Genomic DNA, 57,055 nt, shown 5'->3' with positions numbered 1-57,055 from the left:
TGGGCAAGGTCGAACAGCGCCACGGCCTCGTCGCGCGTGAATTCTTCCTTGTCGCCGTGACCCCAGCCGAGCCGCAGCAGATAGTTGAACAGCGCCTCGGGCAAGATGCCGAGCTCGTCCCGATAGGCATCGACACCGGTGGCGCCATGGCGCTTCGACATCTTGGCGCCATCGCTGCCATGGATCAGCGGGATGTGGGCATAGACCGGATCGGGCCAGCCGCCTTCGATCTGGTCCATTGCCCGCATGATCGGCAGCTGCCGGAATGCGTTGTTCAGGTGATCGTCGCCGCGGATGACATGGGTCACGCCCATGTCGTGATCGTCCACCACCACCGCCAGCATGTAGGTCGGCGTACCGTCGGCGCGCAGCAGGACGAAGTCGTCCAGTTCCGCATTGCGCACGGTGACGGCGCCCTGCACGGCATCCTCGATCACCGTCTCGCCATCCTGCGGCGCCTTCAGCCGCACCACGAAAGGCGCGCCCTCCGGCGCCTCGGCAGGATCACGATCACGCCACCGGCCATCATAGCGCAAGGGCTGCTTCGCGGCACGCTGCTCCGCGCGCATCTGCTCCAGCTCTTCGGTGGTGGCGTAGCAGCGATAGGCATGCCCGGCGGCCAGCAGTCGCTGCGCCACCTCGGCATGGCGGGCAGCGCGCTCGGACTGGAACACGGTCTGGCCGTCGAAATTCAGGCCCAGCCAGTCGAGACCGTCCAGAATGGCGGCGATCGCTTCGGGCGTGGAGCGCTTGAGATCGGTATCCTCGATCCGCAGCAGCACCTTGCCGCCGTGATGGCGGGCGAACAGCCAGTTGAACAGCGCGGTGCGCGCGCCGCCAATATGCAGGAAGCCCGTGGGCGATGGTGCGAAGCGCGTCACCACCGGGCGGGCAGGATCGCTGTTCGTCACACTCTCGCTTGCCATTGGCGCTGCTGTCCTTTCCAGCCTTTATCATGGCAACCGAGCAATGGCCTGCGATTCCGCTGACGGACGAAGACGCCATTGCTGCGTTGCAGCACCCGCATTGGCGAAAGCGGCTGCGCTTGTCCAGCATGGCGGAAGATGCCGGCGACCGGGTCGATCGCTTCCTGGCCGCTGCCGGCTTCGATCGAGCGCCTTGGCTGGCGGTGGCATTGGTCGCGGGCATCGCCGCCTGGTTCGCCGGCCCGGGTCCGGGATGGTGGGTCGCGGCGATCGCGGGCGGGTTGCTGCTGGCCACCGCTGCCGCGGCATTGTGGCGCGGGCGGGACGAGCGATACCATCTGCTGGCCGCCTGCGTCGCGCTGGGCCTGGTCTTTGCAGGTGGCGTGGCGCTGATCTGGCTGCGGTCGGAGGCGGTCGGCACGCCCGCGCTGCAGCGGCCGGTTGCCGGCCCGCTGACCGGCCGCATCGTCGACCGGATCGAGCAGCCCGCCGAGGGGCGCGTGCGGCTGGTGCTCGCCACCCGCGAGGGCGAGACGGGCAGGGCGGTCAAGGTGCGCGTGAACCTGCCGCTGGAGGATGAAGACGCAAGGCTGGTGGAAGGCGCGCTGATCCGCCTGGAGGCCCGACTGATGCCGCCAGCGTCGCCGATGGTGCCGGGCGGCTATGATTTCGCGCGCATCGCCTGGTTCCAGGGGCTTGCGGCCACGGGGGCGGCCAGCGGACCGGTCGAGGTGCTGCAAGGTGCACCGGAGGGCGGCGCCCTTGGGCCGCTGCAGCGCAGCCTGGCCGACCATGTCCGCGCTCGGCTGAGCGGATCGTCCGGCGCCATCGCCGCCGCGCTGGCCAGTGGCGACCGCGGGGCCATCGCGCCGGCCGACGAGGAGGCAATGCGCGATGCTGGCCTCACCCATCTGCTGTCGATCAGCGGGCTGCATGTCAGCGCGCTGATCGGGGCTGCGTACCTTCTTGCCCTGCGGCTGCTGGCGCTGTCTCCATGGCTCGCCCTGCGTTTGCGCCTGCCGCTGATCGCAGCCGCGACCGCTGCGCTGGCGGGGATCGGGTACACCTTGCTGACAGGGGCGGAGGTGCCGACGGTGCGCAGCTGCCTTGGCGCGTTGCTGGTGCTGTGTGCGCTGGCATTGGGGCGCGAGCCGCTGAGCCTGCGGATGCTGGCGGTCGCGGCCATGCTGGTGCTGCTGATCTGGCCCGAATCGCTGATCGGCCCGAGCTTCCAGCTGAGCTTCGCCGCGGTGATCGCCATCGTGGCGCTGCATGATAGCGCGCCAGTGCGGGCCTTCCTGGCTCCGCGGGAGGAGCCAGGCTGGCGGCGGTCGGTGCGTCGTCTGGCGATGCTGCTGGCGAGTGGTCTGGTGATCGAATGGGCGCTGATGCCGATCGTGCTGTTCCACTTTCATCGCGCCGGCATCTACGGCGCCTTCGCAAATGTGATCGCCATCCCTCTGGTAACATTCGTTTGCATGCCGCTGATTGCGCTGGCATTGCTGCTTGATCTGGTGGGGCTGGGGGCGCCGGCCTGGTGGCTGGCGGGGCACTCGCTGGACCTGATGCTGGGGCTAGCTCATCTGACCGCCAGCCAGCCCAATGCCGTTCACCTGCTGCCGCAGATGGGCGGCGGCACCTTTGCGCTGTTCGTCGCAGGCGGATTGTGGCTGGCGCTGTGGCATGGCCGGGTGCGGCTGCTGGGGTTGGTGCCGGTGGCGACGGCCACCATCCTGCTGCTGACCACGCCGGTGCCGGACCTGCTGGTCACAGGAGACGGCCGTCACGTCGCGATCAGCGGTGAGGGCGAGCGGCTGCTGGTGCTGCGCCCGTTGCGCGAAGGCTTCGCGCGCGAGGTTCTGGGCGAACTTGCCGCTAACGGAGGCGAGCCGCTGCCGCTCGCCGAATGGCCCGATGCCCGGTGTAGCCGCGATTTCTGCTCGATCGAGCTGCTGCGCGAGGGGCGGCGCTGGCGCGTGCTGATGAGCCGCAGCCGGCGGCTGGTGGATGCCGCGCAGCTGTCACGCGCATGCTCCGCCGCGGACATTGTGGTGGCTGACCGGCGACTGCCGCGCACTTGCGTGCCGCGTGAGATCAGGGCCGATCGCTGGAGCCTGGCGCGCACCGGCGGGCTGGCGATCGATCTGGGGCGCACGGCGGAGGTCACCAGCGTCAGCGACAGCCAGGGCGAACATGGCTGGTGGCGCGGCTGGCGTGACTAGGGGAGGCGATCCAGCAGGCTCCGTGCGAAGCCGGTCAGCGTATCGTCCCGCGCACCCATCACCACGATGCGGTCACCCGGCCGGGCGAGCGCCACGATCCGTTCTCCGCACGCGTCTCGCGATGCAAGATGCTCCGCATGGCCGCCCAGTTCATTGATGCGCGCGACGACCTGCTCCGTGCCCTGGCTGCGATCGACGGTGCCGCCGAAATAGACCGGGTCGCACATGATAGTGAGGTCATCCGGCCCCAGTTCGCTGGCAAAGGTGGCGGCCAGTTCCTGCCCCATCTGGCGCAACGGGCCATATCCATGCGGCTGGAAGAAGGCGATAACGCGGCCCGGATGCGCCTTCAGCGTGCGCAAGGTGGCGGCGCACTTTTCCGGATTGTGTCCGAAATCGTCGATCACGGTGATGCCGCCGGAGCTGCTGCCCAGCACGTCGAACCTGCGGGCGAGGCCGATGAAGGTACTCAGTGCCAGGGTTGCCTCATGCAGAGGAACCCCCCCCGCCGCTGCGCCGGCGATGGCGGCGAGGGCGTTGGACAGATTATGCCGGCCCGGCACGTTCAGCCGCAAGGCGTGGGCCACATCCTCCCGCCGATCGACCACCAGCGCGGCGATCCCGGTGGCGCTTTCCTCGATCGTGCCGGGTTCGATGCCGATGGCTGCGGCGGGATTGTCGACGCCGAAGGTCAGCGCAGCCGGGACGTGCTCCGCCAGCCAGGCGACCTCCTCGTCATCCATGTTGAGCACGGCCGTGCCGGCGCGACCTATGAAATTGCCAAACAGAACACGCAGTTCCTCGATGCTCTTGTGATCGAGACTGACGTTCAGCAGCACTGCCACGGCCGGATCGTACAGCGCAATGGAACCGTCGCTCTCATCGACTTCGGCCACGAACGCCTCGCCGCCACCTGCAATTGCGCTGGCGAAGGGCAGCCCCGGCTGCACGAAGTTCTTCATCACGGCGCCGTTCACGATCGTGGGTTCACGGCCCGTATCGTGCAGGATCCAGCCGAGCATGCCGGTGACGGTGCTCTTGCCGCTGGTTCCGCCCACGGCGATGCCGCACGACGCGGCGTTGAACAGGGTGGAAAGCAGCTGCGCCCGGCTCATCCGCCGGCAGCCGAGCGCGGCGGCGCGGGCGACCTCCGGCACGCTGTCCTCGATCGCGGCGCTGGCGACCAGCACCTGCGCGGGGCTGATGATGCCCGAACCGTCCTGCGGGTGAAGCCCGAAGCCGAGCGCTGCCAGCCAGTCGCGCTTGGCATCGGCGCGACCCTGGTCGAAACTGCGGTCCGACCCGGCGACGTCCGCCCCCTGCTGCCGCAGGATCAGCGCCAGCGGCAACATGCCCGATCCCCCGATGCCGCAGAAGAACCAGGGCTGGGCGGTCAGGTCGGCGATCGGGGCGTCGGTCATGGCGATGGGCTATGCACTGGCGGTGGACTTTGCAACCGCCGCGGCTAACGCTGCGGCGATGACCCGCATCGCGATTTGTGCGCCTGCCCGGCCGATCACCCGCGACCTGGCCGGCGCTGTCACCGGACTGGCGGCGTCGGCGACGCCTGAGGCCGAGTTGAGCTTCCATCCACAATGCTTTGGGGAACAAGGACATTTTGCCGGGGACGATGCCACCCGGCTGGCGGCCTTGCTGGATTGTGCCAACGATCCCGGCTTCGACGCCGTCTGGATCGCACGCGGTGGTTATGGCTCCAACCGCATTGCTGCAGCGGCGATCGCCGGCATGGGCGGGGCGGCGCGCGACAAGATCTATCTGGGTTATTCCGACGGGGGCTACCTGCTGGCGGCCTTGTACGGTGCCGGGATCGGACGACCGGCGCATGGGCCGATGCCGGTCGATCTGGGCAAGTCAGGTGGCGAGGCGGCCATCGGGCGGGCACTGGAGTATATGTGCGGCCGGGCTGTGGCGGATGTCTGCGAGCCTTCGCTGACTACGCTGCCGGCTGTCGCCTTCAATCTCACCACGCTTGCCATGCTCGCCGGCACTCCGCTGATGCCCGACCTTGCCGGTCACGTCGTGATGGTGGAGGAGGTGGCGGAGCATCTTTATGCCATCGACCGGCTGTTCTTCACGCTGATGCCGCACCTGACGGACATTGCCGGCTTGCGGCTGGGGCGGGTCAGCGCCGTGCCGGAGAATGACCGGCCATTCGGCGCGACCGCGGAGGATATTGCTCGCGACTGGTGCCGGCGGGGCGGCGTGCCCTATCTCGGGCGCGCGGATATCGGGCATGATGCGGCGAACCGGGTCGTGCCCTTCGGTCTTGCATCGCCGCCGCCTGCACCATAACGGCGCGCGCCACGGATGCGGCAAGTCCCGGCATCTGGCGCGCACAAGGAGAGGCAGATTATGAGTGCATTCCTGTTCCCCGGCCAGGGCAGCCAGAAGATCGGCATGGGCCGCGAGCTGGCGGATGCCAGCACCGCCGCGCGCGCGGTGTTCGAGGAGGTGGACGAGGCGCTGGGCCAGCACCTGTCGCGCATCATGTTCGAAGGGCCGGACGATCAGCTGACCCTGACCGAGAACGCCCAGCCGGCGATCATGGCCCACGCCATCGCCGTGCTGCGCGTGCTGGAGGCGGAGTGCGGCTTCAGCCTGCAGGCGCAGGGCGAATGCGTCGCCGGCCATTCGCTGGGCGAATATACCGCCCTGTGTGCGACGGGCGCCTTTACGCTGGCGGACACGGCCCGGCTGCTGAAGCTGCGCGGGCAGGCGATGCAGGCGGCGGTGCCGGTGGGCGAGGGCGCGATGTGCGCGCTGCTGGGCGCCGATCTGGTAAAGGCAACAGCGCTGGCGGAGGCTGCCGCGGCCGAGCCGCTGGAGAATGGCAAGCCGGCCTTGTGCCAGATCGCCAATGACAATGATCCGGGGCAGGTCGTGTTGTCCGGTCACCGCCAGGCGATCGAGCGGGCGGTTGCTGCCGTGAAGGAGCACGGGATCAAGCGCGGCGTGCTGCTGCCGGTTTCGGCCCCGTTCCATTGCGACCTGATGGCTCCGGCGGCGGATGCCATGGCCGAGGCGCTGGAACGCACGCCGCCCGCGCCGATGCTGCTGCCGGTCTACGCCAATGTCACCGCCGCAATGGTGAGCGACCCGGCGGCGGAGCGCGAGCTGCTGGTCCGCCAGGTAACCGGCCGCGTCCGCTGGCGCGAAAGCGTGCTGGCGATGGGCGAGGCGGGCATGGAGCGGTTCGTGGAGCTGGGCGGCAAGGTGGTCGGCCCCATGGTGAGCCGAACGCTGCCCGATGCCGCCGTCACCAGCGTGGTGACGATGGCCGACATCGAAGCCTACGCCAAGACCCTCTGACCCCAGATCACCCGATCCAAGATCGCCTGACCCACGATCCCCTGACAAGGAGCATCAGCATGTTCGACCTTACCGGAATGACCGCCCTCGTCACCGGCGCCAGCGGAGGGATCGGCTCGGCCGTGGCCCGCGCACTCGCCGCCAATGGCGCGCGTCTTGCGCTCAGCGGCAGCAACCCGGCCAAGCTGCGCGCCTTCCGCGAGGAGCTGAACGCGGCCTGTCCTCCGCGGGAGGCGGAGGACCATGTGGAGATCACCTGCAACCTGTCTGACGCCATTCAGGTAGAGGAGCTGGTGCCGGCCGCGCTCGACACGTTCGGCAAGCTGGACATCCTGGTCAACAATGCGGGCATCACGCGGGACAACCTGGCGATGCGCATGAAGGACGAGGAGTGGGACGAGGTGATCCGCATCAATCTGGAGGCGGCGTTCCGCCTGATGCGCGCTGCGTCGCGCCCGATGATGAAGGCGCGCTTCGGCCGGATCATCTCCGTGACCTCCATTGTCGGCACCACCGGCAATCCGGGGCAGATGAACTATGCCGCCGCCAAGGCGGGGCTGACCGGAATGAGCAAGAGCCTGGCGGCGGAGCTGGCCGCGCGCGGGGTGACGGTGAACTGCGTGGCACCGGGCTTCATCCGCACCGCCATGACCGATGCACTGGCTGACGCGCAGAAGGCCAAGCTCAACGAGCGGATCCCCATGGGCCGGATGGGCGAAGGCGACGAGATCGGCGCCGCGGTGGCCTATCTCGCCAGCCGGGAGGCCGGCTATGTCACCGGTCAGACGCTGCATGTGAATGGCGGCATGGCGATGATCTGACCGGCCGCAGCGCCGTTTATCCCCAGCCTATGCGGATGGCGCGCCATTCCGGCTTGCCGCGAAACCCACCCGCGTTAAGGATGGAGGTCGTCTTTTATAGGCTGCGGCAGCTGTATCGCCCGGCCTGAGAGGGGTTGAAGTCACGTCATGAAGGCCAGAATCGAACGCGCGAAGCTGCTTCGCTGCCTGTCCCATGTGCAATCCGTGGTGGAGCGCCGCAACACCATCCCGATCCTGTCCAACGTCCTGATCGAGGCGGCGGGCGATGGCACGGTCAAGATCATGGCGACCGACCTGGACCTGCAGGTGGTGGAAAGCGTGCAGGCCAATGCGGTGGAAAGCGGCGGCGCGATCACCGTGTCGGCGCATCTGCTGTTCGACATCGCCCGCAAGCTGCCCGACGGCGCGGAGGTCAGCCTGGAGACAGCCGACAACCGCATGACGGTGAAAGCCGGCCGCAGCCGGTTCCAGCTGCCGACCCTGCCGCGCGACGATTTCCCGTCCATCGTGGAAGGCGACCTGCCGACCAGCTTCGAACTGCCGGCCAAGCAGCTGGCCGAGATGATCGACCGGACGCGCTTCGCCATCTCCACGGAAGAGACGCGTTATTACCTGAACGGCATCTTCCTGCATGTCAGCGATGATGGCGGCAACGGTGGCCCGCTGCTGCGTGCGGCGGCAACGGATGGCCACCGGCTGGCGCGCTTCACCCTCCCGCGGCCTGACGGCGCGGAAGGCATGCCGGACGTGATCATCCCGCGCAAATGCGTGGCCGAGCTGCGCAAGCTGCTGGAGGAAGCGCTCGAGCACAATGTCGAGATCGACCTGTCCGCCAGCAAGATCCGCTTCACGCTGGGCGGCGAGGGCGGGGTGATCCTGACCAGCAAGCTGATCGACGGCACCTTCCCCGATTACAGCCGCGTGATCCCGACGGCGAACGACAAGCTGCTGAAGATTGACCCGCGCTCCTTCTACGAAGGCGTGGATCGCGTGGCGACCATCGCCACGGAGAAGACCCGAGCAGTGAAGATGGGGCTCGACACCGATCGGGTGACCCTGTCCGTCACCAGCCCCGACAATGGCACGGCTGCGGAAGAAGTCCCCGCCAGCTACACCGCGCAATCGCTGGAAATCGGCTTCAATGCCAATTACCTGAAGGACATCCTGGGCCAGATCGACGGCGACACGGTGGAGATGCACCTGGCCGATCCCAACGCCCCCACGCTGATCCGCCAGGACGAGAAGTCGCCTGCGCTGTACGTGCTGATGCCGATGCGCGTATAGGCTGGCAGGGCGGGCTCAACGGGCCGCCCTGCCTCCTGCCGGAATGATCCGGCAATTGCCGGCCGAGAGGCGGTTGCGTCGCTCGGCCGTAGATTGCTGCGACGCTCCGACACCTGTCGCACAATCGCCACAAACCGACTTGCCTCCGATGCCTAACGGGTCGACCATGCGTTGACCAGTTGTTTCCGGAGGAGAATCACCGTGGAAAAACAAGTCGATCAGCGCGACATGCACTTTGAACTGGTGAATGTCGGGCTGCGTGCGCAAGCGACAGCGGCGGGCTTTGTCCAGCTGTGCAAGGAATTGCGGCAGGCCGGCGCGCTGGAGGATGCCGCAATCGAACGCATCAAGACCACCGTCGCGGACGAGGTGGCGCTGACCTGTCCGCGCTCCATCCCCCGTACCCAGTTCCGCAGCGACGTCTGCCGTCGCCTGGATGAGCTGTTCTCGGGCGACGAGAAGGTCGGTGATGCGGAGAAGCTGCGCTTCGCCGCGACCGGCGAGCGCTGACCGCACGGACCGGCTGCCGCGCTCTCCGCGAGGAGAGGCCGGCCGGGCTTTTGTCGCTGGTGGAAAGTGGCTCCCCGAGTAGGATTCGAACCTACGGCCATTCGATTAACAGTCGAATGCTCTACCGCTGAGCTATCGGGGAGCAGCCCGTTGCCGGGCAGGGGTGCGCCTATATGAAGCGCCGCGGCCTTTGGCAACACCCCTTTTTCGCCTCAGGCGCTAATGTGCGAATTGTTCGGCCACGATCCGTTCGTCCAGCGCGTGACCGGGGTCGAACAACAGCGTCATCTCCCGTTCCCGTGCGATAGCGAGACGGACTTCCGCGATGTCGCGCAGCTCCGTCTGGTCGGCCACGGCGGAGACCGGGCGCTTGTCCGGCTCCAGCACGCGGAACGTCACACGGCTGCGGTCCGGCAGGATCGCGCCTTTCCAGCGGCGTGGGCGAAACGGGCTGATCGGCGTCAGCGCCAGCATCTGCGAATCGAGCGGCAGGATCGGCCCGCTGGCGGAAAAGTTGTAGGCGGTGGAGCCGACAGGTGTCGCCAGCAGCACGCCGTCACCCGCCAGCTCGGGGATCCGCACCCGGTCGTTCACGCTGATCTCGATCTTGGCCGTCTGCCGCGTTTCGCGCAGCAACGACAATTCGTTGATGGCGTAGACGCGGTGGATCTCGCCCGATCGGGTGACGGCTTCCACCATCAGCGGGGACACGGCGACGCTGCGCGCATGATGGAGCCGGTCGACGATGTTCATGGCACGGTGGTAGCGGTTCATCAGGAAGCCGACCGTGCCCGCATTCACGCCATAGACCGGGCGGACGCGATCGGTGCTCATCATGTGATGCAGCGCATCAAGCATGGTGCCGTCACCACCGATCACCACCACAATGTCCGCGTCCTCCAGCGCGCACCAATCGGCCGTGCTGCGCAGCACCGCGGCGACCTCCTGCCCGCGTGGTGTGGACGAGGTGAACAGCGCGAGGCGCTGCGACGGCGTGACGTTTTCGCGCTCGGTGTCTCCCATAAGCACAACCCTATCTCGCCATTATCGTTTTGCAACGCACCATAGTATGCGGGCTCCGATGCAGGCCGGATTGCGGCATGGCACGTGGACACAGGCTGCCATGACGACGCGTACGGACCGAGACAGATTGACCGGCCTGATCGGCCCCGATGCCGCGCGCAGGCGACTGGCCGAATGGCAGCAGGCAGCGACGGGCCTGTCCGAGCGCGGGGTCTGCGTACATGCGATGCTGCTGCGGTTTCGGAGTCTCCCTTCCGTCAACCTTGCCTATGGCGTTGCAGCGGGCGACCGGACGCTGGCACAGGTGGCAGCCCGGCTGACGGAGTTCGCGGACCGGCATTGCCCGGCCGATCACCTGCTCGCCCGGATCGGCGGCGGCAACTTCCTGCTGGCGGTGCATGCGGCGATGGGGCGGGAACAGTGGCAAGGTCTGGCGGAACAGATCGCGCTGATCATGGCGGAGCCGATCGCGGATGCGGGCGGCGGCACGGTGCGCCTGTGGCCGCGTATCGCCCTGCTGCGCAGCCCGGCGGACGTGGCGCCCGACCTGATCCTGGGCCGGCTGGCCAACACGCTGGACCGGGCGAGCGAACAGCCGGCGCGGAGGCTGTTGTGGGCCGACGGCGTTATGGCGCTGGCCGAACCGCTCGCCCGGCAGCTGGAGGCGGATCTGCTGCCCGCGCTGGACCGCAACGAGATCGAGGTCCTGTTCCAGCCACAATACAGTTCCGCAGACCGCAGGCTGGTCGGTGCCGAGGCGCTGGCGCGCTGGCGCCATCCGGAGCTGGGCCGACTGGGCGCGATCGATCTGTTCGCGATAGCGGAGCGGGCCGACCATGTCGCGCCCCTGTCCCGTCACCTGGCCAGAATGGCGCTGGCAACCGCCGCCCGCTGGCCGGATCACCTGCGGCTGTCGCTGAACGTCACTGCGGACGAGCTGGCCGCATCCGACTTCACACAACGGCTGCAACTCGCCCTGGCCGAGGGCGGTTTTCCGCCCGCGCGGCTGACGCTGGAGATTACGGAGCAGTCGCTGGTGTCCGATCTGGAGGCATCCGCCACGCAGCTGCGGGAGCTGGCGAGGAGCGGCGTGCGGATCGCGCTGGACGATTTCGGCGCCGGCTTCTGCAACTTCCTTTATCTCAAGCTGCTGCCGATCCACTATCTGAAGCTGGACCGCAGCATGGTGGAAGGGATCGTGGATGATGCCCGCGATCTGGCCGTATTGCGCGGCATCGTCGCCATGGCGAGGGCGCTGGACCTGGTCGTGGTGGCCGAAGGGATCGAGACCGAGGCGCAGCGTGCGGCCGTGGCGGCTGAGGGATGCGCGATCTGGCAGGGCTTCCTGGGAGCCCCGCCGCTGACCGGCGCGGATCTGGCTGCGCTCGCGCTACGCTGACGGGCCGGCCTTACGCCGGCACCGCCGCCTTTGCCGCTGCCTTGCGGACGATGGTGCTGAGCCCCTTGGTCAGCTGGTACAGGCCGTTCAGCCGGCTCTGCGGATCGCCCCACGCCCGGTTGATGACCAGCTTGTTGTCGGGGCGCAGCTTGGCCGTGCCCTTCAGCCGCTCGACATAGCCGACCAGGGCCATTGGGTCGGGGAAGCTGTCATTGTGGAACGAGACCAGCGTGCCGCGCGCACCCACGTCGATCTTGGAGATGCATGCGGTGATCGCCTGGTGCTTGATCTCGATCAGCTTGACGAGGTTGGCCGTGGCGGGCGGCAGCGGGCCAAAGCGGTCGATCATCTCGGCCGCCATCGCCTCTACCTCGCGGCCTTCCTTGGCATCGTTCAGGCGGCGGTACAGCGCCATCCGAACGGCCAGGTCAGGGACGTAGTCCTCCGGAATCATGATGGGCGCATCGACGGTGATCTGCGGGCTGAGACCATCGGACGGTGACCGCCCGATCCCCGCCTCTCCGGCCTTGGCCGCCAGGATCGCATCCTCCAGCATCGACTGGTAGAGTTCGAACCCGACTTCCTTGATATGGCCGGACTGTTCGTCCCCCAGCAGGTTGCCGGCACCGCGAATATCGAGGTCGTGGCTCGCCAGCTGGAACCCGGCACCCAGGCTGTCGAGATCGCCCAGCACCTTCAAGCGCTTTTCCGCGACGGCGGACAGCTGGTTGTCCTTGTCGTAGGTCAGGTAGGCATAGGCGCGCAGCTTGGCGCGGCCCACGCGGCCGCGCAGCTGGTACAGCTGCGCCAGCCCGAAGCGGTCCGCGCGGTGGATGATGATGGTGTTGGCGCTGGGAATGTCGATGCCGCTTTCCACGATGGTGGTGGACAGCAGCACCTGGTACTTCCCTTCGTAGAAAGCGCTCATGCGCTCCTCCACCTCGGTCGGTGCCATCTGGCCGTGGGCGGAGACGAACTTTATCTCCGGCGCGTAGTCGCGCAGCCATTGCTCCAGCGGCTCCATGTCGGCGATGCGCGGCACGACGACAAAGCTCTGACCGCCACGATGATGTTCGCGCATCAGCGCCTCGCGGATCACGATATCGTCCCATTCCATCACATAGGTGCGCACGGCCAACCGATCGACCGGAGGCGTCTGGATGGTGGACAGTTCGCGCAGGCCGCTCATCGCCATCTGCAACGTGCGGGGGATGGGGGTGGCGGTCAGCGTCAGCACATGCACATCGGCGCGCAGCTGCTTCAGCTTCTCCTTGTGCGTGACGCCGAAGCGCTGCTCCTCGTCCACGATCACCAGGCCCAGATTCTTGAACTTCGTGGTCTTGGACAGAATCGCATGGGTGCCGATCACGACATCCATCGTGCCGTCGGCCAGCCCGTCGCGCGTGTCCTTCTGTTCCTTGGCGGTCACCAGCCGGCTCAGCCGCCCGATCTTCAGCGGGAAGCCTTCAAAGCGTTCGGCGAAGTTCTTGTAATGCTGCCGCGCCAGCAGGGTGGTGGGCGCCACCATCACCACCTGCTGGCCCTGCATGGCGGCCACGAAGGCGGCGCGCAACGCGACCTCCGTCTTGCCGAAGCCGACATCGCCGCACACCAGCCGGTCCATCGGCTTGCCCTCGGCAAGATCGCCCAGCACGTCCTCGATCGCGCGGTCCTGATCCTCCGTCTCCTCCCAGGGGAAGCGGTCGAGGAACTGGCGCCAGCTGGCCTCTTCCGGCTCCAGCACGGGGGCGCGGCGCAGGGCACGCTCGGCCGCGGTCTGCATCAGATCGCCGGCGATCGCCTGGATACGCTCCTTCAGCCGGGCGCGGCGCTTCTGCCATGCCTCGCCGCCCAGACGGTCCAGCGCGACCGCTTCCTCGCTGCTGCCGTAGCGGGTCAGAACCTCCAGGTTCTCGACCGGTATGAACAGCTTGTCGCCGCCGGCATATTCCAGCCGGACGCAATCGTGCTGGCTTTCGCCCACCGTGATCGGCTCCAGCCCGATATAGCGGCCGATGCCGTGATCCAGATGCACCACCAGGTCGCCCTGGTTCAGCGCGGACAGTTCGGCCAGGAAAGCGTCGGCATCCTTGCGCTTCTTGCGGCGGCGGACCAGTCGGTCGCCCAGCAGATCCTGCTCGGTGATCAGCTCCAGCTCGTTATTGGCGAAGCCGGTGTCGAGCGGCAGCACCATGGCCACCGGCGTGCCCGAACCTGAACCTTTTGGGGCAGACAGGCCCAGCGCATCCTGCCAAGTGCCGGCGATCTTGGTGCTGGTGCCGGCCTCCGCGATGATGGAGGTGATGCGGCTGAGCGATCCGGGGGAATAGGCGGCCAGCAGCGGGCGCCGGCCGCTCTTGCCGACGAGCTTGAGGTGCGCGGCTGCCGCTTCGTAGACATTGCTGCCCTGGCCGCGTTCGGGCGTGAAGTCGCGGGCGGAACGGAAGCCGAAATCGACCACCTTGTCGCTTTCCGGCTCGGCGAAGATGGAGACGCGGTGAATTGGCCAGGCTTCGACGGCGCGGGCCAGTTCGTCCGCGTCCAGATACAGGGCATCCTGCGGCAGCGGGCGGTAGGCGCCGGTGGCGGGCCCGCCGCCTTCGGCGCGTTGGCGATGATAGTCCGCGATGTCGCCCAGCCGCTCGTCCGCGGCGGTCAGCGCACCATTCTCCACCGCGACCAGGTCGTTCTTGCCCAGATGATCGAACAGGGTGGACAGCTTGTCCTCGAACAAGGGCAGCCAGTGTTCCATGCCGGCCAGCCGGCGCCCGTCGCTGACCGCCTGGTACAGCGGGTCCTGCGTGGCATGGGCGGCGAACATCTCGCGGTACCGGGTGCGGAACCGCTTGATCGTCTCGTCATCCAGCAACGCCTCGCTGGCGGGCAGCAGCAGGTGGTGCTCGATCGTCCTGGTGGTGCGCTGGGTCGATGGATCGAACAGCCGCAGGGATTCCAGCTCGTCATCGAAGAAGTCGAGCCGGAGACCTTCTTCCAGGCCGCTGGGGAAGATGTCGAAGATCGATCCGCGGACCGCGAACTCCCCGGTGTCGATCACCGTGTCGGTGCGGCTGTACCCCTGCCGCCGCAGCAGCGCGGCCAGGCTCTCGTGCCCGATGCGGACACCCGGCTTGAGCTCGCGCACGGCCTCCCGGATGCGGAAGGGGGTGAGCACGCGTTGCAGGACGGCGTTGATCGTGGTGACGAGCAATTGCCCGTCGGTGCTTTCGCGCTGCAGCTGGTGCAGGGCAGACAGTCGCCGGCTGCTGACCGACAGGGCGGGGCTGGCGCGGTCGTAGGGCAGGCAGTCCCAGGCAGGGAACTCGATCACCTGCAGCTCCGGCGCGAACCAGTGCGTCGCATCGGTGATCGCGCGCATGGCCTGCTCGTCCGGTGCGATGAACACGGCGCGCCCGCCCTGCGCCTTGGCGCTGCGGGCGAGATCGGCCAGCACCAGCGGCTGCGCGCCGCGGGGAAGGGAGGCGAGGGTGAGCGGCCGCTTGGCCTTCAGGATGCGGGAAAGGTCAGGCATGCGGATCGTTCAAGCGCGCAAGGGCAGCCAAGTTCCTCAGATGGTGACGTAATCGAGTTTGGTGAAGGCGATCATCTGCGGGCCGGCGAACTCGGGCGGCACCGCCTGCGTGCCCAGCGCCCAAGCCATGATGTCCACGTCTTCCTCTTCAAGCAGCGCCTCGAACCAGGCGAGTTCGGCCTCGGCCCAACTCGGATGATAGCGGTTGAAGAAGCCGCCGATCATGTAGTCCGCCTCCCGCGTGCCGCGGTGCCAGGCACGAAACTTGGCCCGGGCAAGGCGGGCCTTGAAGATGTCGCTCATGCAGGCGCGCCTAGCAGGTCGGGCGCAGTTGGTCACGCGCAGAGGAGGGTCCGTGATTCGCCCGCGTCGTGGGCGAAGTTGACACAATTGACACTGTTCTGGTGAACGAAGCCGGCACCTCCAAGCGGTTGTTTTTTCGGCGGAACTCACCTGCCTTTCATGATGCCGGAGCCTGCGCATTAGGGACGGGGCGGCGTGTAGGAAAGCGGCCGGGCATCGCCGCCGTTCGCCGGTGCCGCCCAAAGCGCTTGCCCATCGGGTCACCCCGGAGGCAAAGGCGATCCAGCCATGCGCCCTGATTTGCTCAATCCCCTGTTTGCCGAGATCGAAAGTCTGGACGGCGTCGGCCCCAAGCTGAAGAAGCCGCTGGAACGGCTCGGCTTGGCGCGGGTGCGGGACGTGGCCTACCACCTGCCCGAACGCTTCGTCAGCCGCCGCGCCGTGCCGGATCTGGATGCGGCCACGGTGGGCGAGCAGATCGTGGTGGCGCTGACGGTGATCGAGCATCGCGGCAGCCCCAGTCCGCGCGCGCCATTTCGCATCCTGGCGCAGGACGCGATCGGCAATGTCATCGCGCTCACCTGGTTCGGCAAGGCCGCCTTCAGCGCGCGCAAGGCGCTGCCGGTGGGGGAGCGGCGGTGGGTGGCGGGGCGGCTGGACCAGTATGGGCAGATGCTGCAGATCGTGCACCCGGACCACGTGGCGGACAGCAGCGAGAGCGCCACGGCCAGGCAGATGGAGCCGATCTATCGCCTGGCGGAAGGGCTGACCCAGCCGCGCATCGCCAGCTTTGCGGAACAGGCGCTGTCGCGCTGTCCGGACCTGCCCGAATGGGTGGAGCCCGGCGTGCTGGAACGTGCCGGCTGGCCTGCATGGCGCAACGCGATCGCAGCCGCGCATCGGGAGGAGAATGCCGGCGCGCGGGACCGGCTGGCCTATGACGAATTGCTGGCCAATGCGCTGGCGCTGCTGCTGGTGCGGGCGGACAACCGCAAGCGGCGGGGGCAGGCGCTGGCGGGGGACGGGCGGCTGACGGGCAGGCTGCAGCTGCCATTCCCGCTGACCGGTGCACAGCAACGATCGGTGGCGGAGATCGCGGGGGATCTGGCGCAGGAAGCCCCGATGCTGCGCCTGCTGCAGGGCGATGTGGGCGCGGGCAAGACGGTGGTGGCGCTGCTGTCCATGCTGACCGCGGTCGAAAGCGGCGCGCAGGCGGCGATGCTGGCGCCGACCGAGATCCTCGCCCGCCAGCATTACGAGACGCTGCGCCGGATGGCCGCGCCGACCGGAGCCACGGTCGCGCTGCTGACCGGGCGGGACAAGGGGCGCCCGCGCGAAAGCATCCTGATGGGCCTGCTGGATGGCACGATCGACATCCTGGTCGGCACGCACGCCATCTTCCAGGACAGTGTCAGCTATCGCAATCTGGGGCTGGTGGTGATCGACGAGCAGCATCGCTTCGGCGTGGGGCAGCGCCTGCTGCTGACGCAGAAGGGGCGCCGCACGCCGCATGTGCTGGCCATGACCGCAACGCCGATCCCGCGCACGCTGGTGCTGGCGCAATATGGCGAGATGGACGTCTCGCGCCTAGACGAACTGCCCCCCGGCCGGCAGCCGATCGACACAAGGGTGGTGGCATTGGACCGGCTGGGTGACGTGGTGGACGGGCTGGCCCGGCACCTGGAGGCGGGCAGCCAGGCTTATTGGGTCTGCCCCATGGTGCGGGACGAGGGCGAGAACGACGATCTGGCCGCGGCCGAGGCACGCTACGCATCGTTGAAGGAGCGGTTCGGCGAGGCGGTGGAACTGGTCCATGGGCAGCTGCGGCCGGAGGAGAAGGACGCGGCGATGGAGCGCTTCGCCAGCGGCCGGGCCAAGCTGCTGGTGGCGACCACGGTGATCGAGGTCGGAGTGGATGTGCCCAATTCCACGCTGATGGTGATCGAGCAGGCCGAACGCTTCGGACTGGCCCAGCTGCACCAGTTGCGCGGCCGGGTGGGGCGGGGCAGTGGCAAGAGCACCTGCCTGCTGCTGCGCGGCGATGCGCTTTCGGAGGTCGGGCGCGAGCGGCTGGCGTTGATGCGCGAGACGCAGGACGGCTTCCGCCTGGCGGAGGAGGATCTGCGCCTGCGCGGCGGCGGCGAGATCCTGGGCACAAGGCAATCGGGCGAGGAGGCGTTCCGTATCGCCACGCTGGAGCAGACGGCGCGCATGGGGCAGATGGCGCAGGATGATGCCCGCCTGCTGCTGGAGCGCGATGGCGGGCTGACCGGGCCGCGCGGCGCGGCGGCGCGCATCCTGCTCTACCTGCTGGAACGCGACTGGGGCGTGCAATTGCTGCGCGGCGGCTGATCGGCTCGGCCCGGCTGCCGTGGGGAACGGACCGGCAACCTGCCCGGTTGACCTTGTCAGCGGTTGGCGGGATGCGGCACTGGTCGTTCTGCAACCGCCAACCTCCGGGAGACCGCTTCTTGCCCCTGCGCCTGTTGACCCATCTGCTTGCCCTGCTGCTCGTCATCCTTCCTGCGGCTGCAATCGCGCAAGATGCCGATGCCGCGGCAGAGGCGGCCGTGGCGCAGATCGTCGATCCCTACGACCGGCTGACGCCGCGCGCATCGGTGACGGCCTTGCTGACTGCCTTGGGCGAAGGCGATTACAATCGCGCGGCGCAGTACTTCTCGGTCCCGCTGGAGACGGACCAGCAGCGCGCCCGCGCCGCCACGCTGGCGGAGCGGCTGCGGACGCTGCTGGACAGTGGCGGCAAGTTGCAGCCCTTCGGCAGCCTGTCCAACGATCCGACGGGACGGACGGATGACGGCCTCGCACTGGAAGAGGAACGGGTCGGCGAACTGAATATCGGCCCGGAAACCGTGCCGATCATCCTCAGCCTCTCGACGACTGAGGAGGGCAGCACCGCCCCGGTCTGGCGCATCTCGCCCGACACGGTGACCCAGCTCGCCACCCGGGAAGTCGCGCGGGTTGCCGCGGAGGCGGAGCCGACGGAGGACCGCGTGATGCTGGCCGGCGCGCCCGTGCGTGACTGGGCCTTGCTGATCGGCGCGGCACTGGTCCTGTTCGTGGGGCTGTACCTGATCGCGCGCCTGCTGCTCGCCCTGGCCAAGCGGACCATTGCCGATCCGCAGACCAGCCTGTTCTATCGCGCGCTCAACGCCGCGCTGCCGCCTGTCAGCCTGCTGGTTGCCGGCGGCATCTTCTATGTCTGGGCGGAGGAGCTGCCCGCTTCCATCGTCGCGCGACAATTGCTGTTGCGCTATACCGGCGTGGTCGCGCTGATTGCGCTGGTGTGGTTCGGCCTGCGGCTGGTGAATGCGGTGTCGGACCTGACCATCGTGCGGATGCAGCGGCATGAGCGGCGGCAGGTGATCTCCGTCGTTTCGCTGATGCGGCGGGTGGTCAAGATCATCCTGCTCGCCTTTGTGTTCATCGCGGTGCTGGACACGTTCGGCATCGACGTCACCACCGGCGTGGCGGCCCTGGGTATCGGCGGTATCGCGCTGGCGCTGGGCGCGCAGAAGACGGTGGAGAACCTGGTCGGCAGCGTGACGGTGATCGTCGACAAGCCGGCGCAGGTGGGCGATTTCGTCAAGGTCGGCAGCGTGGTGGGCACGGTGGAGGATGTGGGCATCCGGTCCACCCGCATCCGCACCAATGACCGTACGATCGTCACCATTCCCAATGGCGACCTGTCGTCGCAGCAGATCGAGAACTACTCCGTCCGCGAACGCTTCCTGTTCAATCCGGTGATCGGCATCGAATATGGCCTTCCCGCCGCCAAGGTGCGCGAAGCCGTGCAGATCGTGGCGCGAACCCTGGAAGAGCACGAGAAGGTTGCCGAGAACCCGCGTGCCCGGCTGAAGGATTTCGGCGCCAGTTCGCTGGATATCGAGGTCTTCTCCTACATCGACGTGCCCGACTTCGCCGAAAGCCTGATCCATCGCGAGGAACTGCTGCTCACCATTCTAGAACGGTTCGAGGAAGCCGGCATCGGCATCGCGTTCCCGACGCGCACGATCGTGTTCGGCAATGACCTGCCCGTGGCGAAGTCCGGCACCGGCGGCGATGCCGCCGATCCGGCCAATGATGGCTGAGCCAATTACGGGGACGGGGGCGCCGCCCCCTTCCGCTGGGCGGCAAAGCTGCTAGATCGCCGCGTCTCCATCCGCCGCAAAGAAGCCCGCCCTTGATCCTGTCCCCCTTCGAATGGACCATTGCCAAACGCTACATGCTGCCTGGCCGCGGCGAGGCGGTGATCGCGCTGGTGGCGTCCATCTCCATCGGCGTGGTCATGCTGTCCGTCGCCATGCTGGTCGTCGTGATGAGCGTGATGAACGGCTTCCGCGCCGAATTGCTGGACAAGATCGTGGGGCTGAACGGCCATGCGATCATTCAGGCCTATGGCGGTCGGCTGGATGATTGGGAGACGGTGCTGAAGGATGTGCGGGCGACGCCCGGCGTCACCAGCGCCAGCCCGCTGATCGAACAGCCGCTGCTGGGAACCTTCAACGGCCGGGTCGAGGCGGTGCTGGTGCGCGGCAACACCCAGGCTGACATCGGCGCTCTCGGCGAAAGCGTGGTGGGGGGCGACATCGCCACGATCCAGCCGGGTGCGGACAATGTCGCCATCGGATCGCGCCTGGCAATGAACCTGGGCGTGCGGGTCGGCGACGTGATCACGATCATCAACCCGCAAGGGCGCTCCACCCCCTTCGGCACGGTGCCGCGGCAGGTGGGCTACACCGTGACCGCCATCTTCGAGATCGGCATCTATGATTACGATCAGGCCTTCGTGGTCATGCCGATCCCGCAGGCGCAGACCCTGCTGCTGTCCGGCGACTCCATCGGCATGATCGAGGTGACGACGGAGGATGCCGATCGCGTGGGCGAGATCCTGGCGCCGCTGACCGACCGGCTGACCGGCCGTGCGGTGGTGCAGGACTGGCGCACCATCAACGGCACCCTGTTCGAGGCGCTGCAGGTGGAGCGGGTGGCGATGTTCTTCGCGCTGTCGATCATCGTGCTGGTGGCGGCGTTCAACATCCTGTCGTCGCTGGTGATGCTGGTTCGTTCCAAGACGCGCGACATCGCGATCATGCGCACCATGGGGGCGACGCGCAATTCGCTGCTGAAGATCTTCGTGACCACCGGCTCCGCCGTGGGGGCCATCGGCACGCTGGCCGGGCTGGCGCTGGGCTTCACGGTGCTGCTGTTCCGGCAGCCGATCGTGCGCGGGATCGAGCTGATCACCGGCCAGAACCTGTGGGACCCGCAGATCCGGTTCCTGACCCAGCTGCCCAGCCGGACCGACCCGTTCGAGGTGCTGATGATCTGCGGAATGGCCATGGGGCTCAGCTTCCTGGCCACCTTGTATCCGGCCTATCGTGCCGCCGGCACCGATCCTGTGGAGGTGCTGCGTTATGAGTGAGCCTGTGGTCCTGCTGGAAGGTCTTGCCCGCTCCTTCGAACAGGGGGGCGTGCGGATCGACGTGCTGAAGGGCGTCGACCTGGCGATCGCCCCGGGCGAGATCGTCGCGCTGCTCGGCCCGTCTGGATCGGGCAAGTCGACGCTGCTGCAGGCGGTCGGCCTGCTGGAGGGCGGCTTTGCCGGGCGCATCGCGATCGCCGGGACGGAGGCCAGCCGGCTGGATGCGGCTGGGCGCACGACGATGCGCCGCAACCATCTGGGCTTCGTCTACCAGTTCCATCATCTGCTGCCCGACTTCACCGCGCTGGAGAACGTACTGCTGCCGCAGCTCGTGTCCGGCATCGCGCGGGCGGCGGGCGAGCAACGGGCGCGCGAGCTGCTGACGGCGCTCGGCCTCGAACACCGGCTGGATCATCGGCCGAGCCAGCTTTCGGGCGGCGAGCAGCAGCGCGTGGCGGTGGCCCGCGCGCTGGCCAACCGGCCGCAGCTGGTGCTGGCGGACGAGCCGACCGGCAATCTGGACGAGCATACGGCCGACCGGGTGCTGGCCCAGTTCCTGGATCTGGTGCGCGGCACCGGCAGTGCGGCGCTGGTCGCAACCCACAATGAACGTCTGGCTGCGCGCATGGACCGGGTGGTCCGGCTGCACGACGGCGTTCTCATCTAATTCACGCGAAAGGCGATACGACGATGACCAACCATCCCGGCACGATCCAGGGTGAAAGCTCCAGCCCGGCAGGCGTGGACTGGAGCACGCATGCCTCCATTCACCTCGCGGGTGGCGGCGGCATTCTGGAAGGGTTCGGCGGGGTGTATCGCGGCACGCTGGCGCAGATGGTCGCCATGATCCGCAACATGCCGGAAGCCGATCGTGCCGCGCATGTGATCTACAAGGATGGCGACCACATCCTGACCGTGCCGGAAATCATGTCGCTGGCCGCCCGCCCGGACTTTCCGCTGTAATACGGGCAGGAAAAGCGGCAGGCGCCCCTTTGCCGCGGGCGCGGCGGCGCCTATCAAGGCATCATGCATGCCAGCTTCGTTCCCCTTCGCGTCTTCTCCTCCTATTCCATGCTGGAGGGGGCGATCGAGCCGAAGGCGATTGCCAAGCTGGCCCGGAGCAACCGCTTTCCCGCGATCGCGCTGTGCGATCGTAACGGCCTCTACGCCGCCAGCGCCTTTGCCGCCGCCTGCAAGGGCGAAGGGGTGCAACCGATCGTCGGTGCGCTGCTGGGAGTGGTGCGCGAGGGCAGCGATACGATCGACCACCTGCCGCTGCTGGTGCAGGACGAGTCGGGCTGGCAGAACCTGTGCCACCTGGTCAGCCAGGCGCACCTGCATCGCCCGCTGGAGCAGGAGCCGCATGTCACGCTGGCCGACCTTGCCGGCCGCACCGATGGCCTGATCGCGCTGACCGGCGCCAGCGAGGGCGGCGTGACCCGGATGCTGGCCGCCAATCGCCCGAACCAGGCGGAAGGTCTGCTGCTGCGGCTGGCGCAGCTCTTTCCCGGGCGCCTGTATGTCGAGCTGGCGCGCCGCGGTGACGCGACGGAGGACGCGGCGGAAGAGGGCCTGATCGAACTGGCCTATGCGCATGACCTGCAGCTGGTGGCGACGAACCCGGCCAATTTTGCCGAGGCGCATATGCACAAGGCGCATGATGCCATGCTGTGCATCGCCAATTCCAGCCAGATCGACAGTGCCGACCGGCCGCGTTCCATGCCGGAGGCCTGGGTCAAGACGGCGGAGACCATGGCCGATCTGTTTTCCGACCTGCCGGAGGCGGTGGAGAACACGCTGGTCGTGGCGCAACGCTGCGCCTTCGCACCGCCGCGGCGCAAGCCGATCCTGCCCAGCCTGGCGGGCGATCTGGAGGGCGAGGCGCTGATGCTGGCGCAGGATGCGAGAGCGGGACTGGCCGCCCGCCTGGAACCGTATGGCGATCTGACCGAGGATGAGCGGCGCATCTATGCCGAACGGCTCGACTTCGAGATCGAGGTCATCACCCGCATGGGCTTCCCTGGCTATTTCCTGATCGTTGCCGATTTCATCAAATGGGCCAAGGGGCAGGGCATTCCGGTCGGGCCGGGCCGTGGTTCGGGCGCGGGATCGCTGGTCGCGTGGTCGCTGACCATCACGGACCTGGACCCCATCCGGCTGGGCCTGCTGTTCGAACGCTTCCTGAACCCCGAACGCGTGTCCATGCCCGACTTCGACATCGATTTCTGCGAAACGCGGCGGGGCGAGGTGATCCGCTATGTGCAGGCCAAATATGGTCATGACCACGTCGCGCAGATCATCACCTTCGGCAAGCTGAAGGCCCGCGCCGCCTTGCGTGACTGCGGGCGCATCCTGCAGATGAGTTATGGCAAGGTCGACCGGCTGACCAAGATGGTGCCCAACCATCCGACCGACCCGTGGACGCTGGAGCGGTCGTTGAACGGCGTGATGGAGTTCCGCCGCGAGTTCGACAATGACAACGAGACGAAGCGCCTGATCAACCTGGCCATGTTGCTGGAGGGGTTCCCGCGCAACTCCTCCACCCATGCCGCCGGCGTGGTGATCGGCGACCGCCCGCTGGCGCAGCTGGTGCCGCTGTATCGCGATCCGCGGTCGGACATGCCGGTCACCCAGTTCGACATGAAGTGGGTGGAGGATACCGGGCTGGTCAAGTTCGACTTCCTCGGCCTCAAGACCCTGTCCGTGCTGCAGCGCGCGGTGGACCTGCTCGCCCGGCGCGGCATCACCATCGACCTGGCCACCCTGCCGTGGGACGATGACGATGTGTTCGCGCTGCTGAAGCGCGGCGACACGGTGGGCGTGTTCCAGCTGGAATCCGAAGGCATGCGGCGCACGCTGACCGCGGTGAAGCCCACCCGGTTCGAGGACATCATCGCGCTCGTCTCGCTCTACCGGCCGGGGCCGATGGACAACATCCCGCTGTTCGGGAAGCGCAAGGGCGGGGAAGCGCCAATCGAGTATCCGCACCCCAAGCTGGAGGAGATCCTGGCGGAGACCTACGGCATCTTCGTCTACCAGGAACAGGTGATGCAGGCCGCGCAGATCCTCGCCGGCTACTCGCTGGGCGACGCCGACCTGCTGCGCCGCGCGATGGGCAAGAAGATCCAGGCGGAGATGGATGCCCAGCGCGCCCGCTTCGTGGATGGGTGCCTTTCGGTCAGCGGGATCGAGAAAAAGAAGGCGAACGAGCTGTTCGACCTGATCGACAAGTTCGCCGGCTATGGCTTCAACAAGTCGCACGCCGCCGCATATGCGCTGCTGTCCTACCAGACGGCTTGGCTGAAGACGCATTATCCGGAGGAGTTCTACGCCGCCTCCATGTGCTTCGACATGCACCAGTCGGAAAAGCTGGCGGTGTTCGTGGACGACATGCGGCGGGCCGGGCTGACGCTGCTGGGGCCGGACATCAATGCCAGCGAGGCGGAGTTCACGGTGGAGCAGACGGGCGAGGGGCTGGCGGTACGGTACGCGCTCGCGGGCATCCGCAATGTCGGCGAGAAGGCGATGGAGGCGATCGTCGCGGAGCGGCAGGCGCATGGGCGTTTCGCCGATCTGGAGGACTGCTTCCGCCGCATGCCGCCGGGCTGCATGAACCGGCGGCAGATGGAAGGGCTCGCCGCTGCGGGAGCGTTCGACGGCATGGAGCCGAACCGGGCCAAGGTGCTGGCCAATGCCGACATGCTGCTGGCAGTCGCCGATCACGCCAGCCGCGAACGTGCGAGCGGGCAGGTCGGGCTGTTCGGTGGCGACGATCACGTGGAACCCGCGCTGCGCCTGGTCGAAGCCCCGGCCTGGTCGCGGGCGGAGCAGATGGCGGCGGAGCGGGACAATTTCGGCTTCTTCTTCGCGGCCCACCCCGTGCAGCAGTTCCGCGCGGTGGCATCCGCACAGGGGGCGCGTTCCTATGGATCGATCATCGGCGAAGGGGTGGCCAGCGGCCGCCGCAATGCCGTGATGGCGGCGCTGGTGGAAAGCGTCAGCAAGGGGCGCACGCGCAAGGGCGGTGCCTTTATCCGGGCGGACTTCTCCGACGCGACGGGGCAGTTCAGCGCCGCCTGCTTCGAAGAATCGCTGGTGGAACCGTTCGAGCGGTGGGCGGCAGACGATGTATGCGTCCTGCTGCAGGTGGAACTCGACAGCCCCAGCCCGGACGAACCGCCCCGCATCACCGTACGCGGCGCCCGTCCGCTGAGCGAGGTGACCGGCAGCGTGCGCATGCTGCTGACGCTGGAGGTCGAGAACCAGAGTGCGCTGCAGATCCTGCGCGAGACGCTGCAACCCGGGGAGAAGAACCGGGGCGAGGTCGTGGTGACGCTGCGGATCGGCGATGGCACGCGCGATCCGGTGGTGTGCCTGGGCCGGGACTTCGCGCTGGATGGGGAGATGGTGGAACGGCTGGCCGAGGTGCCGGGCCTGTCTGCAGTGGCCCTGAAACCGCAGAGCGGTGCCGGACGGCAAAGCCGCGAGATGAAGGGGCGACTGCGTCTGGTGGCGTGATCGTTGGCCACAATCCGGACAATGCCGCCGAGGCCGGGTTGATCATGGACCTGGCAAACAGAAGGGCCGGGGGATCGCTCCCCCGGCCCTTCATGTTTCAGGCGACGGGCCTTAGCGGCCGGAGCCGGGACCGTAGGTGATTTCCACCCGGCGGTTCTGCAGCTCGCGCACGCCGTCCGCAGTCGGGACGCGCAGGTTGGCTTCGCCGAAGGCTTCGCTGGTGATGCGCGCGGCGGGAACGCCACGACCGGTCAGGAAGGTGCGCACGCTCTCGTTACGCCGGCCGGCGAGACGGAGGTTGTACTGCTTCGACCCGGAGGTGTCGGTGTAGCCGGCCAGCATGATCGGCACGTTCGCGCAATTGCCATAGGCGGTCACGGCGCTGTTCAGCACGCTGGCGGCTTCGGGCGAGATGGTCGCGCTGTCCCAATCGAAGAACACCACATACGGCCCGCTGTTGCACTGCGCGACCGGAGGCGGCGGCGGCGGCGGGGGAGGCGGCGGCGGGGGCGGCGGCGGCGGAGGCGGCGGAGCAGGCTCGGACCCGCCCAGGTTGAACAGCAGCGTCGCCAGGACCGAGTGGGTCGTCAGCTGCGCTTCGACTTCGCGGCCGACCGTGTCGGTGTAGCTCAGGTCGGCGGTGCGGAAGTACCGGTACTTCACGCCGAGATCGACCCGCTCGCTGATCGGCAGGCGCAGCATGGCCAGGCCCTGATAGGCGAAGGCCGCATCGTCCTGCGCGGTGATGAAGTTGCGCGTGGCGCCTTCCGCAGCCATCCGGGCGTCGACACGCGCGATACCGGCGCCGCCGCCGATCGACACGCCAATGCCGTCATTGCCGCCGATATCGGCCAGCGCGTTGACCATGGCGGTGACGACTTCCATCTTGCCGTCCGTGTCGAAGGTGCCGCTCGACAGGGCCCCGCCGGTCACGGGCAGGCCGTTCAGGCCGCCGGAAGACAGCAGGGTGTCGATGCCGAAGTTCTTGTAGGTGCCCTCGAACTCCAGGCGGCCGATGCCGGCATCATAGCCGAGCACCACGCCGGCTTCCCAGCCGGTGTCGGCAGGCTGCGCACGGATCGTCGGCGCATCACCGGTCCCGTTGGGAGACACCAGGGAAGAGGGGCCCTGCAGCCGGAAGTTGAAATCCTCCGGCGCGACCACGCCGCCTTCCAGCCCGACATAGACCTGACCGTCGCGTGCGACAGCAGGCATGGCCACGACCGCCCCGGCAGTCGCAAGCCCGAATAGCAGCTTGTTCATTCGTGTTTCCCCTTCCAGCAAGTGGCGCGAATGGCCCCTGCGTCGAATTGCCTTTACCCCACAAGCCGGTCAGACGTGCAGAATATGCGCCCAACGCAGTCTGAACATGCTTGTTCCTGCTCTGAGCGATACAACACACTTCAGTTTGTACGGCTGTACCATGCAGTCACAACAGCAGGCGCTGGGCTGGTGCCTCCGGCCAATGGGAAGGTACTGTAAAGCCGGAACAATCGAGTGCGAACCGCACCGGCTGCAACCCGGCGCGGCGGCACGCTGTACCAAATCGGGCCTTCAGCAATTGTGCCCAGGTCCCCTGTGGACGCATTCGCGTGAAGAACGCCGGGTCGTTGTCGCGCCCGCCGCGCATCGACCGGACGATGTTCATCACCTTGGCGGCCCGATCCGGAAAATGCACCGCCAGCCATTCCCGGAACAGCGGCGCCAGCTCGTGCGGCAGGCGCAGCGGAATATAGCCGACGGAGAGCACCCCGATCTCCGCCACCCGCGCGATGATCGCCTCCAGCCCGTCATCGGTGATGGCAGGGATGATCGGCGAGATGGCGCAGTGGACCGGCACCCCGGCAGCCTGCAATCGCCCGAGAGCGGCAAGCCGGCGGGCAGGTGCGGGCGCGCGCGGTTCCAGCAGGGCGGCGAGGCGCGGGTCGAGGGTGGTGACGGAGATCGCCACCGCCGTCAGCTGCCGCTCTGCCAATTGCCGCAGCAGGTCGAGATCGGCCAGCACGCGATCGCTCTTGGTGGTGATGGTCACCGGGTGATGCGCCTCCAGGCACACCTGCAGCAAGTCGCGGGTCAGCCGCCAGTCCCGCTCGATCGGCTGGTAGGGATCGGTGTTGGTGCCCATCGCGATCGGACGGGGCACGTAACCGCGCCGCGCCAATGCCTGCCGCAGCAATCGCGCCGCATCCGGCTTCGCGAACAGCCGGGTTTCGAAGTCGAGCCCGGGAGACAGGTCGTGATAGGCATGGGTCGGCCGTGCGAAGCAGTAGATGCACCCATGCTCGCAGCCCCGATAAGCGTTGACGGACCGGTCGAAGCCGATGTCGGGCGAGCTGTTGAAGCTCAGGATCGAGCGCGCATGTTCCGCCGTGACCGTGGTGCGCAGCTTTACCGGCGGCCCATCCAGCAGCGTCACATGATCGCGCCAGTCGCCATCGGTGCTGCGCTGCGGCGCGGCGAAGCGCTGCGACAGCTCCGCCGACTGCGCACCGCGCCCGTGAACCTTTGATGGCGGCTTGTCAGGCATAGCAGGAACATACGGGGAACATCGTACTACCGCAAGCCGGACGGTCCCCTTATGCGACAGGAAAACAACGCCGCGACCAGGCGTGACGTTGTCACATCTTCAACGATCTTCTAGGCGCAGGGCAGACCATGCCACCTGTTCTCCTTCCCTTGCTGTTCGGCCTTGCCGCCAGTGCCGCCACCCTGATCGGCGGATTGCTTGCCTTGCGGCTGAAGGCGCGGGCGTCGCTGGTGCTGGGACTGGCCGCCGGCATCGTCCTGGGCGTGGCCCTGTTCGACCTGATCCCGGAGGCGATCGAGCTGGGGCGGGGTGTCCATGATGCCCATCGGCTGTTCGCCTGCATTGGCCTGGGGATCGGCGCCTACCTGCTGCTGCACCAGCTGCCCGCCAGCGGTACGCGCGGCGTGGCGGCGTGGCAGGCGCATCTTGGGCCGGCCAGCCTGACGCTGCACAGCTTCATCGACGGGGTCATGATCGGCATCGCCTTCCAGGTGTCGCACGATGTCGGCTGGCTGGTGGCGGCCGCCGTGCTGACGCATGATCTGGCGGACGGTATCAACACGGTGAGCCTGTCGCTGGCCCGCTCCGGCCCGCGCCTTGCCCGGCGCTGGCTGCTGGTGAATGGCGCGGCGCCGCTGGCCGGCACGATGATCGGGTTGCTGATCCAGGTGTCGCCCGGCGACATGGCCCTGCTGCTGGCGCTGTTCGGCGGCGTGTTCCTGTATATCGGCGCCTGCGAACTGGTGCCGCGCAGCCATGCGCGCGACCCGCGGCTGCGCGTCACCGTGGCCACGCTGGCCGGCCTGGGCCTGATGTACCTGCTGGTGGATGTGGTGCACGGCTGAGCCGCGCACCGCCAAGCCCCGTCAGCGTTCCTGCAGGCGCGGCATCAGTTCCACGAAGTTGCAGGGGCGGTTGCGGCTGTCCAGCTGTTCGGCCAGGATCCCGTCCCAGCCATCCTTCACCGCGCCGTTCGATCCCGGCAGCGCGAAGATGTAGGTGCCCCGCGCAACCACCGCGAGCGCACGGCTCTGCACGGTGCTGGTGCCGATCGTCTGGTAGCTGATCCAGCGGAACAGCTCGCCGAAGCCGGGGATCTCCTTGTCGGCCACGCGGCCCAGCGCCTCGGGCGTGATGTCGCGCCCGGTCAGCCCGGTGCCGCCGGTGCTGACGACCGCATCCACCAGCGGATCGTCGATCCAGCTTTCCAGCCGGGTCATGATGGCATTCACGTCATCCCGCTCGATCGCGCGGGCGACCAGCTGGTGGCCGGCCCCGGTGACCCGGGCGACGAGGATGTCGCCGGACGTGTCATCCTCCGGCCCGCGCGTGTCGGACACGGTCAGCACCGCGATGTTGAGCGGCCGGAACAGGCGGCTTTCGTCGATGGCCATCAGCGTGCTCCTGCGGAGAGATAGACGCGGCCATCGGCCTGCGGGAAGGCGGGCCAGGCGTTCTGCGCCAGGCTGATCCTGCTCGGCGAGGCGGAGGCGCTCGCCTGGCGTTCGTACATCCAGTAATTGCGGGTCACGATGGCGACATAGCCGCGCGTCTCCCAATAGGGGATCGATTCCATGTACAGCAGCGGGTCGCCCTGATCGTTGACCTCGCTGTTCCAGCGGGTGATCGGGGTGAGCCCGGCATTGTAGGCGGCCATGATCTTGGGCAGCGCGCCGCCGGTCGCCGGACTGTCGCGCAGCATGGCCAGGTTCTGTTGCCCGAACGCCAGGTTCACCGACGGGTCGAAGATGTCCACCTGGCCCGCATCGAAGCCCAGCCGCGGCGCGTGCTGGCGCACGGTGATGGGCGTGATCTGCATCAGGCCCTGTGCCTGCGCCGGGCTGACCACCTTGGCGCGGAAATTCGATTCCTGCAGCGTGTGGGCGAAGGCCAAAGCGGGATCGACCTGCCAGCCATTCAGCGGGGTCCAGCGCGGGGCGGGGTAGTGCCCCGCCGGATCGCTGCGGCCGCCGGGCGGCGCGTTGTAGGCCATGTAGAGCTGCGTCGAAGGCAGGCCCAGGTCGCGCGCCAGGCGGGACAGCGGTGCATAATCGCCCGCATCGCCGATCCGCGCCTGATGCAGCAGCACCTCGCTGGCGAGATCGTCCTGCCCGATCTCCATCAGCGCGATGGCGATCCGGACATTCTCCTGCCCACCGACCTTTTGCCAGTCCGCGGCCGAGAAGTCGGCGCCGGCGACCCGCTGCGGCAGCGCGGTGCCGAGCTGTTCGGCGGCCAGCATGCCGTACAATGTCTCGTCCGCCAGCGCGGCACCGCGCAGCAGTTCGGCGCTGCGATCCGGCCGGCGGCAGCGCAGGGCAGCGCGGGCGGCCCAGTATTGCGCGGCGGAGCGCAGTTCCGGATTGTGCGCGTGATAGGCGGCGCGTTCGAACGCATCGCCGGCCCCGGCGCAATCGCCCAGCCGCCATGCGGCGAGGCCCGCCGTCCATTCGCCTTCGCCCACCCACGCACCATCGCCGGCCGACACCGTGCGGGCCAGGGCCAGCGCCGGGGCATCCCGGTTCTCGATATAGTAACTCCAAGCCACCCGCTGGCGCCATTCGGCACGGGCAGGGGGGCTGAGCAGCGCGTCGACACCGTCAAGCAGAGCGCGGGCGCCGTCGGGATCGTCATTCTTGATCCGATCCAGAATGGCGATGCTGACATCCGCCGGCATGCTTCCGTCGTTCACCGATGACGGCAGGATGCGCTTGGGAATTCCGCCCTGCGACTGGAACTGCTGGGCTGCGGGCAGGCCGACCAGGGTGGTGGCGCCGCGGGTCAGTGCCAGCCGGCTCAACTGCTCCGCCTGCGGCAGGTTGCGTCCGCGCGGCAGCCACGCCTCGATCGCGGGCAGCTCCACCCGCGGGCTGCCGGCGGCAGTGTAGAGTTCGGCCAGAGCCACCCAGTGCAGCACGCCGTCGCCACGCTGCGCCAGCAGGCCCTGCGCGCCTGACCAGTCCTGCCGGTCGATCGCGGCGAACACCGCGCGGTAATATTCGCGATCGGCGCTGTTCAACTGCGCCGGCACCTGCGTCGCCGCCAGCTGCGCGCGCCCCGTGTAGTAATCGAAGGTGGTGCGCGCCTGTGCCGCCGTGCCGGCCATGGCAACGGCTGCGATGCCCGCAAGAATGGTCCTGATCATGCGTCCCCGTCCGTCCAGTCGAGCAGCGCGCGCCAGAGCTGCGCGCGCAATTGCCAGCGCGCCAGCAGCGCATCGGGCGCGAAGCTGGCGAGCACGGGCTTGTCCACGCCAACAGCAGACAAAGGATGAATACCGGGAGCCGCTTGCGCCGGATCGTGCCCCAGCAGCGGCAGGATGTCCCCTGCGCCCAGCACCAGCAGCTGGCGTGGGCGGGCGAGCGTGACATGGTGCTGCAGCACCGCGTCCAGCCCCGCTTCGCGCAACCCCGCCCAGTCAGGCAGGGACTGGTGGCTCGGCAGGACGCTGGCGAGGTAGAGCTGGTCCTCCGTCAGGCCTAGGGCGCGGGCGATCCCGCTCACCAGCCGTCCCTGGCGGGCGGACAGCAACTCCGCTTCATCCTCGCTTTCCGGCATGGGGAGCAGCACCATCAGCTCCGCGCCCGCCACGCCGCGCGGGGGCACCCGGCGGCCGGTGAAGGGCAGGGTCGGTTCGGCCAGCCACCATTCGGCGAAGCCGGCCAAGTCGGTGGGCCACTGCTCCGCATCGCCGCCCAGTCGGGGCGGGGGCGGCTCTGCCGGGGCTTCGGGTACGGGCAGCGCGGCGCGAGCGGACGCGGCCTTGTCCTCCGGCGGGGCCAGCCAGTCCTGCGGCTCGTCATGAAAGGCCTGGGTCACGCCGGCCGCGCGCCACCAGTCCAGCACTGCGGCGATCCGGTCTACCGGGCTGAGCGGAGCTTTGGCAGCGGCAACATCATCCATCGCGGCCCTCTCTTGACCTTCCTGGGGGGAGCGATCAAGTCCGACCGATGAACGCAGATAGCACACTGGTGGACGGGGTCGAGCGCGAGACGATGCCGGTGGACGTGGTGATCGTCGGTGCCGGCCCGGCGGGCCTGGCCGCGGCGATCCGCCTCAAGCAGATCGACGACGATCTGGAAGTGGTGGTGCTGGAAAAGGGCAGCGAGGTCGGCGCGCATATCCTGTCGGGCGCGGTGATCGATCCGCGTGCGCTGGACGAGCTGCTGCCGGACTGGCGCGAGACCTGCCCGCTGGCGGAGGTGCCGGTCACCAGCAATCATCACTGGGTGCTGAGCCGAACCGGCAAGCGCGAGATGCCGCATTTGCTGATGCCGCCGCTGATGAGCAATGACGGCAATTACACCGGCAGCCTGGCGAACCTGACCCGCTGGCTGGCGGAGCAGGCCGAGGCGCTGGGCGTGCAGGTGTTCCCCGGCTTCCCGGCGGCGGAGCTGATGTTCGACGATGCCGGCGCGGTGATCGGCGTCATCACGCAGGACATGGGTGTTGGCCGCGACGGCAAGCCGAAAGACGATTACCAGCCTGGCATGGGCATCATCGCCAAGCAGGTGCTGATCGGCGAAGGCGTGCGCGGCAGCCTGGCCAAGCGGCTGAAGGCGCAGTTCGCGCTGGATGCCGAGTGCCAGCCGCAGGTCTATGGCCTGGGCGTGAAGGAATTGTGGGACGTCGATCCCGCGAAGCACCAGCCCGGCAAGGTGGTGCACACGCAAGGCTGGCCCTTGTCCGAACATGACAAGGCCTGGGGCGGCGGGTTCCTGTACCATCAGGCGAATGGCCAGGTGGCGCTGGGGTTCGTGACGGCGCTGGACTACGCCAATCCTTACATCAGCCCGTTCCAGGAATTCCAGCGCTGGAAGCAGCACCCGGAGATCCGCGCGCTGCTGGAGGGCGGCAAGCGCGTCTCCTACGGCGCGCGCGCCATCAACGAGGGCGGCTGGCAAAGCGTGCCGAAGCTGGCTTTTCCCGGCGGCATGCTGATCGGTTGTTCCGCCGGGTTCGTGAACGTGCCCCGGATCAAGGGCACGCATACCGCCATGAAGAGCGGGATGCTCGCCGCCGAAGCCGCCGCCGCCAGCATCGCCGCGGGCGAGGAGCATGCGCAGCTCGACAGCTATGATGCGGCGGTGCGGTCCAGCTGGATCGCGGAGGAGTTGAAGAAGGTCCAGAACGCGCAGCCGTTGGTGGCGAAGCTGGGCGGGACGGTCGGCACGGTGCTGGCCGGGGCCGACATGTGGCTGCGCACCGCCGGCATCCGGCTGGGCGCGCTGGGGCACCATCCCGATCATGCGGCCACCCTGCCGGCGCACATGTTCCGGCCGATCGCCTATCCCAAGCCGGATGGCGTGATCAGTTTCGACCGCCTGTCATCGGTGTTCCTGTCCGGAACCAATCACGAGGAAGATCAGCCGAGCCACCTCAAGCTGAAGGATCCGACCCTGCCGGAACGGGTCAACTGGCCGATCTATGCCGGACCGGAGCAGTTCTACTGCCCGGCGGGTGTGTACGAATATTCCGGGGTGGAAGAGGGCGAGCCGGAGCTGGTCATCAACGCGCAGAACTGCGTCCATTGCAAGACCTGCGACATCAAGGACCCGCGCCAGAACATCGAGTGGGTCACGCCGGAAGGTGGCGGCGGGCCGAATTATCCGAACATGTGATCAGTCGACCGTAAGTCGCTGATCGTCGGCCTGGCAGTCCGGGCCGACGAAGGTGCCGGTGCTGGTCGCCCGCATCGGCTCGCCCGCGCCCATGTCGACCGTGGTCTCCGTGCGGTAAGTCGTGGCATCGTATGTTCCGGTGAAGGTACTGGCCATCTGGCCGCAGCGCAGCGCGAAATCGATCCGCCCGCCAGCCATGCTGTCCCGCTCCAGCGCGCAGCCTTCGGGCAGTTCGCCCACCAGGAAGCGGCCCGATGCGGCCTGCTCCGCGGTGATGCACAGATGCTCGCTCTGCCTTTCGCCCATGCCGGCAATGGTGCTTGCCACCTGCCACCGCCCTGGTGAGAGCGCCTGTGCCGGGCGGTCGACCGCCGTGGCGGCCGCGGCATCCGCCTCGCCGGCGGGCGCGCTCTCCTGCCCGCATGCGGCCAGGAAGGGGAGAAGCAGCAAGGCAAGGTGACGAGGCATGGCAGGCGCTCCCGCATGGGTCCGCTGCGCAAGGCTTACCGGATTGCGGACGGACCGGCCAGCCTGCCTATGCGTCCTCCTGCCCGGCAACCGTGATGTCCTTGCCCAGCAGGTCGCGGACATAGATCCGCTGCACGAACAGGAACAGCACGATGGTGAGCGGAGCGGCCAGCAGCACGCCCAGCCCACCGAACAGCACGCCCGCGCCGAACACCGCGAACAGCAGCACCGACGGCGGCACGTTCACCGCGCGCTTCTGGATCATCGGCTGCAGGAAATTGCCCTGCAATTGCTGGATCACCAGGAACAGGCCGACCGTCCACAGCGCCGTCATGGGGGAGACGGTAAAGGCCAGCAGCACCGCGGGGATGCCCGCCAGCACCGGGCCGACCAGCGGGATCACGTCCAGCAGGCCGGCGATCAGGCCCAGTCCACCAGCGGCGGGGACGCCCAGCAGAGCCAGCCCGGCCCAGGTCAGCGCCCCCACCAGCACGGAGGAGACCGCCTGCCCCAGCATCCAGCCGCGCAACCCGTTGCCGCAATCGTCTAGGAACTCGCGCGCCGGCTGTTCCGCCGGGCGGGGCATCAGCAGCACCAGCCCACGGCGGTGCAGGCCTGGATCGGCGGCGATGAAGATCGCGGCCACGAAGACCAGGACGAAGTCGGTCAGCCCGCTGCCCACCGCCAAGGCATAGGTACCCACGCGGCTGGCAATGGAGGAGAGATCCTGCGTGCCCTGTTCCAGCAGGCCGGTCAGGGTGCCGCCATAGCCGAGCCGCCGCAGCAGTCCTTCGATCTGCTCCAGTGCCGGTGGAATCGATTCGCCGATCGTGTTCATCTCCTGCGCGAACTGGGCGCCGAACAGCACGAACGCGCCGATGAACACCAGCAGCAGGACGAGCACCGCGATGGTCAGCGTGATGCCGCGCGACTTCAGCCCCGTCAGCCTGCCGATCCCATCCGCCAGCGCGTCGAAGATGCAGGCAAGCACCACGGCGGCGAAGATCAGCAGCAGAAATTGCGACAGATCGACCAGCAGCCAGGCAAGCCCGATCACCGCCATGATCGCCACGGCAGCGGTCACGATGCGGCCCACGGTCCAGCGATTTGGATCGTGGCCCGATTGCGGCACGGGCCCTGTTTCCTCGATGCTCATATTTTCACGTTCCCCCCGCAACCCAACGCGCGTGTCAGGTGATCTTCTTGTAGATGGTTAAGCCCAGCACGAACAGCACGGCAGCGATCACCACCGCGATCCAGAAGAAGATCTGCGCGACATCCCAGGCAGCACCAGCAATCCCGCCAAAGCCCAGGATGCCGAGCACGGCGGCGATGACGGCAAAGATGACGGCAAGTCTGATCATGGTGTATGTCCTGCTGCTTCGAACCCGGATTTCTGGCAGCAACGATGCTGCAGCGCACAATGTTCCGGGGCGCCCTGTCGGACCGCCGGCATCTGGCAATCGCGGTCGCAGCCGCTAAGTGCTTGGCATGAGCATGAGCGTCACGGGCTTCGCCAAGATCAACCTGGCCCTTCACGTGCGGGTCCGCCGGCCGGATGGCTACCACGAGCTGGAGACGCTGTTCGCCTTCGTGGATGCCGGCGACCGGCTGAGCGTGCGCGCGGCGGCGCAGGACAGCCTGCAGGTCACGGGCGAGTTCGCACCGGCGCTGACCGATCCGTTCGGCAACATCGTGATGCGGGCGCTGGGCGCACTGCCGCATGCCGGCGGGCTGGCGGTGCTGCTGGAAAAGAACCTGCCGGTCGCGGCGGGGCTGGGCGGCGGCTCGGCCGATGCGGGCGCCCTGTTCCGCGCGGTGCGGGACATGGCCGGGCTGCCGGGTGACTGGCCGGACCGCGCGGCGCGACTGGGCGCAGATGTGCCGGCCTGTGTCGACAGCGTCACCTGCATCGGTCGCGGCACCGGCACCGATCTGCAACCCCTGGACAGCGACCTTGCGGGCACGCCGGTGCTGCTGGTCAACCCGCGCATTCCGCTGCCGACCGGGCCGGTCTTCGCCGGCTGGGATGGCCGCGACCGTGGACCGCTGCCGGACGGGCCTGCTTCGCACATCGCTTCGGAGGGACGCAACGATCTGGAGGCGTCGGCAATCGCGCTCTGCCCGCCTGTCGCCGACGTGCTGGCGACACTGCGGGAAACCGGCGCATGGCTGGTGCGGATGAGCGGATCGGGCGCGACCTGCTTCGCGCTTTATCGCACCCCGCAGGACCGGGACGGGGCAGCCGCACAGGTTGCCGGCCAGCAGCCCGGCTGGTGGCAGATGGCGGGGGCGCTGCGATGACCTTCTGGCGCAGCATCGGCGATCCGCAGCCCGGCGGCATCGTTGCGATATGCGATCACGCCAGCAACCTTGTGCCGCCTGGCTATGATCTCCGCGTGCCGCAAACGGTGCTGGATGATCACATGGGCTGGGACATCGGCGCGGCGGGGGTCACCGAACATCTCGCCACGGACCACGCCATCCCCGGCTTCCTCGCCTGTGTCAGCCGGCTGGTGATCGACCTGCATCGGGAGGAGGATTCGCCCGGCCTGATGCCGGAGGTGAGTGACGGCTTTGCCATCCCGGGCAATGCTGCCGGCTCCGCCAATCCGGACCGCGCGACGCGCATCGCCACGCTGCACCGGCCGTACCATGCGGCCTTGGCGCAGTGGCTGGAAGCGGCACAGCCGGCGCTGATCCTGGCGATCCATTCCTTCACCCCGCGTCTCGCCAGCGCACCGGCCGAGCGGCCGTGGCATGTCGGCCTGCTCTACAACCAGGATGCCCGCGCCGCGCGCCATGCGATCGAGCTGTTCGCGGCCGAGGACGGGATCGTCGTAGGTGACAACGAGCCCTATTCGGGTCTGCTGCTGAACGCATCCCAGAACCGCCATGCGGAGGCGCATGGCCGGCCTTACTGCGCAATCGAGGTGCGCAACGACCTGATCCGTGACGCCACCGGCCAGCGGGAATGGGCCGCGCGGATTGCCGGTGTTGCGTTGGAGGTCGTCCGGCGGCTGGGCTGAGCGGCACCATGCCTTCGCCGCACCCAAGTTTTTGCCCGGTTCAAGGCGCGGCCGGAATGGTGTAGCAGCTGAACCGATCCCGCCACCTCGCATACCGGAATTGCCCATGCCCGCCTATCGTTCGCGCACCACCACTCACGGCCGCAACATGGCGGGCGCCCGCGGCCTGTGGCGGGCGACCGGCATGAAGGACGAGGATTTCGGCAAGCCGATCATCGCCGTCGTCAACAGCTTCACCCAGTTCGTGCCCGGCCATGTCCACCTGAAGGATCTGGGCCAGCTGGTCGCGCGGGAGATCGAGGCGGCAGGCGGCGTGGCCAAGGAGTTCAACACCATCGCGGTGGATGACGGGATCGCCATGGGGCATGACGGCATGCTCTACAGCCTGCCCAGCCGCGACCTGATCGCCGACAGCGTGGAGTACATGGTCAACGCCCATTGTGCCGATGCGATGGTGTGCATCTCCAATTGCGACAAGATCACGCCCGGCATGCTGAATGCCGCGCTGCGCATCAACATCCCCGCCGTGTTCGTCAGCGGCGGGCCGATGGAGGCCGGCAAGGTCGTGCTGAACGGCAAGGAAGTGGCGCTGGACCTGGTAGACGCCATGGTCGCCGCCGCCGACGACCGGATGAGCGATGCCGATGTGCTGGCCATCGAGCAGAATGCCTGCCCGACCTGCGGATCGTGCAGCGGCATGTTCACCGCCAATTCGATGAACTGCCTGACTGAGGCTCTGGGTCTCTCGCTGCCCGGCAACGGCTCCACCCTGGCGACCCATGCCGACCGCAAGCAGCTGTTCGAGCGGGCGGGGCGGCTGATCGTGACGCTGGCGCGGCGTTATTACGAGGAAGACGACGACAGCGTGCTGCCGCGCACCATCGCCAGCTTCCCCGCGTTCGAGAACGCCATCAGCCTGGACATCGCCATGGGCGGGTCCACCAACACCGTGCTGCACCTGCTGGCCGCCGCGCATGAGGCCGGCGTCGACTTCACCATGCGCGACATCGACCGGCTGAGCCGGCAGGTACCGTGCCTGTCCAAGGTGGCTCCGGCCAAGAACGACGTCCACATGGAGGATGTCCATCGCGCAGGCGGCATCATGGCGATCCTGGGCGAGCTGGAAAAGGCCGGCCTGCTCAACACCGCGCTGCCCACGGTGCACAGCCCGACCATGGCAGACGCTCTGGACGACTGGGATATCGGCCGCACGCGCAACAACCGGGTGCATGAATTCTACGCCGCGGCGCCCGGCGGCGTGCCCACGCAGGTCGCCTTCAGCCAGAGCCGCCGCTGGGCGAGCCTGGACCTCGATCGCAGCGAAGGCGTGATCCGCGATGCCGAGCACGCCTTCAGCCAGGATGGCGGCCTTGCCGTGCTATATGGCAACATGGCGCTGGACGGCTGCATCGTGAAGACGGCCGGCGTGGATGACAGCATCCTGACCTTCACCGGCCCGGCTCGTGTGTTCGAATCCCAGGATGCGGCGGTCACTGCCATCCTGACCGAGCAGATCGTGGCGGGTGACGTGCTGGTGATCCGCTATGAAGGGCCGCGCGGCGGGCCGGGCATGCAGGAAATGCTCTATCCCACCAGCTACCTGAAGTCGAAGGGGCTGGGCGCGGCCTGTGCACTGATCACCGACGGGCGCTTTTCCGGCGGGACCAGTGGGCTCAGCATCGGTCATGTCAGCCCCGAGGCGGCGGAGGGCGGCACCATCGCGCTGGTGGAGGAGGGTGACACGATCGCGATCGACATCCCGAACCGCACCATCAGCCTGGCTGTGAGCGACGAGGAGCTGGCCCACCGCCGCGCCGCGATGGAGAACAAGGGCGAGGCCGCATGGGCCCCGGCCGAGCCACGGCCGCGCAAGGTGTCGGTCGCGCTGCAGGCCTATGCGGCGATGACCACCAGCGCGGCGCGCGGCGCGGTGCGCGACATCTCCCAGCTGAAGCGGGGCCGCTGATTTCCCACGACCAGGTCCTGACTGCCGCGCAGATGCGTGCAGCGGAAGATGTGCTGATCACCCGTGGCACCTCGGTTGCCGCGCTGATGGAGCGTGCCGGCAACGGCGCGGCCGAGTGGGTCTGGCGCGTTGCCGCCGGCCGCGCGGTGACCGTGCTGTGCGGGCCGGGCAACAATGGCGGCGACGGCTATGTCATCGCCCGCGTGCTGGCGGAGCGCGGTGTGCCGGTGCAGGTGGTGGCGCCGTCGGCGCCCGCGACCAAAGCTGCGGGCTGGGCATCCGGGCAATGGGGCGGGATGCCGGTCGGCGAAGCTCCGGGAGCCGTCCTGGTGGACTGCCTGTTCGGCACCGGCCTGACGCGCGCACTTTCGCCGGAGCTTGCCGGTCTGCTGCAGCAACTGGCAGCGGCGCACCCGTTCCGCATCGCCATCGACCTGCCGAGCGGGATCGACAGCGACACCGGGACGGCGTTGAATGAGGGGCTGCCCGACTATCAGTTGACGCTGGCGCTCGGCGCCTGGAAGCGGGCGCACTGGCTGATGCCCGCCAGCGCCACGATGGGCGAGCGCCGGCTTGTTCCGATCGGAATCGATCCGGTGAACGGTGCGGGTCGGCTGACCGGCCGGCCAAAGCTGTCAGCGCCGACGGCGAAGGCTCACAAGTATAGTCGCGGACTGCTGGCGGTAGTCGGCGGAGCGATGCCGGGTGCGGCCCTGCTGGCGGCGCGTGCGGCCATGCGCGGTGGGGCCGGCTATGTGCGTCTGGTGACGGTGGATCGGCCGGATGGTGTGCCGGACGATCTTGTGGTGCAGACGGGCGGGGCGATCGATGCTATGGCTGACGACCGGGTCACTGCCGTGCTGGCCGGGCCGGGCCTGGGGCGTAGCGAGGACGCGCTCGCGCGACTGGATGCGGCGCTTGCCTCGGGTCATCCACTGGTGCTGGACGCCGATGCGCTGCACCTGCTGGCCCCTGCCCGCCTACGAGAACGGCGCGCCCCGCTGCTGCTGACGCCGCATGCCGGCGAGTTGGAGGCCCTGTGTCGTGCCTTCGGGGTGGCGCCAGCGGGCAAGGTGGCGCAGGCTCAGGCCCTTGCCAAGGCCGCCGGCGCGGTGGTTATCGCCAAGGGAGCCGACACGATTGTCGCCGGCCCGAATGGTGAGCTGGTGTTCACGCCGCCGGCGACCAGCTGGCTGTCCGTCGCGGGTACTGGCGACGTCCTGGCGGGTCTGGTCGCCAGCCGCCTGGCCACCGGTGCCGGCCCCGTCGCGGCGGCGGAGCAGGCACTCTGGCTGCACGGCGCGGCTGCGCGGCTGGCAGGCCCCGTGCTGCTGCCCGACACGCTGATCGCCGCCTTGCCGCAAGCATGGAAAGAAGCATTGTGACCGAAACGATCATCCGCGTGGCGGCCAAGGGCGACGGCGTCACCGACAGCGGCCGCCACCTGCCGCTGACCGCGCCCGGCGATATCGTGCAGCCCGACGGCACCGTGCAGCCCGGCCCGCATCGCGCCGTCCCGCCTTGCCGCCATTTCGGCCGCTGCGGCGGCTGCCAGCTGCAGCATCTGGACGAGGAGGCGCTGGCTGGTTTCGTGCAGGATCGCGTCACCTTGCCGGCGGAAACCCTGTCCCCCGCCGTGATTGCGCCGGCGCACCTCAGCCCGCCGCGGACCCGCCGCCGTGCCACGCTGCACGCCAGCGGTGGATCGGTCGGCTTCCGCGAAGGGGCCTCTCACCGCATCATCGACATGCGCGAATGTCACGTGCTGGCGCCGGAGCTGTTCGCCGCCGTGGCGCCGCTGCGCCGTATGCTGGGCAAGCGGGGCGGGAAACATGCTGCCGACATCACGCTGACGCTGACCGATCAGGGCCTGGACTGCACGATAAAGGGCCTGACGATCGAAGGGCTGGATCAGACAGAGACGCTGATCGGCTTTGCCGAGGAGCTGGGCCTCGCCCGGCTGGTGCTGGACCAGGGCTATGGGCCGGAAACCTTCCGGGAGCCGCAGCCGGTCACCGTCACGCTGGGCGGCACGCCGGTCCATTACCCGTCAGGCGGGTTCCTGCAGGCCACCCCGGATGGAGAGGCCGCGCTGGTCGCCGCAGCTCGGCATTGGCTGACCGGGGCAGGGCAGGTCGCCGATCTGTTCGCTGGCCTCGGCACCTTTGCGCTGGCGCTGGCGGCGGATGGCGCGCGCGTCACCGCGGTGGAGGCGGCGCGGGATGCGCACCTCGCCTGCCGCGCCGCCGCCAACAAATATGGCCTGCCGATCGAGGCGCTGCACCGTGACCTGTTCCGTAGCCCGTTGCGGACGGAGGAACTCGCCCGGTTCGATGCCGTCCTGCTCGATCCGCCCCGCGCCGGCGCGCGCGAGCAGGTGGTGCAACTGGCCGAAAGCGGCGTAGCGCGCATCGTCTATGTCAGCTGCAACCCGGCCAGCTGGGCCAAGGACGCGGCGCTGCTGGTGGCCAGCGGCTACCGCCTGCCAGAGCTGCGCCCGGTGGGGCAGTTTCGCTGGTCGACGCATGTGGAACTGGCCAGCCTGTTTGTAAGGTAGGCGCTCAGTCCTCGGTGCCGTGGCCCAGCGCCATGTAGCTGTCGCTCTGCATCTCTTCCAGCCGGCTAATCGTCCGCTCGAATTCGAAGCTACCGCCATCTGCCTTGGCCGGGTTCCGGTACAGCTCCGCCGGGGGCACGGCGGCTGCGGCGAACAGCTTCACGCGATGTTCGTAAAGCGCGTCGATCAGGGTGACGAACCGCGCCGCTTCGTTGCGGGTCTCCGGCCCCAGCTGCGGAATGCCGGCGATGAACACCGTGTGGAACTCGCGCGCGATCGCCAGGTAGTCCGCGGCGCCGCGCGGTTCCACGCACAGCCGCTTGAAGGAGAACACGCCCACGCCCTTCAGCGCCTTCGGAACATGCAGGCTGCGTCCGCCGCTGACCTCCAGCTCGCAGGAAGGGACATTCTCCGCATCTTCGGGCGGGTAGTCGGTCATGCGGAAGAAGGCCTGCCGCAGCTGTTCCGTGGTGGCATCACCCAGCGGCCACAGCCAGCGATCCAGACCACCGGCCCGGTCCAGCCGGTAATCGGTCGGGCCGTTCAGGGTCAGGACGTCCATCTCCCGTTCGATCAGGGCGATGAATGGCAGGAAATGCTCACGGTTCAGGCCGTCCTTGTACAGGTCGGCCGGCACGCGGTTGCTGGTGGTGACCACCGTGACGCCTTCATCCATGATCAGGGCGCGGAACAGCCGGCTCATGATCATGGCGTCGGCCGAATTGTTGACCACCATCTCGTCAAAGGCGAGCACGCGCAGACCCTGCGCGATGGCGGCCGCGACGGGCGGGATGGGATCGCCGCTTTCCGAACGGCGCGCGTCCCGCAGACGTTCGTGTACCTCCTGCATGAAGGCATGAAAGTGGACGCGGCGTTTCTCGGGAATGGGCAGGGTGTTGTGGAACAGGTCCATCAGCATGGACTTGCCCCGCCCGACGCCGCCCCACATGTACACGCCCCGTGATCGGCTGCGACGTCCGCCAAGCAGGCGGCGCAGCCATCCGCTCTCGCTCTCCCCTTGCGCCAGTTCGCGCTGCAACAGGTCGAGCCGCTCGGCCGCGGCGGCCTGCTCCGCATCCTCGCGCAGTTCGCCGCGCTGGACAAGCGCGCGATATTCCTGAATCATGCCGGACAAGGACGTTTGCGCAGCCTCAGGCTGCGCGTTCCACCAGCATCTTCTTGGTCTCGGCGATCGCCTTGGCCGGGTTCAGCCCCTTCGGGCAGACATTGGCGCAGTTCATGATCGTGTGGCAGCGATACAGGCGGAAGGGATCTTCCAGCTGGTCCAGCCGCTCGCCCGCCATTTCGTCGCGGCTGTCGGCCAGCCAGCGATAGGCCTGCAACAGGATCGCCGGGCCCAGGAACTTGTCGGAATTCCACCAATAGCTGGGGCAGGCCGTGGAGCAGCAGGCGCACAGGATGCACTCATACAGCCCATCCAGCTTCTCGCGCTGTTCCGGGGTCTGCAGGCGTTCCTTGCCGCTTGGCGTGGTGGTTGCCGTCTGCAGCCAAGGGCGGATGGAAGCATATTGCGCGTAGAAGTGGCTGAAATCCGGCACCAGATCCTTGATCACATCCATGTGCGGCAAGGGAGTGATGCGGATCTCGCCCTTCAGATCCTCGATCGCGGTGGTGCAGGCCAGGCCGTTCTTGCCGTTCATGTTCATCGAACACGAACCGCAGATGCCTTCGCGGCAGGACCGGCGGAAGGTCAGCGTGGGATCGATCTCGTTCTTGATCTTGTTCAGCGCGTCCAGCACCATGGGGCCGCACTGGTCGAGGTCGAGCTCGAACGTGTCGTAGCGCGGGTTCTGGCCGCTATCCGGGTCCCAGCGATAGATGCGGAACTTCTGCACCCGGCTGGCGCCTTGCGCGGCGTGGACCTTCCCCTTGGCGGTGATCTTGCTGTTCTTGGGAAGGGTGAAGGTTGCCATGGCGGTTCGCGCGCGTCCCTGATTGTATTTTCGAGAAAGCTGTTGCCGCCTATCTAGCCCCTTTGCCGGTCAGGGCAAGGAGGCAGTGGCGCTTTTGCGGACTTGCCCGGCACTCTTGCAGCGATGACCCACGCAGGGCACTGCACGGCTGCATGAAGCTGACCATCTACGATCTCGACGGCACGCTGCTGGCCCGGGCGACCTTTACGCCGTTCCTGCTGTTCGCCGCGACCCGGCTGGCACCGTGGCGGCTGGTGCTGGCACCTCTGTGGGTGGTGCTGCTGGTCGCGCACAAGGCCGGGCTGGTCGGCCGCACCGCATTGAAACATTCCGGCATGCGGCTGCTGGTGGGGCGGCCTTCGCCGGCGCGGCTGGACAAGGTTGCGGCCGCCTTCGCCGTCACCCGCATGGCGGACCTGCAGCCGGGCGCGCGCGCAGCGCTGGAGCGTGACCGACGGGAGGGACGCACCGTGGTAATCGCCACGGCTGCCTACGCCTTTTATGCCCGGCATATCGCCGACGCGCTGTCCGTGGAGCATCTCGTCGCCAGCGCGTGGCAGGAGCAAGGCCTAAACCAGCCAAATTGCTACGGGCCGCAGAAGCTGGCGCAGGTCGAGGCATGGTTGGCCCAGGAGGGCCATGGCACGGAGCCGCTGCGCTTCTACAGCGACAGCTTCGCTGATGCCCCGCTGCTGGACCGGGCGGAGGAGGCGTTCTTCGTCACGCGCAATCCGCGCAAGGCGGCGCGCGCGCGGGCGCGTGGCTGGCAGGCGGTGGATTTCAGCCGCTGAACGGCGGACCTGCCGCAGCGAGAATGCGCTCGACATGCCGGTCCCAGCGGAAGGTCGCACGGGCATGGGTTTCAGCCGCTCGTGCCAACGCTTTGCGGCGATCCGCCCCGGTCAGGAGCCGGCGGATGGCGTTCTCCAGCGCCGCCTGATCATGGCCATCCACCGCCAGCCCGGTGACGCCGTCCTCGATCAGCTCGATCGCGCCACCCTCCGCACCGACAACCACCGCGCAGCCTGCCGCCATGGCATCGGCGATGGCGATGCCGAACCCCTCGAAATCCCGTCCACCATCCGCTGCAACCTGGGGGTGCAGGAAGATGTCTGTCTCCGCATAGAGCCTCGCCGTCTCCTCCGCCGGCAGGAAGCCGGCGACCTCCACGCAGTCTGACAGCTTCAGCCGCAGGACCAGCTCCTGCACCTCCGCCAGCGCCGGGCCGCGCCCGCCGATCACGTACCGAAAGGCAAATCCCTCATCGCGCAAGCGGGCGAGCGCGGTCACGCAAGCGGTGATGTTCTTGCGCGGCTCCAGCCGGCACAGGGAGAAGATCTGCGGCGGTTCGTTGACTTGTGCCGGTGCCGGCCCCGGCGCATCTTCGCCCAGCCCGTTCCACGCCACGGTGACCGGCGGGCACTCCGGCCCCAACCGTTGCCGCAGCTTCCCGGCGCTGTACTCGCTGACCGCGCACACCACACGGGCTCGCTGCGCAATGCGGCGCATCAGTGCCAGGCGGGTTCTCCCACCATACATGAACTCACGCCCGTGGAAGGTGGTGGCATAGGGCAGGCCCAGTACCATCGGCAGCAGCGATGTGCGCCAGGTCGTTCCATGCACCAGTTGCGGCGCTCCTTCCGCACCTGCCTGCCGTCGCATGGCGGTGGCCAGTCGCCAGGGTAGCAGAGGGGATGGGCGCGCCCCCACATCGACCAGCAGCACCGGGCCGTGCGGTCCGTGCCGCGGCCCGTTGCTGGTCTGGGTGAACACGGTGACCTTCGCACCTGCCGCGGCATAGGCGTGGGCGACACCCTCGGCATAGGTCTGCATGCCGCCTTCCTCCGCCGCAAATCCCTTGGCCATGACCCAGATGCGCTGACCCGACAGATCAATCACGGGCATTCTCCTGTGCCAGGAAGCTTGTGATCGCTTCTGCGGATCGCACCGCGGACGGGCGATCGGTCACGCTGAACGTATCCGCCAGCAGGGCCTGCTGCGCCGGAAGGTAGTTTGCATGCGTCGCCATCGCCTGTTCGGAGGCGGCGATGATGTCGACCCCCGGTCCGGCCACCGGCCCCGCTTGCCAGTGCGCGTAATCGGCGTTGCCCTGCCAGTCGACGCCATGGGCATCCAGCGCCAGGCAGGGGCGTGGGTGGCGCAGATATTCGTAGATCTGGCTGCTGACGTCGCCGATATAGAGGTCGGCGCGGTTGGTGTAGCTCATGTCGCTGCTGGCCGCGCTTCCCAGGTCCATCAGAATGTTGGACGCGCCATGCCTGTCTGGCCAACGCATCCGACGGACCGCCGGCGGGCTGATCGTCACTGTCCAGCGCCGCTGGAACAGCATGACATGCGGGGCGAAGATCAGGTTGAAGCGGTCGCTGGCGGCAAAGGCGTCCAGCACCTGCTGCCCCATGTCGAACCAGCTCGACAGCCGGGGCGATGGGTGTGGCGCATACAGCGCGACGGGCCGCGTCGGATCAGGGAAGGGCAGCGCAATCGGCGGCGCATCGGCGAACAGGTCGAACTTGGGATAGCCTACGATCCTGATGCGCGCAGGATCGAGGCCGGCCTCCGCCTGCAGTCGCCGCGCGATCTTGGGACCGGACACCAGCACCAGATCGAACAGCGCGCTTTCCCGGCCGAATCCAATCGCCCGGTCGCCGGCGCCATGCCGCGTATGGATGATCCGCAGCCGATCCAGGCCGAGGCGCGTCTTCAGCAGCAGGCTGGTTTTCTCGGATACGACCAGCGCATCGAACTGGCGAAAGAATGCCAGATTGTCGCTATACAACAGGATCTTGCGGGCGGGCACCAGCCGTTCCAGCACGCCCGCCAGGCTGCGGGTCACGGGGCTGGACAGCGACAGCCGGACCAGCCGGCACGCTGCCAGCCGGTTGCCCGCCAGACGGCGGACATGCGTGGCCAGCGCCTCGCTTGCCACAGCCAGCGTGACCTCCGCGCCGCCGGCTTCCGCCAGCGCCAGTGCGATCGGCAGGCTGTGCGCCACCTGGTGCAGCTGGTCGTGATTGAACAGGAAACAGATGCGCGTCATCGCGAGCAGCCGCTAGCGCAAGGGTGCGGGCCGGGCCAACTTGTATCTTGCGCCAAGCTGGTCCAAGGCGCCTGCCATGCAGACCCCCGCTGCCCCGCCGCCGCGCAAGGGGCTGTCCAACATCCTTGGCAATCTGGGCTGGATCCTGGGCGGGAAGGGCTTTGGTGCCGTGTGCAGCCTCGCCTACCTTGCCGTGCTGTCGCAATCGCTGGGCGTGCGCGGCTTCGGGCACTTTGCGCTGATCTTCGGCACCGGCCAGGCGCTGGTGGCGATTGTCGGTTTCCAGACCTGGAAGACGCTGGTCCGCTTCGGGGCGGAGGCGGTCCATCGGCAGGACTGGGCGCGCTTCGGCCGGCTGGTCTGGCTGTGCGGCACGATCGACGCCGCCGGCGCAACGCTGGGGTGCGGCATCGCCTGGGTGATCTATCACGGCTTTGCCGATGTGCTGGAGCTCAATCCAGCCTTTGTCGAGATCGCCTTCCTGTTCAGTTGCGTGCTGCTGTGGGCGCGGCAGACGACGCCCAACGGCATCATTCGCGTGCTCGACCGGTTCGACCTCGCAACCTATGTGGAAGCACTGGTCCCGGTGGGGCGGCTGGTCGCCGCTCTGGCGATCATGGCGACAGCACCCTCCGTGCGCAATTATCTGATCGCCTGGGCCGCGATCGACCTGCTGAATGCGCTGATCTACTGGATCGCCTCCGTGCGCATTGCCCCGCATGCCTTGCGTCGGCGGCATTTCGGGCCGTTCTCGCTGACCCTGCGCGAACATCCGGGCGTGATCGGCTTTTTCGGCATCACCTATGTCGGATCGATCCTGGACGCCCTGTTCAAGCAGGGGCCGCTGCTGGCGGTCGGCCACTTCCTTGGCACCAGCGCGGCCGGGATCTACCGGCTGGCGGATCAGCTGGCGCAGGGATTCGGCAAGATCTCGCAGCTGCTCAGCCGCGCGGTCTATCCGGAATTCGCGCGGGCGCGGCTGGCCAATGGCACCGCTGGTTTCCGCAAGCTGGTGCTGCAGGTGACCGCCATGGCGGGCGCTGCCGGGCTGGTGGTGACGGTGCTGGCATTACTGGTGGGGGCGGACCTGCTGGCGCTGGTGGGCGGGGCGGAGTTCGCGCGCGGCGGCGTGGTGCTGATCCCGCTGATCGTGGGCGCGGCCTTCGACCTGGCCAGCGCCACATACGAGCCGATCCTGCATTCATTGGGCCACGCGCTGTATCCGCTGCTGGCCCGTGCGCTGGCTGGTCTGGCGCTGGTGGCGGCGGTGCTGCAGCTGGCAGGGATCGGCGCGGTGGGGATCGGCTGGGCGGTCGCGATCGGCTTTGCCGTCTCCTATCTTCTGCTCAGCCTGCTGGTGTTCGTGGCGCTGCGCCGGGCGAGTGAGGCGGCATGACCGTCACCGCGCTGGTCCTGGCCGGATCGCGCCCCGGCGGCGATCCCTTCGCCGAACAGATGGGCGTGGCGCACAAGGCGCTGATCGAGGTCGCCGGCGAGCCGATGCTGGCGCGCGTCGTCGAGGCGTTGCGGGTCGCGGGCTGCCCGCGCATCCTGGTCAGCTGCGCGCCCGGGCCGGTGGCTCAGCTTGCAACGCGGCTGGGTGCCGAGGTGATCGCGCCCGCAGCCGGCCCCAGCGGCAGCGTACTGGCGGGGCTGGAGCTGGCGGGCACGCCGCTGCTGATCACGACTTCCGATCACGCCTTGCTGCGCCCCGAATGGGTGCACCAGCTGGTCGATGGTGCGCCGCCGGTCAGCGACGTGGCGATCATGCTGGCGGAACGGCAGGCGGTCGAAGCCGCATTGCCGGGCAGCCGCCGCACCTATCTGCGCTTTGCCGATGGCCATTGGTCCGGCTGCAACCTGTTCCTGCTGCGTGGCCCCGCGGCACGTCGGGCGGTCACCGAATGGACGCGGGTCGAGGCGGATCGCAAGCGGCCATGGCGGATCGTCGCCCGGCTCGGCCCCGGCCTGCTGCTGCGCTATCTTTCCGGGCGGCTGACGCTGGCCGCCGCGCTGGAGCGGCTGGGCGGGCGGATCGGGTGCCGCATCGCTCTGGTGCCGGCAACGGACGGGCTGGCGGCGGTGGACGTGGACAAGCCTGCCGATCTTGCGGACGTGCAGCGCCTGCTGGGACAATGAGCGGCCTGCCGATTGACGCCGTGCTGCCGGATGTGCTGACGGCGCTGCGCAACCGTTCCTCCGCCGTGCTGATCGCGCCACCGGGCGCGGGCAAGACCACGGCGGTCGCTCCGGCGCTGCTCGACCAGCCATGGTGCAGCGGTCAGGTCATCCTGCTCAGCCTCCGCCGCGTGGCTGCACGCGCCGCGGCGGAGCGGATCGCGCACTCGCTGGGCGAGCCCGTTGGCGAGCGGGTGGGCTATCTCACCCGATTGGACAGCCGGCAGTCCGCCGCCACGCGCATCCTGGTGGTGACAGAGGCGATCTTCGTGAATCGCCTGCTGGCCGATCAGGAATTGGACGGCATCAGTGCCGTGCTGTTCGACGAGGCGCATGAGCGGCACCTCGACAGCGATCTCGGCCTGGCCCTCGCGCTGGAAAGCCAGGCGGTGCTGCGCCCGGACCTGCGCCTGCTGGTGATGAGCGCGACGATTGACGGCGCGCGCTTTGCCCGGCTGCTGGGGGCGGATGCGCCGGTGATCGAGAGTGAAGGGCGCGCCCATCCTTTGCGGATCGAGTGGCTGGGTGCCCGGGCGGAGCTGCGGATCGACGAGGCGATGACCGGCGCGATCCTGACCGCCTGGCGGGCGGAGGATGGCGACCTGCTGGCCTTCCTGCCTGGCGTGGGCGAGATCGAGCGGGTGCGCGAGCGACTGGAGCAACGCCTGCCGGGCGTGCCGGTGCTGCCGCTGCACGGTCAGCTGGAGCCGGGTGCGCAAAGCGCCGCGCTGCGCCGCGACCCGGACGGGCGCCGCCGCATCGTCCTCGCCACCGCCATCGCCGAAACATCGCTGACGCTGGATGGCGTCGCCGTGGTGGTCGACAGCGGTCTTGCCCGCCGGGCGGAGTTCGACAAGGCGGCGGGCGTCACTCACCTCGTCACCACCCGCGCCAGCCAGGCCGCCGCCGCCCAGCGTGCCGGGCGAGCAGCGCGGCAGGGGCCGGGTGTCGCCTATCGCCTGTGGGAACAGGCCGGCCATGCCGGGCGTGCGCCCTATGATCCGCCCGAGATGGTGGTGGCCGATCTGGCTCCCCTGACCCTGGCGCTGGCGCGCTGGGGAACGGGCGATCCTGCCAGCCTGCCCTGGCTGGACCCGCCGCCGGCCGCCTCGCTGCAGGCGGCGCAGGCACGGCTGCAGGCGATGGATGCGCTGGATCGGGCGGGGCAGCTGACGGATTTTGGCCGGCAGGTCGCCACCCTGCCCATGGCGCCGTGGCAGGCCGCAATGCTGCTGCATGGGGCGGAGTGGGGCCAGGCGGAGGAGGCCGCACGGCTGGCGTTGCTGCTGCAGGAGCGCGGACTGGGCGGCCGCGGGGAGGATCTGGCGCACCGCCTGTCCCGCTTCGCCACCGAACGCGGCGGCAAGGCGGAGGCCAGCCGCAAGCTGGCGGGCCGCTGGGCTGCGATGGCGCGCAGGCTTCAGCCGCGTCAGCAGGCGGGCAGCCCGCCGCCCGGCATCCTGCTGGCGCTGGCGCAGCCGGACAATCTGGCTCGGCGCCGCGATCCTTCGGGGGAGAACTGGCTGGCTGCCGGCGGGCGCGGCTTTGTGCTGGACCCCACGTCGCCGCTCGCCCGCAGCGAATGGCTGGCGATCGGTGATGCGACGGGTCTGGCGAAGGGAGCGCGCATCACCGCCGCGCTGCCGCTGGAAACGGCGGAGGTCGAGCAATGGCTGGCCGGGCGGATCGAGCGGCGGCAGGTGCTGCACTGGACGGGCGAGCGGGTGGAGGCACGCCTGCAGCGGCGCATCGGCGCGATCACGCTGGCCACGGGCTCGGACCCGCAGCCGGACCAGGATGCGATCCACGCTTTGCTGCTGGACAAGGCTGTGGATAAATTTGCGGATATGCTGCCGAAAACCCTGTTGGCGCGCGGTGGATACGCCGGGATAGATGCACTGCGGCCTGAGGCTTTGCGCGCCGGTGCTGCGTCGTGGCTCGGCCCTCTGCTACGCGGTCGCCGCGATCTGGACGTGGCGCCTGGCCGGGTGGCGGAGGCGCTGCTGAACAGCATGGCGTGGGATGATCGCCAGCGGCTGGACCGGGTGGCTCCGCGCGAATGGATCAGTCCCGTCGGCTCGCATCATCCGATCGTTTATGCCGGGGACGATGCGCCCAGCGTGGAGGTGCGGGTGCAGGCCTGCTTCGGGCTCGACCGGCATCCGATGATCGGCACCACGCCGCTGCTGCTGAAGCTGACCAGCCCGGCCGGGCGGCCCATCCAGGCGACGCGGGACCTGCCCGGTTTCTGGCGCGGCAGCTGGGCCGATGTGGTCAAGGACATGAAGGGCCGCTACCCCCGCCATCGCTGGCCGGGGGAACCCTGGGCCGAGAAGCCGAGTCTCAAGACCCGGAACGCATTCGAACGGTCTTGATCGGAATCGTTTTTCAGGGGAAAGGCAGGTCCATGCAGGCCCGTATCTACGAACGACCCAAAAGCGCGATGCAAAGCGGCAAGGCGCAGACCGACCAATGGTTGCTGGACTTCGTCCCGGCAGAGGCGAAGAAGCCGGATCCGCTGATGGGGTGGGCCGGCAGCGGGGACACGCAGCAGCAGGTCACGCTGAAGTTCGCGTCCTGCGAGGCGGCGCTGGCCTATGCCGAGAAGTACGGGATCGAGGCGAGTGTGCATCCCACGCCGCCCAAGCGCCTCAAGATTCAGGCCTACGCCGACAATTTCCGGTGACAGCCCTGCCGGCGCTGCGTGCGCTGGCCGGAACGGTGGCGATCATCGGCGCAGGGGTCGTGCTGGGCAAATGCTTCCAGTACATCGCCGTCGACTTCCTCGGTTCGCGCCTGGGCTTTGAGGCGGCGTCCACGGTCGGGCTGGCATGCCTCGCCGTCGTTCTGCTTGGCTTGAATTCACGATTTCCGAAAATCGGCCGGCTGTTGATGCGGCGACGGTGATCCCCGACACCGTCGGCGCCGGGGATCTCGCATCGGTCGATCAGGCGGTCGCTGCGGCGAAGTGCTCGCTGACCTTGGTCCAGTTCACGACCGGCCACCAGCCTTCCAGATAGTCCGCGCGGCGGTTCTGGTAGGTGAGGTAATAGGCGTGCTCCCACACGTCATTGCCCAGGATCGGCGCGCCCTTGGTGGCGGCGACGTCCATCAGCGGGTTGTCCTGGTTCGGCGTGGAGGTGATCGCCAGCTTGCCGTCGGCGCCCACGATCAGCCACACCCAGCCGGAGCCGAACTGCTTCGTGCCCGCTTCCTTGAACTTGGCCTTCATCTCGTCCAGCGAGCCGAAGGCTTCGTCGATGGCGGCCGACAGCTCGGCGCTGGGTGCGCCGCCATCGGGGCCCATGATCTCCCAGAAGAAGGAGTGGTTCCAGTGGCCACCGCCATTGTTGCGGACCACCGGCGCCAGCGTGCCCGCCACGGCGACCAGTTCTTCCAGCGACTTGCCCTGCAGCGCGGGATCGGCATCGACGGCGCCGTTCAGGGCCGTGACATAGGCCTGGTGGTGCTTGTCGTGGTGGAACGTCATCGTTTCCTTGTCGATGGCGGGCTCCAGCGCGTCATAGGCGTAAGGCAACGGGGGCAGGGTGAAGGTGCTCATGGAATTGGTCTCCTGCTGAGTATTGGCAATGGACGGAAAGGCAGCCGCAGCCATCGTGGCAGCGAACCGGCCAGCATGGTGCGGCGTGGAACGTGGATGGGCAAAGCTGCATCTCCCGCGATCGATACCGTCCATGCCGCCCTAATGCGGTTGGGTCACCGATGGAACGCCGCAAAGGCAGCGAGTTTCCATCAGTCATCCGCGCGCGCTGTCGAGCTCCCCGGGCCTGCTGCATTGCAACATGCCCTTTCGCCCGCAGCGTCGCTCCGCTACGCTGCGGCACATGACCCGTCTTTTCCGCCTGTTGTTCTGGGCTGCGGCCGTCTTTGCCGTCACAATGGCGCTGTGGCCGCTTGCAACCCCGGTGCCAACGGCCGGGCTGGGCGACAAGTGGCAGCACATGATCGCCTTCTTCACCCTCACCGTCCTGGCCGGGCTCGCTTATCCCCACAGTCGATTGCGGACGATCGCGCTGGCGATGATCCTGCTGGGCCTGGCGATCGAGGTGGCGCAATGGGCCCTGCCGATGCTCAATCGGGAGGGCAGCGGACTGGACTGGCTGGCCGATGGCGCGGCCACGCTGGTCGGACTTGTGGTCGTCGGGGCGATGCGTCAGTTTTTCGGCCACCGGGCTGCGGAACCGGGCACGCAATGAACCGCTTGGCTGCAACGCAGGCTAACAAGGATTAAGGTGGCAGAGCAGTTCAACGATGCGCCGGTCGAACCGGGCGTGTGGCGTTATGCCAAGGCCAGCCGCGTGCGGGTCGTGGTGGACGCCGCCGACTATTTCGACCTGATGCAGCGCGCCATGCTGAAGGCCCGGCGGCGGGTGTTGCTGATCGGCTGGGATTTCGACACGCGCATCCACCTGCTGCGCGGCCGGCGCTGGTACCAGAAGGGGATCAAGCGACAATACCCCAGCCGGCTGGGCAGCTTCTTCCTGTGGCTGGTGCGGCACAATCCGCAGCTGGAGCTCAAGATCCTGAAATGGGGCTTCGGCGCGCTGAAGCTGGGTTTCCGCGGCTCCATGCTGATCGATCTTGCCCGGTGGTTCCCGCATCGGCGGATCGACTTCAAATTCGACAACGCCCATCCCATCGGCTGCTCGCACCATCAGAAGATCGCCATTCTGGACGACACGGTGGCGGTGTGCGGCGGCATCGACATGACCGATCGCCGCTGGGACACGCCCGAGCATCGGGAGCGGGACAAGCGGCGGCGGCGGCCCTGGGGCAGCCTGCATGGTCCGTGGCACGACATCACCATGATCATGGAAGGGCCCATCGCCGGCACGCTGCAGGATCTGGCGCGCGACCGCTGGCGCCGGGCTGGCGGCGGCGATCTGGAACCGGTGGAAGGCTGTCCGGACAGCGCCTGGCCCGATCCGCTGGACCCGCATTTCACCGATGTGGAGATCGGCATCGCCCGCACCCGCGCGGCATACAAGGACGATGAAGGCGTCAGCGAGATCGAGGAGCTGATCCTTTCACAGATCGCCCGCGCCCGCCGCTATGTCTATGCGGAGAACCAGTACTTCGCCAGCCGCCGCATCGCGGAGGCGATCTGCGCGCGCATGGCGGAGGATGATCCGCCCGAAATCGTGCTGGTGATGCCGGCCACCGCCGACGGCTGGGTGGAGGCCAAGGCGATGGACCCGGCGCGCGACCTGCTGTTTCGCGCGGTGAAGGAAGCGGACCACAAGAACCGCTTCCACCTGTATGTGCCCTATGCAGGCGAGACGTCGATCTACGTCCATGCCAAGCTGACGATCATCGACGACCAGATCATCCGCATCGGTTCGGCCAACTGGAACAACCGGTCCATGGGTCTGGACAGCGAATGCGACGTGTTCATCGACTGCGCGCGGAAGGGCAACGAAGGATGCTCGGACGCGATCCGCGGCATCCGGCACGCCCTGCTGGCAGAGCATCTGGACCTGGTGCCGGAGGAGGTCGGCGGCATGCTGGAGGAGGCCGGCTCCATGGCGGACATGATCGAAGGGCTCGGCCCTGACCGGGTGCATACGCTGCGCGCCTACCAGCCGCAGGATCTGAGCGACATCGAGATCGATCTGGCGAGCCGTCAGACGCTCGATCCGGAGGAGCCGGCGGAGATGTTCACGATCACGCCGCGCAGACGTGGCCTTTTCCGCGCAGGCAGCCTATTGGCCCGATCCATGAAGAGACTCCGCGCACGCAGGCGGGCATGAGCAGCCTGCTGGGACCAGACGACGAGGCACCCCAGGGCAAGATCGCGGTGCCCGACGAAGTGCAGGACGCCGTGCGGACGCTGATCCGATGGGCCGGCGACAATCCGGAACGGGAGGGCCTGCGCGATACGCCAGCGCGCGTCGCCCGGGCCTGGAAGGAATACTGCCAGGGCTATGGCGAGGATCCGGCCGTGCACCTGTCCCGCGTGTTCCGCGAGGTCGGCGGATATGACGAGATCGTCCTGCTGAAGGACATTCCGTTCCAGAGCCATTGCGAACATCACATGGCGCCTATCATCGGCAAGGCGGCGATCGCCTATCTGCCGACGGACAAGGTGGTCGGCATTTCGAAGCTGGCGCGGGTGCTGCATGCCTATGCCCGCCGCCTGCAGGTGCAGGAACGGCTGACGGCGGAGGTCGCGCAGTGCATCTGGGACCACCTGCAGCCGCATGGCGTGGCGGTGGTGATCGAGGCGAGCCATGCCTGCATGACCGCGCGCGGTGTGCGTACGCCAGGCGTTGCCATGATCACCAGCAAGGTTATGGGCACTTTCAGGTCGGACCCCAAAAGCCGGCAGGAAGTGCTTGATCTGATGGGCTATTGAACATGCCCGCCATTATGAAAGAGGATTGCGAATGACGGCGCTGCTGGTGCGTGGCGGGAAGCCGCTGACGGGGCGGATCGAACCTTCGGCCAACAAGAATGCGGTGCTGCCGGTGTTGTGCGCGACGCTGCTGACCGATGCGCCGGTGACGCTGCGCAATGTGCCCGAGATCACCGACGTGACCCGGATCGTCGCCTTCTTCCAGGAACTGGGCAGCACGGTTGCCTGGGACAAGGATGCCAAGGTGCTGGAGATCGACCATTCGGCGATTCCGGCGAATGCCAAGGCCACCCTGCCGCAGGCGATGCGCGCCTCCATCATGATGATCCCCGGCCTGCTGCATCGTCTGGGCGAGACGCGGCTGGAGCATGAGGTGAAGGGCTGCACCCTGGGCGCGCGCGAGATAGACCCGCATGTCGCCGTGTTCCGCGCCTTCGGGGCGGAGGTCAGCCAGACTGGCGGGGAGATCATCTTCCGTTCCGGTGCCTCCGGTCAGCCGGCGCGCATGTGGCTGGAATATGCCAGTGTCACCACGACCGAGAACTTCATTCTCAGCGCGCTGACGGTCAGCGGATCGTCGCAGATCGTCAATGCCGCGTGCGAGCCGCATGTGCAGGAGATGTGCACCTTCCTGGAACTGTGCGGCGCGCGGATCAGCGGCAAGGGCACTTCCATGGTGACCGTGGAGCGGATCGGCGACCTGACCGGTGCCGACTACACCTTCACGGAGGATTTCCACGAGGTCGCGACCTTCCTGGCGCTGGCGGCGGTGACCGGCGGCGATATCGCGGTGCGCAACGCCCATCCGGAACACTTCATGCTGATCGACCGCACCTTCGCCAAGTTCGGCGCTGAGGTCCGGCACGAGGATGGCTGGTCCCGGCTGGAAGCGCCGCAGCAGCTGCGTGTGGAAGGCAACTTCACCAGCCACCTGATCACCAAGGTGGAGGCGGCGCCCTGGCCCTATATCCCGGCGGACCTGCTGCCGATCTTCATCGCGCTGGGCGCGCGGGCCGAAGGGCAGATGATGTTCTGGAACAAGGTCTATGAGGGCGGGCTGACCTGGCACACGGAACTCAGCCTGTTCGGGGCGCACACCTTGCTGTGCGATCCGCACCGGCTGATCACCTTCGGCGGCAGCAGGCTGGCGCCCGCCACCGTCACCAGCCCCTATATCATCCGCGTCGCGATCGCGCTGCTGATGGTGGCGAGCAGTGTGGAGGGCGAGTCGACCATCTTGGACGCAGATCCGATCCGCCGCGCGCATCCGGGCTTTGTCGACAATTTCGTGAACCTGGGCGCGGATGTGCAGTGGGTGAAGTGACGGGCCCGGTGCTGGGTGCCGATACGGCCTGGCCCGTCTGGCGGGGGGCGTCGGTGTTCGGCGCCTTCACCCTGCAGGATGATGCCGCAGCGCCGGAACAGGCTGTGGTGCAGGCCGTGGTGGAGCCGGTGTTGCTGGGATTTGCGCCCACGCAGCCGAACGGCCGGGCCATGCTGGTGCTGGGCGGCGGTGGCTATACCGCGCTGATGGCCGGGCGTGAGGGGGTGCAGGTCGCCCGCTGGCTGACCGGTCTGGGCTATCACGCCTATGTCCTGATCCACCGGTTTCCGAACTCGGAGCATGGACCTGCCGCCCCGCTGGACGATGCGCGGCAGGCCATGCGGCTGATCCGCGCGGGTGGACGGGCGGAGCAGGGGCTGGGAGTCGTCGGCCTGTCCTCCGGCGGGCACCTCGCCGCCTGCCTGGCGGCCGAGTACCCGCCAGAATGGAGCGAACGATCCGGTAGCCATCCGGAGATCGGGACGAGGCCCGACCTGCTGGTGATCGGCTATGCGCCCATCTCCACCAACGCGGTGGGCCGCACGATCATCGCCGACAAGCCGCCGCTGCCGCCGGCGGAAAAGCAGGCGATGTATGACCGGCTGCAGCCTGATGCGCAGTTGCGGGACGACCCGCCCCCTTGCTTCATCACCTATGCCGGCAACGATCCGGTGGTGCCGGTCGAGAATGCCCGGCGGCTGCATGCCGC

At 68.1% G+C, this 57,055-nt stretch carries 49 protein-coding genes and 1 tRNA gene (2 of these 50 running past the window's edge); 31 read left to right on the top strand and 19 right to left on the bottom strand.

The annotated features are described in order from the left end of the window. Positions 1-926 carry the 5' portion of a glutamate--tRNA ligase gene (gene gltX, locus D5S08_RS09675; protein WP_121117941.1) on the bottom strand. The gene continues 538 nt to the left of window position 1, outside the view, so 926 of the gene's 1,464 nt are visible here — the first part of the coding sequence; its start codon is at positions 924-926; its stop codon lies off the left edge, out of view. Positions 927-955: 29 nt separating this feature from the next. On the opposite strand from gltX, the gene D5S08_RS09670 reads away from it, so the two are divergent. Next, positions 956-3,148, top strand: coding sequence for a ComEC/Rec2 family competence protein (locus D5S08_RS09670; protein ID WP_121118160.1), 2,193 nt, complete (start codon positions 956-958; stop codon positions 3,146-3,148). On the opposite strand, the gene D5S08_RS09665 is transcribed toward D5S08_RS09670, so the two are convergent. Next, positions 3,145-4,569, bottom strand: a complete 1,425-nt coding sequence (locus tag D5S08_RS09665; protein ID WP_121117940.1) for a glutamate ligase domain-containing protein — start codon at positions 4,567-4,569, stop codon at positions 3,145-3,147. The two genes, D5S08_RS09670 and D5S08_RS09665, sit on opposite strands and share 4 nt — an antisense overlap. Before the next feature lie 58 nt (positions 4,570-4,627). Between D5S08_RS09665 and D5S08_RS09660 the strand changes: the two genes are divergently transcribed. The 5 genes from D5S08_RS09660 (at position 4,628) to D5S08_RS09640 (ending at position 9,093) form a co-directional block, all read left to right on the top strand. Next, positions 4,628-5,461, top strand: coding sequence for an LD-carboxypeptidase (locus D5S08_RS09660; protein ID WP_121118158.1), 834 nt, complete (start codon positions 4,628-4,630; stop codon positions 5,459-5,461). A gap of 60 nt (positions 5,462-5,521) precedes the next feature. Then, positions 5,522-6,478, top strand: coding sequence for an ACP S-malonyltransferase (gene fabD, locus D5S08_RS09655; protein ID WP_121117938.1), 957 nt, complete (start codon positions 5,522-5,524; stop codon positions 6,476-6,478). Between the two features lie 59 nt (positions 6,479-6,537). Continuing rightward, positions 6,538-7,299, top strand: coding sequence for a 3-oxoacyl-[acyl-carrier-protein] reductase (fabG, locus tag D5S08_RS09650; RefSeq protein WP_121117936.1), 762 nt, complete (start codon positions 6,538-6,540; stop codon positions 7,297-7,299). A gap of 147 nt (positions 7,300-7,446) precedes the next feature. After that, positions 7,447-8,583: a DNA polymerase III subunit beta gene (dnaN, locus tag D5S08_RS09645; RefSeq protein WP_121117934.1), complete on the top strand. Its 1,137-nt coding sequence runs from the start codon at positions 7,447-7,449 to the stop codon at positions 8,581-8,583. Between the two features lie 201 nt (positions 8,584-8,784). Continuing rightward, positions 8,785-9,093: a hypothetical protein gene (locus tag D5S08_RS09640; protein WP_241557335.1), complete on the top strand. Its 309-nt coding sequence runs from the start codon at positions 8,785-8,787 to the stop codon at positions 9,091-9,093. Between the two features lie 67 nt (positions 9,094-9,160). Here D5S08_RS09640 and D5S08_RS09635 read toward each other — a convergent pair. After that, positions 9,161-9,235: transfer RNA gene (locus D5S08_RS09635), tRNA-Asn, on the bottom strand. Between the two features lie 77 nt (positions 9,236-9,312). Beyond that, positions 9,313-10,116, bottom strand: a complete 804-nt coding sequence (locus D5S08_RS09630; protein WP_121117932.1) for an NAD kinase — start codon at positions 10,114-10,116, stop codon at positions 9,313-9,315. 100 nt (positions 10,117-10,216) lie between these two features. Between D5S08_RS09630 and D5S08_RS09625 the strand changes: the two genes are divergently transcribed. Then, positions 10,217-11,515: a bifunctional diguanylate cyclase/phosphodiesterase gene (locus tag D5S08_RS09625; protein ID WP_121118154.1), complete on the top strand. Its 1,299-nt coding sequence runs from the start codon at positions 10,217-10,219 to the stop codon at positions 11,513-11,515. A 10-nt stretch (positions 11,516-11,525) separates the two neighbouring features. Here the strand turns inward: D5S08_RS09625 and mfd are convergent, their stop codons facing one another. Both mfd and D5S08_RS09615 read right to left on the bottom strand, forming a co-directional pair. Continuing rightward, positions 11,526-15,044: a transcription-repair coupling factor gene (gene mfd / locus D5S08_RS09620; RefSeq protein ID WP_121117930.1), complete on the bottom strand. Its 3,519-nt coding sequence runs from the start codon at positions 15,042-15,044 to the stop codon at positions 11,526-11,528. 36 nt (positions 15,045-15,080) lie between these two features. Next, positions 15,081-15,347: a succinate dehydrogenase assembly factor 2 gene (locus D5S08_RS09615; RefSeq protein WP_121117928.1), complete on the bottom strand. Its 267-nt coding sequence runs from the start codon at positions 15,345-15,347 to the stop codon at positions 15,081-15,083. Between the two features lie 288 nt (positions 15,348-15,635). On the opposite strand from D5S08_RS09615, the gene recG reads away from it, so the two are divergent. From recG to dnaE, 6 genes are all read left to right on the top strand, one after another. Continuing rightward, positions 15,636-17,699, top strand: coding sequence for an ATP-dependent DNA helicase RecG (recG, locus tag D5S08_RS09610; protein ID WP_121117926.1), 2,064 nt, complete (start codon positions 15,636-15,638; stop codon positions 17,697-17,699). Between the two features lie 134 nt (positions 17,700-17,833). Further along, positions 17,834-19,456, top strand: a complete 1,623-nt coding sequence (locus D5S08_RS09605; RefSeq protein ID WP_162301952.1) for a mechanosensitive ion channel family protein — start codon at positions 17,834-17,836, stop codon at positions 19,454-19,456. A gap of 92 nt (positions 19,457-19,548) precedes the next feature. After that, a complete protein-coding gene (locus tag D5S08_RS09600; protein WP_121117922.1) occupies positions 19,549-20,790 on the top strand; it encodes a lipoprotein-releasing ABC transporter permease subunit in 1,242 nt (413 codons plus the stop codon). Further along, positions 20,783-21,457: an ABC transporter ATP-binding protein gene (locus tag D5S08_RS09595; protein WP_121117920.1), complete on the top strand. Its 675-nt coding sequence runs from the start codon at positions 20,783-20,785 to the stop codon at positions 21,455-21,457. The genes D5S08_RS09600 and D5S08_RS09595 overlap by 8 nt, the downstream gene beginning before the upstream one ends. 23 nt (positions 21,458-21,480) lie before the next feature. Next, entirely contained in the window at positions 21,481-21,753 is a 273-nt protein-coding gene (locus tag D5S08_RS09590; protein WP_121117918.1) for a hypothetical protein, read from the top strand. Positions 21,754-21,813: 60 nt separating this feature from the next. Beyond that, positions 21,814-25,308 carry a DNA polymerase III subunit alpha gene (dnaE, locus tag D5S08_RS09585; RefSeq protein ID WP_121117916.1) on the top strand — a complete coding sequence of 1,165 codons (3,495 nt, stop codon included), beginning with the start codon at positions 21,814-21,816 and terminating at the stop codon, positions 25,306-25,308. Between the two features lie 111 nt (positions 25,309-25,419). Here dnaE and D5S08_RS09580 read toward each other — a convergent pair whose 3' ends face one another. After that, a complete protein-coding gene (locus D5S08_RS09580) occupies positions 25,420-26,571 on the bottom strand; it encodes an OmpA family protein (protein WP_121117914.1) in 1,152 nt (383 codons plus the stop codon). Positions 26,572-26,737: 166 nt separating this feature from the next. Continuing rightward, complete coding sequence (locus D5S08_RS09575) at positions 26,738-27,835, bottom strand: PA0069 family radical SAM protein (protein ID WP_121117912.1); 1,098 nt, start codon at positions 27,833-27,835, stop codon at positions 26,738-26,740. Positions 27,836-27,963: 128 nt separating this feature from the next. Between D5S08_RS09575 and D5S08_RS09570 the strand changes: the two genes are divergently transcribed. Next, complete coding sequence (locus D5S08_RS09570; protein ID WP_121117910.1) at positions 27,964-28,680, top strand: ZIP family metal transporter; 717 nt, start codon at positions 27,964-27,966, stop codon at positions 28,678-28,680. A gap of 21 nt (positions 28,681-28,701) precedes the next feature. Here D5S08_RS09570 and moaB read toward each other — a convergent pair whose 3' ends face one another. The 3 genes from moaB to D5S08_RS09555 are packed head-to-tail and all read right to left on the bottom strand — an operon-like array spanning position 28,702 to position 31,738. Continuing rightward, entirely contained in the window at positions 28,702-29,229 is a 528-nt protein-coding gene (gene moaB, locus D5S08_RS09565; protein ID WP_121117908.1) for a molybdenum cofactor biosynthesis protein B, read from the bottom strand. Beyond that, positions 29,229-30,980, bottom strand: coding sequence for a transglycosylase SLT domain-containing protein (locus tag D5S08_RS09560; RefSeq protein ID WP_121117906.1), 1,752 nt, complete (start codon positions 30,978-30,980; stop codon positions 29,229-29,231). The genes moaB and D5S08_RS09560 overlap by 1 nt, the downstream gene beginning before the upstream one ends. Continuing rightward, the gene (locus D5S08_RS09555) at positions 30,977-31,738 is read right to left on the bottom strand and encodes a uracil-DNA glycosylase family protein (RefSeq protein WP_121117904.1); all 762 of its coding nucleotides are present in this window, start codon (positions 31,736-31,738) and stop codon (positions 30,977-30,979) included. The genes D5S08_RS09560 and D5S08_RS09555 overlap by 4 nt, the downstream gene beginning before the upstream one ends. Before the next feature lie 47 nt (positions 31,739-31,785). Between D5S08_RS09555 and D5S08_RS09550 the strand changes: the two genes are divergently transcribed. Continuing rightward, positions 31,786-33,456 carry an electron transfer flavoprotein-ubiquinone oxidoreductase gene (locus D5S08_RS09550; RefSeq protein WP_241557334.1) on the top strand — a complete coding sequence of 557 codons (1,671 nt, stop codon included), beginning with the start codon at positions 31,786-31,788 and terminating at the stop codon, positions 33,454-33,456. Here D5S08_RS09550 and D5S08_RS09545 read toward each other — a convergent pair whose 3' ends face one another. From D5S08_RS09545 to D5S08_RS09535, 3 genes are all read right to left on the bottom strand, one after another. Next, entirely contained in the window at positions 33,457-33,924 is a 468-nt protein-coding gene (locus D5S08_RS09545) for a DUF3617 domain-containing protein (RefSeq protein WP_162301951.1), read from the bottom strand. Positions 33,925-33,991: 67 nt separating this feature from the next. Beyond that, entirely contained in the window at positions 33,992-35,080 is a 1,089-nt protein-coding gene (locus D5S08_RS09540) for an AI-2E family transporter (RefSeq protein WP_121117900.1), read from the bottom strand. Between the two features lie 34 nt (positions 35,081-35,114). Next, positions 35,115-35,288, bottom strand: coding sequence for a DUF1328 domain-containing protein (locus tag D5S08_RS09535; RefSeq protein ID WP_121117898.1), 174 nt, complete (start codon positions 35,286-35,288; stop codon positions 35,115-35,117). A 127-nt stretch (positions 35,289-35,415) separates the two neighbouring features. Between D5S08_RS09535 and D5S08_RS09530 the strand changes: the two genes are divergently transcribed. From D5S08_RS09530 to D5S08_RS09510, 5 genes are all read left to right on the top strand, one after another. Then, positions 35,416-36,228, top strand: a complete 813-nt coding sequence (locus D5S08_RS09530) for a 4-(cytidine 5'-diphospho)-2-C-methyl-D-erythritol kinase (RefSeq protein WP_241557333.1) — start codon at positions 35,416-35,418, stop codon at positions 36,226-36,228. Further along, complete coding sequence (locus D5S08_RS09525) at positions 36,225-36,953, top strand: N-formylglutamate amidohydrolase (RefSeq protein ID WP_121117896.1); 729 nt, start codon at positions 36,225-36,227, stop codon at positions 36,951-36,953. The genes D5S08_RS09530 and D5S08_RS09525 overlap by 4 nt, the downstream gene beginning before the upstream one ends. Positions 36,954-37,059: 106 nt before the next feature. Then, the gene (gene ilvD / locus D5S08_RS09520) at positions 37,060-38,919 is read left to right on the top strand and encodes a dihydroxy-acid dehydratase (protein ID WP_121117894.1); all 1,860 of its coding nucleotides are present in this window, start codon (positions 37,060-37,062) and stop codon (positions 38,917-38,919) included. Beyond that, complete coding sequence (locus D5S08_RS09515; RefSeq protein WP_338322968.1) at positions 38,916-40,304, top strand: NAD(P)H-hydrate dehydratase; 1,389 nt, start codon at positions 38,916-38,918, stop codon at positions 40,302-40,304. The genes ilvD and D5S08_RS09515 overlap by 4 nt, the downstream gene beginning before the upstream one ends. Beyond that, the gene (locus D5S08_RS09510) at positions 40,286-41,476 is read left to right on the top strand and encodes a class I SAM-dependent RNA methyltransferase (RefSeq protein ID WP_175578917.1); all 1,191 of its coding nucleotides are present in this window, start codon (positions 40,286-40,288) and stop codon (positions 41,474-41,476) included. Before D5S08_RS09515 ends, D5S08_RS09510 begins: the two co-directional genes overlap by 19 nt. 4 nt (positions 41,477-41,480) lie before the next feature. Here D5S08_RS09510 and zapE read toward each other — a convergent pair whose 3' ends face one another. Both zapE and D5S08_RS09500 read right to left on the bottom strand, forming a co-directional pair. Further along, positions 41,481-42,611, bottom strand: a complete 1,131-nt coding sequence (zapE, locus tag D5S08_RS09505; RefSeq protein WP_121117888.1) for a cell division protein ZapE — start codon at positions 42,609-42,611, stop codon at positions 41,481-41,483. Between the two features lie 16 nt (positions 42,612-42,627). Continuing rightward, on the bottom strand, positions 42,628-43,410 hold the full coding sequence (locus D5S08_RS09500; protein WP_121117886.1) for a succinate dehydrogenase iron-sulfur subunit: 783 nt from the start codon (positions 43,408-43,410) through the stop codon (positions 42,628-42,630). A 152-nt stretch (positions 43,411-43,562) separates the two neighbouring features. Between D5S08_RS09500 and D5S08_RS09495 the strand changes: the two genes are divergently transcribed. Then, on the top strand, positions 43,563-44,201 hold the full coding sequence (locus D5S08_RS09495) for an HAD family hydrolase (protein WP_121117884.1): 639 nt from the start codon (positions 43,563-43,565) through the stop codon (positions 44,199-44,201). Here the strand turns inward: D5S08_RS09495 and D5S08_RS16430 are convergent. Together D5S08_RS16430 and D5S08_RS09480 are read right to left on the bottom strand one after the other, a co-directional pair. Next, the gene (locus tag D5S08_RS16430; protein WP_162301950.1) at positions 44,191-45,309 is read right to left on the bottom strand and encodes a glycosyltransferase family 4 protein; all 1,119 of its coding nucleotides are present in this window, start codon (positions 45,307-45,309) and stop codon (positions 44,191-44,193) included. The genes D5S08_RS09495 and D5S08_RS16430 overlap by 11 nt on opposite strands. Continuing rightward, a complete protein-coding gene (locus D5S08_RS09480) occupies positions 45,302-46,468 on the bottom strand; it encodes a hypothetical protein (protein ID WP_121117880.1) in 1,167 nt (388 codons plus the stop codon). Before D5S08_RS09480 ends, D5S08_RS16430 begins: the two co-directional genes overlap by 8 nt. Positions 46,469-46,544: 76 nt before the next feature. Here D5S08_RS09480 and D5S08_RS09475 point away from each other — a divergent pair, with 76 nt between their 5' ends. The 5 genes from D5S08_RS09475 to D5S08_RS09455 are packed head-to-tail and all read left to right on the top strand — an operon-like array spanning position 46,545 to position 51,553. After that, positions 46,545-47,864, top strand: a complete 1,320-nt coding sequence (locus D5S08_RS09475) for a lipopolysaccharide biosynthesis protein (RefSeq protein WP_121117878.1) — start codon at positions 46,545-46,547, stop codon at positions 47,862-47,864. Continuing rightward, the gene (locus tag D5S08_RS09470) at positions 47,861-48,607 is read left to right on the top strand and encodes a nucleotidyltransferase family protein (RefSeq protein WP_121117876.1); all 747 of its coding nucleotides are present in this window, start codon (positions 47,861-47,863) and stop codon (positions 48,605-48,607) included. Before D5S08_RS09475 ends, D5S08_RS09470 begins: the two co-directional genes overlap by 4 nt. Beyond that, the gene (gene hrpB, locus D5S08_RS09465; RefSeq protein WP_121117874.1) at positions 48,604-51,021 is read left to right on the top strand and encodes an ATP-dependent helicase HrpB; all 2,418 of its coding nucleotides are present in this window, start codon (positions 48,604-48,606) and stop codon (positions 51,019-51,021) included. Before D5S08_RS09470 ends, hrpB begins: the two co-directional genes overlap by 4 nt. Before the next feature lie 32 nt (positions 51,022-51,053). Beyond that, on the top strand, positions 51,054-51,332 hold the full coding sequence (locus D5S08_RS09460; RefSeq protein ID WP_121117872.1) for an ETC complex I subunit: 279 nt from the start codon (positions 51,054-51,056) through the stop codon (positions 51,330-51,332). Beyond that, a complete protein-coding gene (locus D5S08_RS09455) occupies positions 51,329-51,553 on the top strand; it encodes a hypothetical protein (RefSeq protein ID WP_121117870.1) in 225 nt (74 codons plus the stop codon). Before D5S08_RS09460 ends, D5S08_RS09455 begins: the two co-directional genes overlap by 4 nt. A 40-nt stretch (positions 51,554-51,593) precedes the next feature. Here the strand turns inward: D5S08_RS09455 and D5S08_RS09450 are convergent, their stop codons facing one another. After that, positions 51,594-52,208, bottom strand: coding sequence for a superoxide dismutase (locus tag D5S08_RS09450; RefSeq protein ID WP_121118149.1), 615 nt, complete (start codon positions 52,206-52,208; stop codon positions 51,594-51,596). A gap of 283 nt (positions 52,209-52,491) precedes the next feature. On the opposite strand from D5S08_RS09450, the gene D5S08_RS09445 reads away from it, so the two are divergent. The 5 genes in view from D5S08_RS09445 to D5S08_RS09425 are tightly spaced (at most 36 nt apart) and all read left to right on the top strand, a layout consistent with a single transcriptional unit that may run on beyond the window. Beyond that, complete coding sequence (locus D5S08_RS09445) at positions 52,492-52,863, top strand: VanZ family protein (RefSeq protein ID WP_121117868.1); 372 nt, start codon at positions 52,492-52,494, stop codon at positions 52,861-52,863. 36 nt (positions 52,864-52,899) lie between these two features. Further along, positions 52,900-54,417: a phospholipase D-like domain-containing protein gene (locus D5S08_RS09440; protein ID WP_241557332.1), complete on the top strand. Its 1,518-nt coding sequence runs from the start codon at positions 52,900-52,902 to the stop codon at positions 54,415-54,417. Next, positions 54,414-55,022 (top strand): GTP cyclohydrolase I FolE, encoded by a 609-nt coding sequence (folE, locus tag D5S08_RS09435; RefSeq protein WP_121117866.1) that lies wholly within the window; start codon positions 54,414-54,416, stop codon positions 55,020-55,022. Before D5S08_RS09440 ends, folE begins: the two co-directional genes overlap by 4 nt. A 31-nt stretch (positions 55,023-55,053) precedes the next feature. Then, positions 55,054-56,346: a UDP-N-acetylglucosamine 1-carboxyvinyltransferase gene (locus D5S08_RS09430; RefSeq protein WP_121117864.1), complete on the top strand. Its 1,293-nt coding sequence runs from the start codon at positions 55,054-55,056 to the stop codon at positions 56,344-56,346. Then, a protein-coding gene (locus D5S08_RS09425) for an alpha/beta hydrolase (protein ID WP_241557331.1) crosses the window boundary here: on the top strand, positions 56,334-57,055 show its 5' portion. The gene runs 145 nt beyond the window's last position; only the first 722 of its 867 coding nucleotides appear in the window; its start codon is at positions 56,334-56,336; its stop codon lies beyond the right edge, outside the window. The genes D5S08_RS09430 and D5S08_RS09425 overlap by 13 nt, the downstream gene beginning before the upstream one ends.

Source organism: Croceibacterium ferulae, from assembly GCF_003660445.1.
Taxonomy (GTDB): domain Bacteria; phylum Pseudomonadota; class Alphaproteobacteria; order Sphingomonadales; family Sphingomonadaceae; genus Croceibacterium; species Croceibacterium ferulae.
The sequence above is the reverse complement of the archived record's forward strand: the minus strand, read 5'-3'. Positions and strand labels throughout refer to the sequence as shown.

Coding starts and splice junctions, on each gene's coding strand:
- D5S08_RS09670 (WP_121118160.1), top strand. CDS start 956: ATGGCAACCGAGCAATGGCCTGCGATTCCGCTGACGGACGAAGACGCC.
- D5S08_RS09665 (WP_121117940.1), bottom strand. CDS start 4,569: ATGACCGACGCCCCGATCGCCGACCTGACCGCCCAGCCCTGGTTCTTC.
- D5S08_RS09660 (WP_121118158.1), top strand. CDS start 4,628: ATGACCCGCATCGCGATTTGTGCGCCTGCCCGGCCGATCACCCGCGAC.
- fabD (WP_121117938.1), top strand. CDS start 5,522: ATGAGTGCATTCCTGTTCCCCGGCCAGGGCAGCCAGAAGATCGGCATG.
- fabG (WP_121117936.1), top strand. CDS start 6,538: ATGTTCGACCTTACCGGAATGACCGCCCTCGTCACCGGCGCCAGCGGA.
- dnaN (WP_121117934.1), top strand. CDS start 7,447: ATGAAGGCCAGAATCGAACGCGCGAAGCTGCTTCGCTGCCTGTCCCAT.
- D5S08_RS09630 (WP_121117932.1), bottom strand. CDS start 10,116: ATGGGAGACACCGAGCGCGAAAACGTCACGCCGTCGCAGCGCCTCGCG.
- D5S08_RS09625 (WP_121118154.1), top strand. CDS start 10,217: ATGACGACGCGTACGGACCGAGACAGATTGACCGGCCTGATCGGCCCC.
- mfd (WP_121117930.1), bottom strand. CDS start 15,044: ATGCCTGACCTTTCCCGCATCCTGAAGGCCAAGCGGCCGCTCACCCTC.
- D5S08_RS09615 (WP_121117928.1), bottom strand. CDS start 15,347: ATGAGCGACATCTTCAAGGCCCGCCTTGCCCGGGCCAAGTTTCGTGCC.
- recG (WP_121117926.1), top strand. CDS start 15,636: ATGCGCCCTGATTTGCTCAATCCCCTGTTTGCCGAGATCGAAAGTCTG.
- D5S08_RS09595 (WP_121117920.1), top strand. CDS start 20,783: ATGAGTGAGCCTGTGGTCCTGCTGGAAGGTCTTGCCCGCTCCTTCGAA.
- D5S08_RS09590 (WP_121117918.1), top strand. CDS start 21,481: ATGACCAACCATCCCGGCACGATCCAGGGTGAAAGCTCCAGCCCGGCA.
- D5S08_RS09580 (WP_121117914.1), bottom strand. CDS start 26,571: ATGAACAAGCTGCTATTCGGGCTTGCGACTGCCGGGGCGGTCGTGGCC.
- D5S08_RS09575 (WP_121117912.1), bottom strand. CDS start 27,835: ATGCCTGACAAGCCGCCATCAAAGGTTCACGGGCGCGGTGCGCAGTCG.
- D5S08_RS09570 (WP_121117910.1), top strand. CDS start 27,964: ATGCCACCTGTTCTCCTTCCCTTGCTGTTCGGCCTTGCCGCCAGTGCC.
- moaB (WP_121117908.1), bottom strand. CDS start 29,229: ATGGCCATCGACGAAAGCCGCCTGTTCCGGCCGCTCAACATCGCGGTG.
- D5S08_RS09560 (WP_121117906.1), bottom strand. CDS start 30,980: ATGATCAGGACCATTCTTGCGGGCATCGCAGCCGTTGCCATGGCCGGC.
- D5S08_RS09555 (WP_121117904.1), bottom strand. CDS start 31,738: ATGGATGATGTTGCCGCTGCCAAAGCTCCGCTCAGCCCGGTAGACCGG.
- D5S08_RS09550 (WP_241557334.1), top strand. CDS start 31,786: ATGAACGCAGATAGCACACTGGTGGACGGGGTCGAGCGCGAGACGATG.
- D5S08_RS09545 (WP_162301951.1), bottom strand. CDS start 33,924: ATGCCTCGTCACCTTGCCTTGCTGCTTCTCCCCTTCCTGGCCGCATGC.
- D5S08_RS09540 (WP_121117900.1), bottom strand. CDS start 35,080: ATGAGCATCGAGGAAACAGGGCCCGTGCCGCAATCGGGCCACGATCCA.
- D5S08_RS09535 (WP_121117898.1), bottom strand. CDS start 35,288: ATGATCAGACTTGCCGTCATCTTTGCCGTCATCGCCGCCGTGCTCGGC.
- D5S08_RS09530 (WP_241557333.1), top strand. CDS start 35,416: ATGAGCATGAGCGTCACGGGCTTCGCCAAGATCAACCTGGCCCTTCAC.
- D5S08_RS09525 (WP_121117896.1), top strand. CDS start 36,225: ATGACCTTCTGGCGCAGCATCGGCGATCCGCAGCCCGGCGGCATCGTT.
- ilvD (WP_121117894.1), top strand. CDS start 37,060: ATGCCCGCCTATCGTTCGCGCACCACCACTCACGGCCGCAACATGGCG.
- D5S08_RS09510 (WP_175578917.1), top strand. CDS start 40,286: ATGGAAAGAAGCATTGTGACCGAAACGATCATCCGCGTGGCGGCCAAG.
- D5S08_RS09500 (WP_121117886.1), bottom strand. CDS start 43,410: ATGGCAACCTTCACCCTTCCCAAGAACAGCAAGATCACCGCCAAGGGG.
- D5S08_RS09495 (WP_121117884.1), top strand. CDS start 43,563: ATGAAGCTGACCATCTACGATCTCGACGGCACGCTGCTGGCCCGGGCG.
- D5S08_RS09480 (WP_121117880.1), bottom strand. CDS start 46,468: ATGACGCGCATCTGTTTCCTGTTCAATCACGACCAGCTGCACCAGGTG.
- D5S08_RS09475 (WP_121117878.1), top strand. CDS start 46,545: ATGCAGACCCCCGCTGCCCCGCCGCCGCGCAAGGGGCTGTCCAACATC.
- D5S08_RS09470 (WP_121117876.1), top strand. CDS start 47,861: ATGACCGTCACCGCGCTGGTCCTGGCCGGATCGCGCCCCGGCGGCGAT.
- hrpB (WP_121117874.1), top strand. CDS start 48,604: ATGAGCGGCCTGCCGATTGACGCCGTGCTGCCGGATGTGCTGACGGCG.
- D5S08_RS09460 (WP_121117872.1), top strand. CDS start 51,054: ATGCAGGCCCGTATCTACGAACGACCCAAAAGCGCGATGCAAAGCGGC.
- D5S08_RS09450 (WP_121118149.1), bottom strand. CDS start 52,208: ATGAGCACCTTCACCCTGCCCCCGTTGCCTTACGCCTATGACGCGCTG.
- D5S08_RS09445 (WP_121117868.1), top strand. CDS start 52,492: ATGACCCGTCTTTTCCGCCTGTTGTTCTGGGCTGCGGCCGTCTTTGCC.
- folE (WP_121117866.1), top strand. CDS start 54,414: ATGAGCAGCCTGCTGGGACCAGACGACGAGGCACCCCAGGGCAAGATC.
- D5S08_RS09430 (WP_121117864.1), top strand. CDS start 55,054: ATGACGGCGCTGCTGGTGCGTGGCGGGAAGCCGCTGACGGGGCGGATC.